A 54,355-nucleotide genomic window follows, 5' to 3' on the forward strand; every position below is an offset into this window, starting at 1 on the left:
CGTTCCGGGCGTGACGGTCGACCGCCAGTGCGGCTCGGGCCTCGACGCGGTGATGCAGGCCGCCTCCCGTGTCCGCGGCGGCGACGCGGAGCTCGTGCTCGCCGGCGGCGCGGAGTCGGCCTCGACGGCGCCGTGGCGTTACTGGCCGCCCGCGGCCGGCGACGGAGTGCCGACCCGACGCTACGAGCGAGCCCCCTTCGCCCCCATCGGCACTCCCGATCCCGAGATGGGACCCGCCGCCGACGACCTCGCCGCCCGATCGGGCGTGACGCGCGAGCGCCAGGATGCCTGGGCCGCCCGTTCGCACCGCCTCGCCGCGGCCGCGCAGGCATCCGGCGCCTTCGACGCTGAGATCGTCACCCTCGACCGGATCGCCGCAGACGACCGCCCCCGCGATCGCCTCGACGAGCGCACGCTCTCGCGGTTCCATCCGGCATTCCGCCCCGACGGCACGGTCACCGCGGGCAACTCGTGCGGCATCTCCGACGGCGCCGCCGCGATGGCCGTCACGACCGAGGCCGTGCGTGCACGTCTTGGGCTCCCGGGCCTGCGTGTGATCGCGGCCGCGACCACCGGGTCCGACCCCGCGCTGCCCGGGATCGGGGCGGCACCGGCGATCCTTCGAGCGCTCGAGCGGTGCGGGGCATCCGTCGCCGACCTCGGCTTCGTCGAGATCACCGAGGCCTTCGCCGCGCAACTGCTTGCGGTGAGCGATGCCGTCGGCCTCGACGAGGGAACGATCTCGGGCGACGGCGGCGCGATCGCGCTCGGGCATCCCTGGGGCGCGTCGGGCGCGATCCTCCTGGTGCGGCTCGCCGCACGCATGCACGCCTCAGACGACTCGCGGCTCGGCCTGGCAGCATGTTCGATCGGTGGCGGGCAGGGCGTGGCGATGATCGTGGAGCGAGTGGCATGAGCGTGATCGAATTCAGCGGGGTCGAGCACTCCTACGGCGAGCGGCCGGTGTTGCGTGGCGTCGACCTCGTGCTCGGCGAGGGCCGCATCGGCATCGTCGGCGCCAACGGCTCGGGCAAGTCGACGCTCGCCCGCATGATCAACGGGCTCGTCACTCCCGACCGCGGCACGGTCACCGTCGACGGCCTCGACGTCGCGCGGCAGGGACGCGAGGTCCGCCGACGCGTCGGCTTCGTGTTCACGAACCCCGACAACCAGATCGTCATGCCGACGGTGTCGGAAGACGTCGCGTTCACCCTGCGCAAGAGCAGGCTGTCGAAGCCGGATGTCGCGGAGCGGGTGCGCTCGACGCTCGAGCGCTTCGGGCTCGCCGCCCACGCCGAGCACCCCGCGCACCGCCTCTCGGGAGGGCAGAAGCAGCTACTGGCGCTCGCGTCGGTGCTCGTCGCCGAACCCTCCGTCGTCGTCGCCGACGAACCGACGACCCTGCTCGACGCCCGCAACGCGCGCCTCATCGGCGAGATGCTGAGCTCGCTCGAGCAGCAGGTCATCGTGGTCACGCACCAGCTCGAGCTCCTCGACGGCTTCGACCGGGTCATCGTCATCGATGACGGCCGCATCGTCGCCGACGACACTCCGGATGCCGCGCTCGGCGCCTATCGGAGCCTCATCGCATGATCGGCCTCTACGTTCCCGGCAGCACCCTCGTGCATCGTGCGCCCGCACTCGCCAAGCTCGGACTGCTCGCCGTCACGATCGCCGTGATCACCGTGCTCCAGGAGCCGTGGCAGCTCGCCGCAGCCGTGGGCGGCGTCTGCGTGCTCTTCCTCGCCGCTCGCATCCCGCCGCGCATGGTCTGGCGGCACGTCGTGCCGATCCTGTGGCTGCTCGCGATCGCCGTGCCCGTGCAGGCCCTGTTCGCCGGGTGGACGGCGGCGCTCATGATGGGCGGTCGTGTCGCGGCATCCGTCGCCCTCGCTGCACTCTTCACCCTCACGACCACCGTCTCCAGCGTGCTCGACGCGTGCCAACAGCTCCTCCGGCCGTTCCGGCGCTGGGTCGACGGCGACCGCGTGGGACTGCTCCTCGCCCTCACGATCCGCTGCGTGCCGCTGACCGCAGAGATCGTGCGCGAGGTGATCGAGGCGCGGCGAGCGCGAGGAGCGACCGGGTCGCTCACGGCGCTCGCGGTGCCCGTGATCGTGCGCTCGCTGCAATCGGCCGAGGCGCTCGGCGAGGCGCTCGTGGCCCGCGGCCTCGATGATTGAGGGCCGGTCGGCACAGTCGTGACATGATCGCGGTGTGGCCGAACGACTGATGCTCCTCGACACCGCTTCGCTCTACTTCCGCGCGTTCTATGGCGTGCCCGATACGATCAAGGCCCCCGATGGCACCCCCGTCAACGCCGTGCGCGGGCTGCTCGACATCATCGCGCGCCTCGTGGCCGAGTACGAGCCCACGCATCTCGTGGCCTGCTGGGACGACGACTGGCGCCCGCACTGGCGCGTCGAGCTGATCCCGAGCTACAAGGCGCACCGCGTCGCCGAGGTCGTGCCGCTCGGCCCCGACGTCGAGGTGACGCCCGACCCGCTCGAGGCGCAGATCCCGATGATCCGGCAGGTCCTCGACGCGCTCGACATCCCGATCGTGGGCGCTACCCACCACGAGGCCGACGACGTCATCGGCACCTTGGCGACCCAGGCGACGATGCCGGTCGACGTCGTCACGGGCGACCGCGACCTGTTCCAGCTCGTCGACGACGCGAGGGGCGTGCGCGTCATCTACACGGCGCGCGGCATGAGCAAGCTCGAGGTCGTGACCGACGTCACGGTCGTCGGCAAGTACGGGGTGCTCCCCTCCCAATACGTCGACTTCTCCGTGCTGCGCGGCGACACCTCCGACGGGCTGCCCGGCGTCGTCGGCATCGGCGAGAAGACGGCCGCGAGCCTGCTGCAGCAATTCCTCGACCTCGACGCGCTCATCGCCGCCGCAGACGACCCCGCAGCGCCGCTCTCGGCGACCATCCGGGCACGCATGACTGCGGCCGCCTCCTACCTGAAGGTCGCCCCGACCGTGGTCGAGGTCGTGCGCGATCTCGACCTCGGCGAGATCGACGGGCGCATCCGGCCACTCGATGCCGAGGCCGTCGCCGAGGTCGAACGCCTCGCGAGCGAGTGGAACCTCGGGGGCTCGGCGCAGCGGGCACTGCGCGCGCTCGGCAACGAGGTCACGACCGGCTGAGCGGGCGACTACAAAAACCCGCGCACGGTGGCGATGATCGCGACGGTGGTGAAGACGAGCCCGAATATGCACGCGAAGATGCCCACCGTTCGATACAACGAGTCGGGGTATCGCACTCGAACGAACGCGCCGGTCAGCGAGAGGCGCTTGCGAAGGAAGGTGTCGAATTCGTTCGCGCGCCCGGGGAACAGGATGAGCAGCACGCCGAAGAGCGTTAGGAGCAGCCCGGCCAATATCAGCACGATCTCACGCCCTGTTCGGGGTTCACCGAACATGTTTCCAGTCGCGGAGGAAATGAAAAAGCCCCGAACCCGGCGAGAGGTTCGAGGCAGTTCCGTGCACCCCCTGGGACTTGAACCCAGAACCCACTGATTAAGAGTCAGTTGCTCTGCCGATTGAGCTAGAGGTGCATGATTCGAGAGGTTTTGACAACCCGAACCGACGGACCACGTTATCAGGAGAAGTGGGGAGAACGCCAATCGAGGGAGCGCCACGGCGGCTTGAATCGAGGCGGCCGGCAACGACGCGGCCCGATAGCCTGAATCGGTGACCGACAGCCTCGCCGACGACCTCACCCTCGCCCTCGAACTCGCCGACCTCGCCGATGCGGTCTCGCTCGCCAGATTCCGCTCCATCGATCTCGATGTGCAGACGAAACCCGACCGCACGCCCGTCACCGAGGCCGATCTGGCGGTCGAACGGGCCATTCTCGATCGCATCGCCGCGGCCCGTCCCGAAGACGGCACCTTCGGCGAGGAGTTCGGCATCGAGGGCGAGTCGAACCGCCAGTGGATCATCGACCCGATCGACGGCACCTCGAACTTCCTGCGCGGGGTGCCCGTGTGGGGCACGCTCATCGCCCTCGCGATCGACGGTGTGCCGGTCGTCGGGGTGGCGTCGTCGCCGGCCATGAAGCGGCGCTGGTGGGCGGCCACCGGCATGGGGGCATGGACGAGCTCGTCGGCCGCCGAACTCGGCGCGAGCGAGTCGGCGACGGATGCGGCATCCGGAGCATTCCCCGATGCCCGCCGTCTGCGCGTGTCGGGCGTCGAGCAGCTCGCCGATGCCTCACTGAGCTTCCAGAGCCTCGCGCAGTGGCGTGACGCCGGCTACCTCGACCGGCTGCTCGCCCTATCGGAGCAGGTGTGGCGCGACCGCGCCTACGGCGACCTCTGGGCCTACGCCCTGCTCGCCGAGGGGCTCATCGACGTCGTCAGCGAGTTCGACGTGAAGCCCTACGACCTGGCCGCCCTCATCCCCATCGTCGAGGAGGCGGGGGGCCGCTTCACGTCGGTGACCGGCGAGCCGGGCCCCTGGCATGGCAGCTCGCTCGCCACCAACGGCCTGCTGCACGATGCCGTGCTCACCGCCCTCACGACCCACGAGAACTGACAGGAGACCCTCTTGGAGATCTGCATCTTCACCGAGCCGCAACAGGGCGCGAGCTACGACGACCAGCTCGCGCAAGCGAGCGCGACCGAGCGACACGGATTCGACGGCTGGTTCCGTTCCGACCACTACCTCGCGATGGACGAGAGCGACGGGATGCCAGGCCCCACGGATGCCTGGACCACGCTCGCCGGCCTCGCCCGCGAGACCCGCCGCATCCGGCTCGGCACCCTCGTCTCCTCGGCGACCTTCCGGCACCCGAGCATCCTCGCGATCCAGGTCGCCCAGGTCGACGCGATGTCGGGCGGTCGTGTCGAGCTCGGCCTCGGCACGGGCTGGTTCGCCGAGGAGCACGCCGCCTATGGCATCCCGTTCCCCGAGAAGCGATTCGGCTTGCTCGAGGAGCAGCTCGACGTCGTCACCGGACTCTGGTCGACGCCCGTCGGCAGCCGATTCGACTTCTCGGGCGAGCACTACACGCTCGAGGGCTCGCCGGCCCTGCCGAAGCCCGTGCAGCCGCGCGTGCCCATCATCGTGGGCGGCAACGGACCCCGCCGCACGCCCGCCATCGCCGCGCGCTACGCGAGCGAGTTCAATATCGGGTTCCGCGGCGAAGGCCGCATCGCCGAGACCTTCGACGGCGTGCGTCGTGCGTGCGAAGCGATCGACCGCGACCCCGAGACACTGCGAACGACGGTCGCGTTGCCCACGATCGTTGCGACGAACGAGGCCGACTACCACCGCCGGCTCGCGGCGATCGACGCCGACCCCGACACGTTCGCCGACGTCAACGTGGCGGGCACGCCCGAGGCTGCGATCGAGAAGCTGCTCCGCCTCAAAGGGCTCGGCGCCGATCGCGTCTACCTGCAGCTCGTCGACATGACCGACCTCGATCACCTCGAACTCATCGCGGCAGAAGTGCTCCCGCACCTCAACTGAGCCTCAGCGCTGTCCCCCACTTTGCGGTACATGCCGGTGGTGGCGCCCGCCGCAGGCCGCCCGATAAGGTGACAACGAATCCACGCTCGAGGCGGCCGTCCGGCCTGCCCCCAGGCCACGTCTGATCACGTCTGCACTGGCGAGCACCCCCCTTGAATCGAGAGGCGACCTCCGTGTCCACTGCCCAGCGCCGCACCCTCGTGCGCGTCCTCACCGCCATCACCGCGGTCGCCATCGCTGTGCCGCTCAGCGGCTGCAGCATCGTCGGCAACCTGCTCGAGGGCTCGGCGCCCCAGGCCGAGCGCGACGAGACCACCCAGGAGATCGTCGAGGAGGGGCAGGCCGACGTGTTCACCCTCCGGGTCGGCGATTGCATGAACGAAGTCTCCGAAGAGCTCGTCTCCGAGGTGCCGGTCGTGCCGTGCGACCAGCCCCACGACGAAGAGGTGTACTTCGACTTCACCCTCACGGGCGACGAATTCCCCGGCGACGACGCCATCCAGACCGAGGCCGACAACACCTGCCTCGTCGAGTTCGACCGCTTCGTCGGCCTCGCCTACGACTCGTCGACGCTCGACTTCTACGCCTACCGCCCCTCGGAGGAGAGCTGGACCCAGATGTCCGACCGCATCGTCTCATGCGTCATCTTCGACCCGGCCGGCCAGGTCACGGGCACGCTCGCGGGCGCGGCCTACTGAGTTGCATGGCGAAGGCCCGGAACTCTGCGATTTCCGCATGGTTCCGGGCCTTCGATCCTCAGTGTGCGACAACGGCCGATGGTGGAGATGGGGGGAATTGAACCCCCGTCCATCGCTGTGATTCCACGCCTTCTCCGGGCGCATCCTGTGCAGGCGTTCTACTCGGCCCCGACCTTTGCCACAGGCACCTAAGTCGACAGGCCCAGCCTGAAGAGAGTCCCACACGTCGCTCAGGCGACGACGCGCAGCAAGTTCCCTAGATGACGCCAGCAACCGGGGCGGAAACAAACCCGGGCTGACGGACTATCGGACTCGCTTAAGCAGCGAGCGCGAAGTCAGACTGCGTCTTATTGGCAGTTATATTTTTTCAGAGATCGTTAACGAGATAACCCTGAATCCTCGGCCCGCTTCTCGTGGGTTCGCAGGCGATGTCGAAACCGATCATCCCCATGTCGCGCCGTGCTGATCGAGATCAGATTCGGCGAGCCGTTGTCGCACACTGTGGAGTTTCCAACCCGCGCAAACCCTACGGCTGCACGGCCTTACAGACTACAACAGGTGCAGTGCCCCTGTCATTCCCTCGAGTGCTCGGCAACCGTTCACGTGCTCGTAACCTAAGACCGACCTCGTGCCCGTAGCGTCCCCGCATGGGAACTCCCGAGACGATGACGCCGCTCGCGACGCGATGCAGGCACGAAGCCGGCGCGCGGCGTCGTCACGGGGCCGCATGATCGGGCGGGTCGATCCCTTCATCGGCACCGAGGTCACCGACCTGCCGCCTCCGACGGGCGTCGCAGCGTCATGGTGGTGGCCCAAGCCGCAGGTCGGCAACACGCACCCGGGGGCGACGTATCCGCTGGGCATGGTGTCGGCGTGCGCGTACTCGGGCGCCTACCCGACGGGCTACGGCCGCTACGACCTCAGCACCGAGGGCGTTCCGACGACGATCCACGATTCGGCCGTGGCATCCGGATTCACGCACTTCCAGCAGTCCGGAACCGGCGCGATCCGCAAGTACTACAACTACTTCCGGGTGAGCCCGATGATCGAGCCGCTCGATGAGCTGGGGCGCAACTGGGAGATCGTCGACGAGGTCGCGGAGCCCGGGTACTACGCCGCGACGCTCGACTCCGGCATCCGCGCAGAGCTCACCGTGGGCCCGAAGAGCGCCGTGCACCGCTACACGTTCCCCCGTCATCGCAGTGCGCGCATCGTCATCGACTTCTCGCTCGGCGGCCTCGCGATCCCGCATGGAGAGACCATCCCCTTGCGGGCGAAGCTCGAATCCGTGGCACCCGGCGTCGCGCAGGGCGAGATCGTCGTCGAAGGCACCCCGCTCGCGGTCTACATCGAGTGCGACGCCCCGCAATGGCGGCAGATGCTCTGGTACGACCGGCGGCTCATGCCGGGCGGCACCCGCCTCGACTTCGACCACATCCGACCCACCACCCTGCGGCCGTTCGGACTGATGTGGGCGGGCCCGAGCGAGCCCGGCCAGAGCGTCGAAGTGCGCATCGGGTTCTCGCTCCGGGGCGTCGAGCAGGCGCGCGAGAACCTCCGGCGCGACTGCGGCGTCGGGCCGGCGCGCTTCCCGCAGCGTCGCGACCGCACGAAGAAGACCTGGCGACGGCACTTGAAGTCGATCACCATCGACACACCGTCGGCCGAGCGGGAGACGGTGTTCTCGACCGCCCTGTATCACTCGCTCATCAAGCCGTGCCTGGCACCCGAGGAGAGCCCGTTCTGGCCGACCGAGGGGCCGTTCGTGTTCGACCTGAGCACGATGTGGGACATCTACCGCACCCAGCTGCCGCTCATCACCGCTCTCCTGCCCGAGCGTGCGGTTGAGCTCGGCACGGCGCTCCTCACCATCTGCGAGGAGGAGGGCAACTTCCCGATCGGGTACCGGATGGCGCGTGGCAGCGATCGCTTCTCGCGGCAGGGCAGCGCACTCGCGCAGACCTTCCTCGCCGACCTCTGCCAGCTCGGCCTGCCCGGCATCGACTGGGACTGGGCCCTCGTGCACATGCACTCCGACCTGCGCCGCACCTACGGCGAGGACTTCCTGCTGCGCGGCGTCGCGCATCCGATCAGCCATACCCTCGACATCGCCTTCGGCTACTGGTGCACCGCCAAGGTGGCTGCCCGCGTGGGCGATCGTGCCCTCGCCGACGAGTTCACGACGCTCTCCGCAGGGTGGGTGAACGCGTTCGACGACAGCACGGGGCTCCTGCTCGACTCGACGTTCTACGAGGGCAGCCGCTACAACTACTCGTTCCGGCTCCTGCACGACATGCGGAACCGCATCGGCCTCGCGGGTGGCGACGACGCCTTCGTGAGCATGCTCGACACCTTCTTCGGGTTCGGCGCCGTGCCGGTGCAGCAGCCGGGCGTGCGACCCGGACTCGAGGAGCTCGCGAACGGCTACGCGCTCGGCCGGTTCGAGGGCCTCAACAACGAGCCCGACATGGAGGCCCCGTGGGCCTACCAGTACGCCGGCCGCCCCGACCGCACCGCCGACGTCGTGCACGCCGCGGTGCAGCAGCAGTTCGGCACGGGCCGCGGCGGGTTGCCGGGCAACGACGACTCGGGCGGGCTCAGCTCGTGGTACGTCTGGGCGTCGCTCGGACTCTTCCCGGTGGCCGGCCAGAACCTGTTCCTCCTGAACGCCCCGTCGTTCGCCGAAGCCGAGATCCGGCTCGGCGACGACACCCTCTCGATCGAGACGACGGGGTTTGTGGAACCACGGCCCGATGGGCCTGCCCAATATGTACAATCGGTGTCGCTCAACGGCGATCCGCTCGAGCGCAGCTGGCTTCGCGGTGACGAATTGCACCGCGGCGGCCGATTACGCGTGGATCTCGGGCCCGAGCCCGGCAGCTGGGGGGTACGTGACCGTCCCCCCTCGGCCTCGTCCGACTGACCTCTGAACGTATCTGACCGCGAAGGAGCCGCCATGAGCACCAAACCCCGCAACCGACTCGTCATCGTGAACCGCGCCGATCCCGTGATCTGCGGACATTCGGTCGAGGGACGCAACCTCGCCGAGGCCGCCCTCCAACGCGGCTTCGACGAGGTGCGCATCGTCACGTGGCCCATCGAACGGCTCCAGGCCACGGGCCTGCCGCTGAAGCCGCTCGACCGGATGCTGCCCTACAGCCAGGGCATCATCGTCGAGCGCCCCGAACCGGTCGGCGACTACAAGGTGCCCGACGGGCGCTATCTCGCCGGCATCACGGGCCGACTCGTCGAACTCTTCACCGATGGGGTGCCCACCGTGTGCCTCTCGCTCTACCTCAGCCCCCACACGGTCGCCGTCACCGACGCAGTACGCGCGGCCTGGAGCACCGGCCTGCCCGTGAACGTCACGACGATCGCTGAAGCAGTGGGATCGGATGTCACGAACGTCGTTCGCTCGTGCGTCGACGAGGGGCACTTCGGCGCGGCTGCGCACATCCTCTCGAGCTACCTCGCACAAGACCACTGCGTCGCGGTCTCGGAGTACACTCGCGAGCTCATCATCGCCTCGGCGGCCGAGATCGACGCCTTCCACGGCACTCGCTTCGCCGACCAGTGCCGCGATCGCATCCGGATCTCCTACCCCGCGATCGACACCTCGCAGTACCTCGACCTCGATCCGGCCCTCATCGACGGCGTGCTCGCTGCGCGAGGGCTCGAGCGCGACGGCTATGTGCTCTTCCTCTCGCGCCTCACGAAGGCGAAGGGCGTCGACGACCTCATCGCCGGCTTCGAGCGCACGCCGTCGAACGAACGCCTGCAGCTCGTGATCGCGGGGCGCGGCCCCGAGTCTGACGCGCTCCGCGAGCTCGCCGCGGCTTCCCCGCTCGCCGACCGCATCATCTTCCTCGACGACGTCGACGACGCCGAGAAGCCCTACCTCATGGCCGGATGCGCCACCTACGTGCTGCCGAGCAAGCCTCGCCCCGAGTTCGTCGAGACCTTCGGCATCGCGCTCGCCGAGAAGATGCTCGCGGGCGGTGGCCCGGTCATCACGACCGAGACCGGCGGCATCCTCGAGGCGGTCGGCGAGCACGCGATCATCGTGCCCGTCGACGACCCCGACGCCATCGCCGCCGCGATCGACGAGTCGCTCGCGCTCGACCCCGACGAGCGGCTCGCCCGTGCGGCCCGGGCCCGTGCCTTCGCGCTGCAGTTCGATCGCGGCGCGGTCTTCGAGCGACTCTTCGACGAGGCGGGGCTGCTTCCGGTCCGCACGCTGGCCTGACGCGCTGGGCGGGTCGTTCGCCGGTGTGGTTCGGCGCTCCCCCGTATGCTGAGGGCGACCGCGCTCCGGCGCGGCCGCGGGTGCATCGAGGCGCCCGGCGCACGCGTTGAGAGGGGCCATCATGCCGACCACGATCGCCGTCAGGGGCAACGCCGAAGAGCGTATCGATCCCGAGCTCGGGGCCGTCTCGCTCTCGGTCGGTGCGTCAGGTGCCGAACGCGAGCACACCCTCGCTCGTACGACCGAGGCGCATGAGCGTCTCATCGGCGACGTGCTGGAGCTCGAGGAATCCGGAGCGCTCGACACCTGGTCGGCGGGCCAGCTTCGGGTGTGGTCACACCGGCCGTGGAATGCCGAGGGCAAGCAACTGCCCGTCGTGCACGCGGCGAGCGCCGACCTCGAGGTGGTGTTCAGCGACCTCGAGCGACTCGGCGAGTGGGTGAGCGAGGTCTCGCTCCGCAGTTCGGTCACGCTCGGTGGCATCGAGTGGAAGCTCACGGATGCCACGCGCCGCAGCATCGAGCAAGAGGCGCAGCGTGCCGCGGTCGCCGATGCCGTCGCGAAGGCCTCCGTCTACGCCGCCGCGCTCGGCCTCGGCTCGCCCACGCCGGTCGAGCTCGCCGACACCGGACTGCTCACCACGCAACAACTCCCGCCTGGCGTCGGCGCCGAACGCATATTCGCGATGCGGGGTGCGGCAGATGCAGGGGGTGGCGCATCACCGGCGCAGTTCACGCCCGCGAAGCTCGTGATCGCCGCCTCGGTCGACGCTCGCTTCGCTGCCCAACCCGCCTGACGACCCGTCGCCGACGCTGCCGCGGCTCAGCGCCCGTCGTCGATGAGCAGCGACTCGAGCGCCGCGAGCTCAGAGAGATGGAGCCCCGAGGCGAGCAGGTACTCGCGCGTTGAACCGTGCTCGCGCTCGATCGTGTCGAGCACCCCTTCGATCGCCTCGCGCGGGCTGCCGCCCATGAGCGTGCGAAGTTCTGGGCTGTCGGGGACGCCGAACCGGCCGACCATGGTCACCATCTCTTCGAGCCACTCGCCGGCCAGGTTCGACTCGGTGACGACATAGTCGGCGATGACGGACTCGCGGTCGACGCCGACCGCCATCAGTGCGAGCGCGACGACGATGCCGGTGCGATCCTTGCCCGCGGTGCAGTGCACCACCACCGCCCGCTCCCCCGCGCTCGCGATCTCACGTAAGGCGCTCACGACGACCGAGGTGTGCTGGGTCACAATGCGGTGATAGAGCGCCTCGAGCGAGATCCCGCCGGCGCCCTGCGAGGCGCCCGAGCCCTCGAAGACCGGCAGCCGCAGCACCTCGACCTCGAGACCCTTGAGGTCGTCGGGCATGTACTCTGCCTCGTTCTCGTCGCGCAAGTCGATGACGATGCCCACCCCGAGCTCGCGGAGCACGGCACGGCCGGCCTCGCCGAGGCGGTGCAGCCCGTCGGAGCGGAAGAGCACGCCCTCGCGCACCGTTCCCGTGACCGCCGGCAACCCACCGACGTCGCGGAAGTTGAACGTGCCGGGAACCGGGATACGGGTGGAGATCTCCATCGCGATGAGCCTACCTCGCAGCCACGACACGGTGCCGGGCGAATGCGGGCGCCGGCGAGCGACGTGCGCTCGCGGCATCCGTCGCCGAGCCCGGCCGATCAGTCGCCGAGGTTGCGGCGGCTCGAGATGGCACGATCGGCCTCGCGCTTGTCCTGCCGCTCGCGCAGCGCCTGGCGCTTGTCGTACTCGCGCTTGCCCTTCGCGATCGCGATCTCGACCTTGGCCCTGCCGTCGCTGAAGTAGATCGAGAGCGGCACGAGCGTGTAGCCGCCCTGGGCCGTGCGGTGGCTGATCTTCACGATCTCGTGCTTGTGCAGCAGGAGCTTGCGCTTGCGCCTCGGTGCGTGGTTGTTCCACGTGCCCTCGGTGTACTGCGGGATGTGCACCGCGTCGAGCCACATCTCGCCGCCGTCGATGAACGCATACCCGTCGACGAGCGACGCACGGCCCTCGCGCAACGACTTCACCTCGGTGCCGGTGAGCACGATGCCCGCTTCGTAGGTGTCCTCGATCGTGTAATCGTGGCGCGCCTTGCGGTTGGTCGCCACGACCTGCTGACCGCGTTCCCTGGGCACGGTGTGCTCCCTCACTCGAATTGCGTGTGCTGACGGATGCCGCCGGCGATCGCCGAGGCAGCCGTTCAGTCTAACGGATGCCGCGGCATCCGCTCGCCGTGGTCAGACCTTGAGGTAGCGGGTGATCGCGATGCCCGCCGAGACCGCCGCGAGCAGCACCCCCACGAGGATGAGCAGCGGCACGACGATGAGCGCGTCGGTGATGTCGACGAACGTGAACGAGAGGTTGTCGGCCAGGTAGCCCTGCACGAAGAACTCCACGACCGCGACGACCGCTCCGCCCGCCAACAGCGAACCGATGAGCCCTGCGAATACGCCCTCGAGAATGAACGGTGTCTGGATGAAGCGGTTGGATGCCCCGACGAGCCGCATGATGCCGAGCTCGCGCCGTCGCGAGAATGCCGAGAGCCGAATCGTGGTGGCGATCAGCAGCGCGGCCGCGACGAGCATGATCGACGCGATCGCGATCGCCGTGTAGCTCGCCGCGTTCAGCACGTCGAAGATCTGGTCGAGGTAGCTGCGTTGGTCGACCACCTGCTCGACACCGGCCATGCCGGCGAGGCTCTCGACGAGCACAGCGGATTGCGAGGGCTCGACGAGGTTCACCCAGAACGTCTCGTTGAGCACCTCGGGCGTCACGTAGTCGGCCGCGGGCGTGCCGGCGAACTGCTCCTGGAAGTTCTCGTAGGCCTGCTCGTGGTCTTCGAAGTAGAACTCGTCGATGAACGGGGCGAGCGTCTCGGACTCGAGCTGCTGCTGGATCGCCGCCTGCTGCTCGTCGGTGGCCTCACCGTCGGTGCAGCCCGCCGTGGTCGACACGGCCGTGCAGAGATACACCGCCACTTGCGCGCGGTCGTACCAGTAGTTCTTCATCTGGCCGATCTGCAGTTGCAGCAACGCGGCGGTGCCCACGAAGGTGAGCGAGATGAACGTGACGAGCACGACTGAGACCACCATCGAGGCGTTGCGGCGGAGGCCGTTGGCCGCCTCCGAGAGCACGAGACCGATCCTCATTTGGTCGGCCCCACTTCCTGGTCGTCGTCGCCTTCGCGCGGGCCACCCGGGGCCCGAAGGCCGAGCCGCTCCGCGAGCGTCAGGTGTTCGTGAGCGGTGGCATCGGGCTTCGAGCCGGGCCTCGCCGGTCGCTTGCCCGACGAAGGCGCCGCGTCGTCGTCGGCTGCCGGCGTGATGGGCACCGACGCGGTGGCGGCGGCAGTGATGGCGGCCGCGGCATCCGTCACGTCATCGTGCACTTCGGGTTCGACGTAGAGCGGCTGCGCCTCGCGCATGACCTCGATGGGCACCTTGGGCGCGGCCGACGTGATCGGCTCGTCGGTGGGCACCTTGGCCTCGTCGCCCGACTCTGGCAGCGACGCGCCGTAGCCCGAGCTGCGCTCGTCGCGCACGATGTCGCCGGCGACGAGTTCGATGACGCGGCGCTGCATCTGGTCGACGATGCCCGCCTCGTGCGTGGCCATGACGACGGTCGTGCCGCCCGCGTTGATGCGCTCGAGCAGCGTCATGATGCCGGCGCTCGTGACCGGGTCGAGGTTTCCGGTGGGCTCGTCGGCGAGGAGGATCTGCGGCTTGTTGACGATGGCGCGGGCGATCGCGACACGCTGCTGCTCGCCACCCGAGAGCTCGTGCGGCATCCGCTTGCCCTTGCCGTCGAGGCCGACGAGCTTCAGCGTCTCGGGCACGGCCGACTGGATGAAGCCGCGCGACTTGCCGATGACCCGCAGGGTGAACGCGACATTCTCGAAGACCGACTTGTTCGGGAGCAGGCGGAAGTCCTGGAACACGACGCCGAGGTCGCGCCGGAAGTAGGGCACCTTGCGACTCGAGATCGAACCGAGGTCTTGGCCGAGCACGTGGATGGAGCCGCGCGTGGGCTTGTCCTCTTTGAGGATGAGCCGCAGGAACGTCGACTTGCCGGAGCCGGATGCGCCGACGAGGAACACGAACTCGCTACGGAGGATCTCCACCCCGAGGTCGTTCAGCGCGGGCCTCGCCTGGCCCGGGTAGGTCTTGGTCACAGCGTCGAAACGGATCATCGCAGTCGAGCTTAAGCAGCGCGCCCGCTGTCGGCACCACGACTCGCCCAACTCACAGCGAACCGCGGTTGCCCGGTGGGCGCTCGGGTTCGACGCCGATCACTCGGTCGCCCGCTTGCGGGCTGCGGCGACGAACGCTCCGATGAGCCAGAGACCCTCGGGATCGAGGCGCTCCTCGGGGTGCCACTGCACGCCGACGCAGAAGGAGCCGTCGGAGGATTCGATCGCCTCGATGACGCCGTCGGGAGCGGTCGCGGAGACGACGAGGCCCTCGCCGAGCTCGCCGACGCCCTGGTGGTGGTGTGAGGCGATCTCGAACGACAGCTCGTGCGTGAGGGTGCTCAGCAACGAACCCGGCTCGATCGACACTTGATGCCCGGTGTATGTGCCGATGACATCGCGGTGAATCGTGAGATCGACCCGGTCGCCGAGGTGCTGCTCGAGCGTGCCGCCCATCGCCACGTTGAGCACCTGGAGGCCGCGGCAGGCACCGAACACGGGCATGCCCCGAGCGTGTGCCAGGCGCGTGAGGGCGATTTCGAGCTCATCGCGCACCCGCAGCGGCGGATCGTTCGACGGATGCGCCTCGTGGCCGTAGATGTCGGCATCGAGGTCGCGACCGCCGGGCAGGAACAGGCCGTCGATGCGGTCGAGAACGCGCTCGGGTTCGGCGAGGTGCACGTCGATGCTCGGGATGAGCAGCGGTGCGCCGCCCGCCTGCTCGAGAGCTGCGACGTACCGGTGCGGCAGGCCGTCATTCGGGATGTCGACCCACGCGCCCGTTGTCACGGGCTTTCGGTCGGCGACGAGGCCGATGATGGGAACGGTCATGCGCACCCCCGGAGGTTGCGTGCTCTCAGTCCTGCTTCTGCTTGCGCCACTTGATGCCGGCGGCGATGAACCCGTCGAGGTCGCCGTCGAAGACGGCGGACGGGTTGTTCACCTCGTGTTCGGTGCGAAGGTCTTTCACCATCTGGTAGGGCGCGAGCACGTACGAACGCATCTGGTCGCCCCAGCTCGCGGTGATGGTGCCCGCGAACTCCTTCTTCTGCGCAGCCTCCTGCTCCTTCTGGAGCAGCAGCAGCCGCGACTGCAGCACGCGCATGGCGGCGGCGCGGTTCTGGATCTGCGACTTCTCGTTCTGCATCGAGACGACCGTGCCGGTGGGGAGGTGGGTGAGGCGCACCGCGGAGTCGGTCGTGTTCACCGACTGGCCGCCGGGACCGCTCGAGCGGAACACATCGACGCGGATGTCGTTCTCAGGGATCTCGATCGCCTCGGTCTCCTCCATGAGCGGGATGACTTCGACCGCGGCGAAGCTCGTCTGGCGCTTGCCGGCCTGACCGAACGGGCTCATGCGCACGAGGCGGTGCGTGCCCGCCTCGACGGAAAGAGTGCCGAACGCGTAGGGGGCATCGATCTCGAAGGTGGCCGACTTGATGCCCGCCTCTTCGGCGTAGCTCGTGTCCATGACCTTGGCGGAGTAGTTGTGCTTCTCGGCCCAGCGCAAGTACATGCGCATGAGCATCTCGGCGAAGTCGGCGGCGTCGACACCGCCGGCTCCGGCGCGGATCGTGATCACCGCGGGGCGATCGTCCCACTCGCCGTCGAGCAGGGTCTGCACCTCGAGCTGGCCGATCGTCTTCTGCAGCGACTCGAGCTCGGCGCGCGACTCGAGGGCACTCTCTTCGTCTTCGGCCTCGTTCGCGAGCTCGATGAGCACTTCGAGGTCGTCGAGGCGCGACTCGATGCTCTTCACGCGCGCGAGCTCGGACTGGCGGTGGCTGAGCGCGCTCGTCACCTTCTGGGCGTTCTCGGTGTCGTCCCAGAGATCGGGCGCACCGGCGAGCGCCGAGAGCCGTTCGATCTCCGACTGAAGCGCGTCGACGTCGACGACGGAGCGGATGTCGCGGAAGGTGGAGCGCAGCGCGGCGATCTCCTGCGTGAGGTCAAGATCCAACATGTCAATCCCAGCCTAGCCGTGACCGCGTAGCCCTGCGTCCGGGACATCCACCCCAAGCAATAGCATCGAAGGGATGACCGACACCACGCCTCCGTACTCCTGGCGTGCGATCATCCTCCCGGCCTACCTGCCGACCCTGCTGTTCTCGCTCGGCGAGGGGGCGATGATCCCCGTAATCCCCGTGGTCGCCACCGACCGCGGAGCCTCGCTCGCACTCGCAGGCCTCATCGCCGCGATGCTCATGGTCGGCGAGCTCGTCGGCGATCTACCGGCGGGGTGGCTCGTGGCGCGCATCGGCGAGCGAAACGCGATGATGGGCGGCGCACTGCTCGCGGTCATCGCCGTGCTCATCGCGCTCGCCGCACCCACGACGTTCGCGCTCGGCATCGGCGTCTTCCTGCTCGGCCTCGCGACGGCGGTGTTCGGCCTCGCCCGGCACGCCTTCCTCACGAGCTACGTGCCGGCGCACACCCGGGCGCGGGCGCTCTCGACGCTCGCCGGAGTGTTCCGCGGCGGCCACGCGGCGGGCCCGTTCGTCGCCGCTGCCCTCATCGCATGGACCGGCTCCGCAGAGATCGTGTTCTGGGTGCTCGTCGCGAGCTCGTTCGCGGTCGTCGTTGTGCTGCTCGTGCTCCCCGACCCCGAGCGGGTCTTCGGCGCGGCTCGACTCGCGCGCGCGGCATCCGTCTCTGGTGAACCGCTCACCGAAGGCGAGGCCGAAGCGGATGCCGCGTCGCACGGCGTCTTCCGTGCGATCGTCACGCACCGCGGGGTGCTCGCCCGCATCGGCAGCGGTGTCGGGCTGCTCGCCGCGATCCGAGCGAGCCGCACCGTCATCGTTCCGCTCTGGGCGGTGTCGATCGGGATGCCGCCAGAGACAGCCGCACTCGTGATCGGCGTCTCGGCGGCGATCGACTTCGCACTGTTCTATGTGAGCGGCCAGATCATGGACCGTTTCGGGCGGCTCTGGAGTGCGGTGCCCGGGCTCATCGGCCTCGGCACCGGCCACCTCGTGCTCGCGTTCACCCATGACCTTCCCGGCAATGAGGTGTGGTTCGCCGCGGTCGCGGTGGTGCTCGGCGTGGCGAACGGGCTCTCGAGCGGGGTCATCCTCACGCTCGGTGCCGACCTCGCGCCGAAGATGAATCCGGCGCCGTTCCTCGGTGCCTTCCGCACGATCGGCGACGCCGGCGGGGCGGCGGCACCGCTCATCGTCGCGGGCGTGACGTCGCTCGTGTCGATCATGGCGGCGAGCGCCACGATGGGCGTGCTGGGGCTCGTCGGTGCGGCGGTCATGTGGCGGTACATCCCGCGGTACGTGCCGCGGCGACCGCACCGGCCCGACGAACCGCACCGGTAGCGACCCCGAGAGGTGAGGCATATGCTCGGCTCAGGTGAGGATGATTCACCAGCAGCCGGGAGGCGCGCCGGATGACGGATGTCGATGAACTCGTGAGAGCGGCAGAGGCGCGTTGGCTGGCTGCCTTCGAATCAGGCCCGACCGAACCGCCGAGTCGTGTGCTCGTCCGTGGCGATACGGCTCCCGACGCCGAACTCGCTGACACGAGCGGCGCGCTGCGACGGCTTTCGGAGTTCTGGGCTGCGGGCCCCGCGCTCGTGATGTTCTGGCGTCACTTCGGCTGCAGCTGCGGCATGGATCGGGCTCATCGGCTCGTCGAGGAGCTCGACGAGTACCATGCCGCCGGCCTGCAGGTCGTGATCGTCGGTCAAGGCGAGCCCGAGCGCGCGTCCGTTTACGGATCGAAGCACGGCATCACGGTGCCGCTGCTCGTCGACCCGACCGCCGACGTGTATCGGGCGTACGGCGTCGGCCACTACCAACCCGAGCAGGCGCTGTTCGACGCGCCCGCGGAGTACCTCGCACACTCACGCGAAACCGGCCAGAGCTTCCTCACGGCTCGGCGCGCGCAGGGCCGGCCACCCGTCGACGACCCCTGGCGGGCGGCGGCGGAATTCGTGATCGACCAGGCCGGCATCGTGCGGTTGGGTTACTCGTACCAGTACTGCGAGGACTACCCCGACCCGCGAGTGCTCACCGCCGCGGCCCACCTCGCGCACAACCCGGGCGGGTAGCGCCGCGTCGCAGTTCAGCCGCGCTTCGCCGTGGCGTCGTCGAGCTCCTCGTGCGCCTGCTCCGCAGCCTTTTCGGCTCGGCCTCGATCGCGCTCGGTGGTTCGCGCGCGACGTTCGGCCTCGGTGATCTCGCGACGCACCTCGTCGAGGCGTGCGCTGAGCTCCTCGCGCTCGTCTCGAAGTTCCTCGAGTCGACCCTCGGCCGCGTCCGCCTGTTCCGTGGCGGCTCGCAGTTCCTTGTCGGCCTCCTCGGCGCGAGCTCGGGCCTCACGCACCTTGAACTCCGCCCGCGCCTTGGCATGCTCACGGGCTTCGCGCTCGGATTCCTCCGTCGCGGCACGCTCGTCGGCCTTCGTGGCCGCCTCGGCACCACGACGCTCGCGCTTCGGCCGGGCTGACGCCGCCATCGGCTCACCCGCCACCGCACCGTCGAGGTCGACGGGGTCGAACCCGACCGCTTGCAGCCCGCGCATGAGTCGGCCGCTGCGCAGCGCATCGCCCGCCGGCTCGTCGACCGTGCCCGCGGCGAGAGTCTGCTCCACCTCGTCGAGCACGGCGCGCGAGGCGTCGCGGTCGAACTCCTCGGCGATCGCGGATGCCGTGTCGAGGAGCTCGCCGATGAGCCCACGCCGCTCACGCGCGAGCCGGTTCAGCTGCCGCCCGTCGCCCTTGCCCTGGGCCTCGCGAAGCTCGACGCCGAGGTCGAGCAGGTCGTCGATCTCGTCGCTCTTGCGCCGCACGAGCTGATTGACGAGGAACGCCGCGGGCGACGGCTTGCGCAGCTCCTGGATGCGCGCGGCGAGCTCTCGATCATCGGGCTTCACCTCGCGCACGCGGGCGTTGCGCGCGGCGGTGAACTCCTCGGGCGCGAGCCCGTAGAGGTGGTCGGCGTCTTCGTTGAGCGCGTCGGTCGCCATGCCACCCATCTTCCCGCTTCACACGGATGCCGCGAGGAGGAGTTTCTGTGGTATCCGTGATCCGCGTTCAGCCCGCAGGAGCAGGCAGGGTGAGGAGGATGACGTCGAAGACGAGCACGAACGCGGCCACGATCACCGCCGCGAGCGCGAGCGCTCCCCCGGTCAGCGACGGCTCGCGTTTGAGCTCGCGACGTGCGATGAGCCCGAGCACGAGGCCTGCGGCGGCGAGCACGAGCGCCACGATCGCCGGCATCAACAGCGCACCGACGGCGAGCACGAGCGCGGTGACGGCCTTCCACGAGTAGCGGGGAACGCCTGAGCCGTTGCCCCGCTTCGGCGCGCCTTCGGTCATGAGCTCAGCGACCGTTGACCTTCTCGACACTCATCACGAGGATGACACGGTCGTCCTTGTCGGCGGGCGCCTCCTGCTCGGGGTTGCCGTAGCGCTTTCCGAGGTGCACGTAGAACGACCCCTCGGGGTCGGCGATCACCTCGGTGAGACGCCCGCGCACCTCGACATACTTGAAGGGATTCGCCGGATCGATCGCCTCGAGCGTCATGAGCGGGTTCGCTTGCAGGTGGCGGAACTTCGCGCGCTTCGTCGTGTGGGTGAAGCGGATGACGCCAGCATCGCCGTCGAACTCGAACCACATGGGGTTCACCTGCACGCTGCCGTCGGGCCGCACTGTGGCGAGGTGACCGAAGACCGGTGCAGAGAGGATGCGAGTGAAGTGGTCGGAGATCTCGATGGTGGTCTGAATCGTCATCGCTCCAGTCAACCGCATTCCAGGGCGCTCAGTGGAACACCGAGCGGGCGGTCGCCGTCACCTCGATCGGCACCGCCACCGGCACGAGCTCAGTGTGGACCGGCGCGTACCAGACCGCTCGCAGCGTGACGGTCGCGCTCTGGCCATCGTCGGACGCCGCCCGAACGACGGAAACATCCTCGAGGCTGTGCGTGGCGTCGCCCAGGTATTCGACGACCGCGTCGCTGACCCCGGCAGAGTCGAGTTCGAGCGACAGGCGGTCGTCGTCGATGCGCACGGTGTCGAGGCTCCAGGCCTCGGCTCCCGCGAGCGCCGCGCCGTCGGCGAGCGTGAAGAGCCGCTTGCGTTCGAGGTACAGCGACGTCGCCGAGACCACGACGAGCACGAGCGAGATCCCGAGGAAGCAGTAGAAGATCGTGAGGAGCAGCGTGGATCCCCGCTCGTCGTCACGATCGAGTGCCGCGAGGAGGCGCCGGATCATGAGCCGCTCCGAGCGAATCGCGAGACAGTCTGGGTTGCGCTCGCCTCGAGCGGCACACTGCCCACGGCCTCGAGCGCGAGGAAGTCGGGTACGAGCGGCAGGCTGACGCGGGCTACGACCGAGACTCGAATGCGGCTTCCGGGTTCGAGGCAGTCGGCTGCGCTGCATTCGATGGTGACGGATGCCGCATCTGCGTCGACCCCGTAGTCGGCGAGCGTCACCCGCACGGCGCGATCCACCGCGGCATCCGCTGCCCCTTCAGCACTCGCCTGCACCGCGATGCGCGCGGCCTGGCGGGCGGCACCCTCGACGGCGAGCGCGCCGCCCTGGATCGCCGCCACGGCGAGCACGAGATATACGAGCGGAACGAGCAGGATGATGCCGACGGTGAGGAACTCGAGCGACGCCGAGCCGCGCTCGGAAGCTGCGACGGCGAGCCGAGCGGCCAAGAATCGCGACCACCGCGGCCAGCGCCGCTCAGTCGAGCGACTCGACCGCCGCATGCCCCGTCACCTCCAGCCCGCGTTCGAGGCCGAGTAATCCGATGACCGGCAGGGTCGCGCGAACGGTCACGGCGACCACCGGCACGCCGCCGATCGAGGAATGCGCCGCCGCGACATCCTGCGCATACTCCGCCGAGATCGCGGTGCTGATGAGGTCTTGCGTACGGGCGACGCCGTCGCCGGCGGATGAACCGGCGAGCGAAGCGTACCTCGCCCCCTCGGCCGCCGCATCGAGGAGCGTGTTGCGCACGTGCAGTGCGAGCGCGAGCTGCACCACGGCGAGCGCGAGCACGGTGAGGAGCACACCGACGAGCGTGAATTCGGCGACGGCGGAACCACGCTCGTCGCGCGCGAGCGCGGTGAGCATCGAGCCACGCGAACGGCCGCTCGGAACCTCAGCGCTCAGAACCCCAGCACGCGACCGATCGCCTGGTCGAAGACGCCCGACAAGGCGGGCCCGGCGAGCCCCCAGATGACGATGACGAGGCCGGCCGTCATCAGGGTGATGAGCACCCACCCCGGCACATCGCCGCGTTCGTCGCGCAAGCGCTCGGTGATCCAGTTCCCCATGTGCGTTCCCTTCGGTGAGTCCGTTGCGAGTTGTATAGCTCGAATGCCGTGCCATCAGAACCCCGTCTGCAGCACGAGATATCCCGGGAACAGCGCAAACGCGACCGTGACCGGAAGGATGAGAAAGATCAAAGGCACAAGCATCGCTATTTCCTTGCGGCCGGCGAGCTCGATGATCGTGCGCTTCGCCTCCTCACGCGCGTCGCCCGCTTGCGAGCGCAGCACGCCGGCGAGCGGCGCACCGCGATCGAGCGCTCCGAGCACCTGGTCGAGCGCACGAGAGAGAGCCGGGTGGTCGATTCCGTCGCGGAGGTCGGCGAGCGCCTGGCCGAGCGGAACGCCGGTGCCGACGGATGCCACGACGCCGGCGAACTCGCGCGGAAGCTCCCCCGACCCGGCCTTCGCGATGCGTCGGATCGCGTCGAGCATTCCCTCGCCGGCGGTGAGGCTGAGGGTGAGGAACTCGAGCACCGTCGGCAGCTCGTCGGAGATGCGCGACAACCGACGTCGAGCGCGTCGTTGCAGTATCCAATCGCGCAAGACGGCGCCGAGTGCCGCCGCGAGGAACGGCATCGCGATGCGGACGACCGAGGGCAGCGAGCCGAACGCGGGCGACAGCAAGGCAAGTGCCAGCGCGAACGCGAATGCCGCCGCGCCCCAGGCGAGCTGTTCGCCGCGGAACCGCTCGACGCTCGAGGTCGACCCCGCCTGCCGCAACCGGCGCGCGATCGTCTCATTCCCGCCGAGCCACTCGGACAGCATCCGACGAAGCCACCTGATGGCCGGCGTGACCATGACACCGAGCACCGGCGTGGGATCGCTGGGCCGGCGTTCGAGGATGGCGCGTGCCTCACTCGAGATATCGGCGACGTACGGTGCGACGCGCTCGACGAGCCGAGGCCTGCCGATGCGCGGCACGGCGGAGACGATGAGCCACATGCCGAGCCCGAGCACAGCACCGAGGAGCACCCCGATCGCACCGATCGCGTTCAGTGGAACCATCGACGCTCCTCGGGAAGCCGGCCGAGGGCGATCATGGCCTGATAGGCCACGATCGTGACGACGACACCGGCGATGATGAGCACGGTGCCGGCAGGTGAGTCGTACGCGACGAGTGTCTCGCGCCGCGATCCGAGCACGATCAGGAGGAGCCACGGCGCGGCGACGCCGAGGCGTGCGGCGTTGCGGATCCACGATTGGCGGGAGACGACCTCGGCCCGCAGTGCTGCGTCTTCACGGAGGTAGCCCGCGAGGCCGCGGAGCACAGCGGTCACATCGCTGCCGCCGACCTCACGAGCCATCCGGAGCGTCTCGAGGATCCGGTCGGCGACCGGATCGGCGAGCAATGCCTTCAGGCGATCGAGGCAGAGGGAGAAGTTTCCGGTGCGGCGGTAGTCGTCGTCGAACGAAGCGAACGCGCTGCGTGTGGCGGCCGGACCCAGCTCGGCGAGGGCGCCGACGCTCTCGGGAAGGGACATCCCGGCACGAACCGACGCGACGAGGTGGTCGACGACGTCGGGCCAGACCGCGCGATTCGCCGCACGCCTGCGCGTTGCTCGCGCACGGACGAGGAGTGGCAGCAGCGCTCCGCCGAGCACGCCCGCAACCACGGTGAGTACTGGAATCGCGAGCACTGCCTGGGCGAGCGCCCCTCCGACCACGGTGAGGAGTGCCGCCACCGCGACGACGACCGGAACCGGAACGCCGCCGAGGCCCGCCAACGCGAGCTCGTCGCGGATGCGTGCCCCCACACCCGGACCCGAACGCGCCCCGGCGCGCGCCGGCCAGAGCAGCGGGGAGAACGCGAGCAGCACGCCGAGCCCGAGGAGCGCGCCGAGCATGAGGCTCATCGGGCACCTCGAGCGAGCACGATGTCGGGATCGAGTCCAGCTGCGTCGAACTTCTCGAGACGGGCTGGGCGGGCGCCGGTGGCGACGAGCTGCCCCGCCCTCGTCACGAAGATCGGGTCGGCGTCGACGACCGCACCGGTGCATCCGCCGGTCGGAGCGGTGATCTCGGCGACGCGGCGTCTGCCGTCGCGATCGATGGCGAGGTGCACGACGAGATCAATACAGCTCGCGACGGTCGGCACGACGAACGACGAGTCGATGTTGCGGCCGGCGAGAAGCGGAAGGGTGCAGAGCTTCACGAGGGCGTCGCGCGCGGAGTTCGCGTGGATCGTGCACATCCCGGGCAACCCCGAGTTGAGGGCGATGAGCAGGTCGAGGCTTTCGGCCTCGCGCACCTCGCCGACGATCAGGCGATCGGGTCGCATGCGCAGCGCCTCTTTGATGAGCCGACGCAGGGTGATCTCACCGGTGCCCTCGAGACTCGGCTGGCGACACTGCAGCGACACGAGATCGCGCACGTCGAGGTCGAGCTCGAACGTCTCCTCGACGGTGACCACGCGATCGCCCGTGCGAGCGCCCGACATGAGCGCGTTCAGCATCGTGGTCTTGCCCGTGTGCGTGGCTCCCGACACGAGGATGTTCGCGCCGGCCAGCACGGCCATGCGCAGGAACTCCGACGCCTGCGGCGTGATCGAGCCGAGCTCGACGAGCTGCGCGAGCGAGCGGATGCGGCGCTGGAACTTGCGGATGTTGACGGCCCAGTGCGCGCGGGCGACGTCGGGGATCGCGACGTGCAGGCGCGAGCCGTCGGGCAGGGACGCATCGACGAAGGGCGACGAGAGGTCGACGCGCCGACCCGAGTGCTGCAGCATCCGCTCGACGAGCTCTCGCACCTCGCGGTCGGAGAGCACAACGGTCGTGAGCTCGGCAACGCCATCACGCGCGATGAACACGCGGGTCGGCGAGTTGATCCAGATCTCCTCCACGCCGGGATCGTCGAAGTACGGCTGCAGCGGGCCGTAGCCGGTGATGGATGCCACGACCTCACGCGCAGTGCCGTGCTCGTCGCCCAGCTGGGCGTGCGCTCCGGCGAGGGCGCGCTCGCTGTAACGGCGCACCTCTTCGCGTGCGTAGCGTGCTGCGACCGCCTCGTCGCCGGCGAGATCGACCCCGTCGCGGAGCACCCGTGTTCGCACCCGATCGGCGATGGTGCGCACGGGGTCGGTCATGGCACCATCTTCTGATGCGCCGGATGCCGCGCTCCGAAGTTATCCACAACCGGCGCGGGTACCAGCGGCGGCGAGGCCGCGTCACGCCACGGCGGTCCCCTCGAGTTCAACCAGCTGGCCGGGGATCGCCAGCCGTGTCACGCCGAGCATCGTGGTGGCCGGAGCCACCCGGGCTGCGCCCAGTCGCGACGCCAGCACCCCGTAGTGCTGAAAGAGCAGGTCGACGTCGGTCGTGTAGACGTTGAGCCGGACGAGGTTCGAGAGGGACATGCCGGCCGCGCCGAGCACGGCCTCCAGGTTGGCTACGCTGAGCGCCAGCTGTGCCGCCATGTCACCGTCATGCTGGGGCGTTCCGTCGCCGCTCATCGCGGTTTGACCAGAGCAATACAGGGTTCGGGTATGCCCCGAGACGATCTCTCCCTGGTTGAATCCCATCTCCACTGACCACGTCACCGGGTTGACTGCCGTTCGTTCCATTGCCACAAGAGCTCCATTCGATTCGTGAGGAGTACGCACGCCGCCATCGGTGACGTCGCCTTAACGAGCCTCGCAACGAATCACGACACCTCCTGTCGTGTATCCCGATAGATTTTCGAGATGCGCGCCGATCGGCTGGTCTCGCTGGTGCTGCTGCTGCGCCAGCGCGGTCGGCTGTCGGCCGACACGCTGGCCCGGGAGCTCGAGGTATCGACTCGCACCGTGCTGCGCGACATCGAGGCGCTGTCCGCGGCCGGCGTCCCGGTCTACGCCGAACGCGGCCGGCACGGCGGTTTCGAGTTGTTGCCCGGTTTCCGCACCGAGCTCACCGGGCTGAACCACGACGAGGCCCTTGCCCTGCTGACGGCCGGCCTGGGGCGCGGCGAGCAGGTGTTCGGCCTCGGCTCGGCGCTCGCTTCGGCCATGCGGAAGGTGGTCGACGCGTTGCCCGACAGCCACCGGGCCACCGCGAGCGACGCAGTCCAGCGATTTCTCGTCGACCCGGAGACCGACCTGCTCTCACGAAGGCTGGCCATTGACGAGGTACCCGCCACCACGATGATCGAGGTCCGACGCGCCGTGCTCGCCGGACACAAGCTGCGCATCCACTACGCGGCAGCGGACCGCACGCCGAAGTGGCGCACGGTGGACCCGATCGGCCTCGTCACGGTTCGCGACAAAGGCTACTTGCTGGCCACGATGTCAGGCGCGGACCGCACCTACCGGTTGTCCCGGATCCTGGCCGCCCAGGAACTCGACGAACCCGCACAGCGACCAGACCGAGTCGATCTGGACCAGATCTGGCAGGAACGCAGCACGCAGTTTCGAACCGGCGGCGACGACCAGGTCACCGTGCTGGTTCGGGTGGACCCGGTGCGACGGGAGGAACTGGTGGGCACCGCGCTGGCCGTCCTGGCCGAAGAAACCGACGAAGACGGCTGGTTGCGGCTCGAGGTGACCTTCCAAGACTCACGGCACGCCGAGTGGGCTATGTGGCAGCTCAGCACCGACGCGGAGGCCCTGTCCCCGCAGTCGCTGCGCACCTCCCTGCGCGACCGCGCCGCCGCGATTGCCACCCGCTACGACGACGCATCCTGACCGTCGGCCGTCTTCTGCGGCCACCACGGACGCACGCGGGAGCGGAGGCATCCGCGGCATCCGTAGCATGGGGCGATGACCGAAGCGGCCCCATCTGCCCCCATCGAGCCCGGCGTCTACGAGCACTTCAAGGGCGCGCGATACGAGGTGCTCCTCGTTGCCAGGCACAGCGAGACCGAAGAGGAGTTCGTGGTCTACCGCCAGCTCTACGGCGACCACTCGAACTGGGTGAGGCCCGCCGCGATGTTCAGCGAGCACGTCGAGCGCGATGGGCGTATCGTGCCCCGCTTCGCGCGCATCCAGCCGGCAGGCTGAGTCGTTCCCCTGCGTGGGCTATCCCCAGTGTTGTACCCCGACCGATTAGAGTGCACCTCATGCCCATCACTGCATACGTATGTCGCCGACGCTGGAGCAAGGTCATCTCAGCAGCGATCATCGCGCTGCTCCTCGCCGTCACCTCCCTCGTGACCGCGAGCACCGCGACGGCGGCCGAGACCTCCCAGACCCTGAGCGGAACCGTGACCGCGTCAGACACCGGCGATCCCCTCGCCGGCGTCGAGGTGAGGGTGTACCGCTGGGTCGCGGAGGCGTGGCAAGAGCTCGCCGGATCCGCTGTCACCGGGCCAGACGGCGCATACCTCATCGAAGACCTCGCACTCGGTGGATTCAACGACGTCGAGTTCGTACCCCCGACTCAGGACTACGTGAGGACGAGAGTCGACTTCCCCTTCGCGGCAGAAGAGAACATCCTCGACCAGGTCCTCGAGCGGAGCGCCACGATCTCGGGGACGGTGTTGGCCGAGACCGCCGATGGCGCCCCGAGCGCCATCCCAGGTACGCGTGTGTCGGTTGAGCGCGAGGGCGGCACCTACTTCCGCGCGGGCGCGGAAGTCGACGAGAACGGGGACTACACCATCTCGGGGATCCCCTCCGGCACCTACCTCGTGAAGTTCAATGACCCTCGAACGATCACGACGCACCTCGCCTCGTACTGGGGCGGGTCCTTCGACGCCGACACGGCCCAGCTCCTCACCCTGAGCACCGGCGAGACGCGCTCCGACATCGACGGCACGTTGATCCTCGACAGCACCATCCCGGCCCCCGTGGCAACGCCCGCCGATCCCGCCGGGCCCCCTGCAGGAAACGTCACCGCGACCGGAGGCACCGCGACGCTCGCTGCGACCGGAGGCACGGCGTCACTCGTCGTTCCGGCGGCCGCACTCATGATGCTCGGACTTCTGCTGGTCGCAGCACGCCGGAGGACCGCGCGCGCCGAAGCGTAGGCCCTGCGTCGAGCCGGGCCGGTCACGGCGTCAGCGCCTAGACTGATCGGGCACTCGCGGGAGTGGTGAAATCGGCAGACACGCAGGATTTAGGTTCCTGTGCCTTCGGGCGTGTGGGTTCAAATCCCACCTTCCGCACGTGAGGGCGTAAACGAACAGCGGATGTCGCGTGGCGCGACATCCGCTGTTGGGCTCTCGTCAGGCAACTACGACGCAGTCGGCGGCACGAGCTCCTCGCGTGCTGCTTCGGGCAGTGCCTGCGCCTCGCGCTCGAGCTCCAGGACGACAGGCGAGTCGGCCCCCATCGAACGTTCGAGTTCGTGCGCGAGCGAGTCGAGCTCGGCGCCGCCGGCCATCAGGCTCGTGAGTTCGCCGAGGGTGATGTCCGCCTTGGCGTAGTCGCCGAGGCTCGTGCCGCGGTTGAGCAGCAGGAAGCGGTCGCCGACGGGATAGGCGTGGTGCGGATTGTGCGTGATGAACACGACGCCCAGCCCGCGGTCACGTGCCCGCGCGATGTAGCGCAGCACGACGCCCGACTGCTTGACGCCGAGCGCTGCCGTCGGCTCGTCGAGGATCAGCACGCGAGCACCGAAGTACACCGCGCGCGCGATCGCAACGCACTGGCGTTCACCGCCCGACAGCGTTCCGATCGGCTGGTCGACGTCACGGAGGTCGATGCCCATGTTGTCGAGCTCGGTGTAGGTGATGGACTTCATCCGCTTCACGTCGAGGCGACGGAACGGCCCCGCCCCCTTCGTCAGCTCGGAGCCGAGGAAGAAGTTGCGCCACACGGGCATGAGGGGCACGACCGCGAGGTCCTGGTAGACGGTCGCGATGCCGACGTCGAGCGCCGCACGCGGCGACGAGAAGGTCACGGGCACGCCGTCGAGGAGCATCTCGCCCTCGGTTGGCGTGTGCGCGCCGGCGAGCATCTTGATGAACGTCGACTTGCCGGCGCCGTTGTCGCCGAGCACGCAGGTGACCTCTCCCGCGCGCACCTCGGTCGTCACACCCGAGAGCGCATTGATGGCTCCGTATCGCTTGCCGATGTTCTTGACCGCAATAATCGGATCGTGGGTCTTCGTGATCTGGCTCATCGTGCACCTCCTGCTCGTGTACGCACCCAGTGGTTGAGCAGCACCGCCAGCAGCAGCATCGCCCCGAGGAAGGTGCGCAGCCAGTTCGTGTCCCACTGTGCGAAGGTGATGCCCTGGAAGACCATGCCGTAGATCAGGGCGCCGAGCGCCGCGCCGATGGCCGATCCGAAACCGCCCGTGAGGAGGCATCCGCCCACGACCGCGCAGATGATGTAGATGAACTCCTGCCCGACGCCGGTGTTCGCCTGCACCGTCGAGGTTCGGAAGAGCGAGATCATGCCGACGAGCCAGGCTGCGCCCGCCGTGGTCATGAACAGGCCGACCTTCGTCCTCATGATCGGAACGCCGACCTGTCGCGACGAGTTCAGGGCGCCGCCCACCGCGAAGATCCAGTTGCCGGCTCGTGCGCGCAGGAGCACCCACGTCGCGATGGCCGTCACGAGGAACCACCACAGCACCGAGACGTAGAAGACGCCGCCGCCGATACGGATCGACGCCCCGAACAGCGGCTGGATGGTGTCGTAGAACGGCACCTTGGCCATGCCCTGGATGGACACTTGGCCGGTGATGAGCTTCGTGACGGCCAGGTCGATGCCGGCGAGCACGAAGAACGTGCCGAGCGTGACGATGAAGCTCGGGAGTCCCGTGCGCATGACGATGATGCCGTTGAGCGCGCCGACCCCGAGGGCGACGGCCAGGGAGACGACCACCGCGACCCAGATGTTCAGCCCGTAGTTCGTGGTGAGCACGCCGACGATGAGCGCCGTGAATCCGGTCATGACGCCGGCCGAGAGGTCGAACTCGCCGCCGATCATGAGCAGCGCCACGGCGACGGCCATGATGCCGAACGTCGACGCCGATTCGAGCCACACGCCGGCGCCCGCGAGCGTCATGAAGTTGCTCGTGTACACCGAGAAGAAGATCATCACGGCGAGCGCAGCGACGAGCGCGCCCATCTCGGGTCGGGCGAGCAGCCGCCGGATGGGCTGCCGCTCCATTCGCGGCCGTGTCGCGATGGTCACGATATCTGTCGTCGTCAACGTTGACTCCTTTCATCGGGCCGGGTGGGGCGGAGCAGCACCGCTGCGCCCCACCCGGCCGCTTCGAGACGGTTAGCGCGTCCCGTTCGCCGCGTACTTCGCGACGTCGGCCGCGTTGGCCTTCGTGACGAACGCGGGGCCTGAGAAGACCGGCTGGCCGCCACCGACGTCATTGCCGTTGGTCGCGCGGAGGTGCACGGCGGTGACCCCGAGGAATCCCTGAACGTACGGTTGCTGGTCGACGGCGAAGAGGATCGCTCCGTCGGAGATGGCCGAGACGACGTCGTCGGAGAGATCGAAGGTGGCCACGGTCGCCGCGCTGCCCGACTCGTCGACTGCGCCGACCGCGTCCATCGCGTACTGGCCGCCGAGGGTCAGGACCCCGTCGATCGTCGCGTCGGCCTGCAGCTTCGACTTGATCGTCGCCTTCACCTCGGCGTCGTTGGTGCCGTCGACCTGGAGGTTCGCCATCGTGCCGCTGAAGGTGGATGCCGCAGCCTTGCAGCGCTCTTCGAGGCCGACGTTGCCCGCCTCCTGGATGACGCACAGCGCGTTCGTCACTCCTGCCTCGGAGAGCTCTAAGCCGACCGCCTCGCCGGCGACCGTCTCGCTCTGCCCGATGTGGGTGATGGCGCCGAACTCGGCAGAGCGCTCGATGCCCGAGTTGATCGTCACGACCGGGATGCCGGCGTCGACCGCACGCTGAACGCTCGACTGCACCCCATCGGGGTTCGCCATGGAGACCACGATGCCGTCGACTTCCTGGGCGACCGCGTTGTCGATGAGCTGCGACTGCTTTGCGGGGTCGGGGTCGGAGTTGTAGGTGATCTCGACTCCGTAGTCGCCACCCGCCTGCTCGGCGCCCGACTTCACGCGATCCCAGAACGCGTCACCGGGCCCGGCGTGGGTGATGACCGCGTAGGTGAGGTCGGATGTCGCGGTGTCGGTGCTGCCCTCGGTCTCCTGACCAGTGCCCGAGCAAGCGCTGAGCAGCAGGCCGGCGACGGCCACGGTGCCGACGCCAGTGATGATTCTCTTCATGATGCGGGTTCCCTCTCTTGGTGGTGTGTGATGGCGCCGCCGGTGGCGAGCGTCATCGAGTCGGCCGGCCTACCGGCGAACCGGTGGCTGCAAGCCGCATGAGTGATGTGGGAAGGGTCAACGGGGTCTGGTGCATCGAGGGCGAAGTCTCCATTGAGTTCTCTTCCTCCGAGTGGCAGACCTCGGCGTCGAGAATGAGTCTGGAACAGGAATGACCATGTGTCAATAGTTTGTCTATACATTCTGTCATCCCGGTATCCTGAACTCGATATCCGCTTCACTTCGGCCTCGAAAGGGACACAAACGCCATGTCCGTACCCGCCCAGCTCGGTGTTGGTCTCATCTCCGTCGGCTGGATGGGCCGCCTGCATTCGCGCGCCTACCTCGCGGCAGCGCATCACTACCCCGAGCTGGCGGCGCGGGCCACGCTCGTCATGGCGGCCGATCCCGACGAGGGAGGTCGGCAGCATGCCGCCGACGCGCTCGGCTATCGCCAGACCACAGCCGACTACCGCGACGTGCTCGCGAATCCCGACGTCGACATCGTCTCGATCTGCTCACCCAACTTCCTTCACCACGAGATCGCGCTCGCCACGATCGCGGCGGGAAAGCCGTTCTGGATCGAGAAGCCGATGGGCCGCGGCGTGCGGGAATCGAGTGAGATCGCTCGCGGGGCGGCGACGCGTGGGCTCGTGACATCCGTCGGCTTCAACTACCGGCATGCCCCGGCGATCGCGCACGCGCGCCGGCTCGTGCGCGAGGGCGCGATCGGCACGGTCACGAACGTGCGCGTGGCGTTCATGGCCGACTACTCCGCCGATCCGAGTGGCGCACTGACGTGGCGCTTCCAGCGCGACCGGGCGGGATCGGGAGTGCTCGGCGACCTGCTGTCGCATGGGGCGGATCTCGCACAATTCGTCGTCGGACGCATCACGTCGGTCACGGCGATGACGGAGACGTTCATCGCCGAACGTCCGCTTCCGCGCGCAAACGCGGCGAGCCACTTCAGCAAGGGTGATGACTCCGACCCGAAGGGCCTCGTGGAGAACGAGGACTACGCGGCGCTCCTCGCGAGGTTCGACGGAGGAGCGGTCGGCGTGCTCGAGTCCAGCCGCGTCGCCGTCGGCCCACGCGCCGAGTACGCGCTCGAGGTGTACGGCACCAAAGGGTCGCTGCGATGGGACTTCCAGCGCATGAACGAGCTCCAGCTCGCCGACGGCGGGTCGGGCTACCGCACGATGATGATGGCGCCCGACAACGGCGAATTCGCCCGCTTCCAGCCGGGTGCGGGCACCGGCATGGGCTTCGACGACCTGAAGACCATCGAGGCATACCTCTTCCTGCGGTCGGTGCTCGAGAACCGGCAGCTCGCTCCGTCGGCGGCCGACGCCTGGTCGGCCGCCGAGGTCGTGGATGCCGCGGTGCGAAGCGCGGCGTCAGGCAAGTGGGTCGACGTGCCCGACGTCGACGGACCGACGACGTACGACGCTGCGCTCGAGGGTTCGTCGCGGCGCTGAGTGCGGGGCGTCACTCCGTGAACGTCGCACGGAAGGAATCGAGGGCGGCATCCGAGTCCGCGCTCGCCCACCCCTCGAGACCGACGACGCCGTCGTAGCCGAGCGTGCGAAGCTCGTCGGCGATCGCCCGGTAGCGGATCTCGCCGGTACCCGGTTCGCATCGGCCGGGCACGTCGGCCACCTGGATCTCGCCGATCCACGGCAGCGCGCGCCGGACGAGTTCGATGAGGTTCCCCTCCCCGATCTGGGCGTGATACAGATCGAGATTCAGCCGCAAGCCCGGGCTGTCGACGGCTTCGACGAGCGCGATGGTGTCTGCTGCTGTTGCGAACGGCGTGCCGGGGTGATCTACGGAGGTGTTCAGGTTCTCGAGCGTGAACACCCGCCCCGCGGCCTCGCCGAGCTCGGCGACTCTGCGCAGCGTGTCGGCCGCCCTCAGCCAATCCTTCCCCGTGACGTGCTCGCGCGGGGTGACCGGGAGTCCGTGCGGGTCGAGTCCGGTGCCGTGCAGGTTCAGTCGCGGGGCATCGATGACGTCGGCGGCCTCGAGGGAGTCCTTCGCGGTCGCGAGCAGCTCGTCGATGCCGTCGGCGGTGGTCAGATCACCGCGCACGTAGCCCGTCATCGACGAGATCACGGCTCCTGTCGCGGCGATCGCGGCCAGATCCTTCGTCGTCCAGTCCCAGATCTCGACCTCGAATCCTCGGTCGTGGATCCGCGCGACGCGTTCCACGAACGGCAGGTCGAGGAACAGCATCTCAGCGGATGCCGCGAGGCGAAAGGTCATCGTGATCGGCTCTCTCGTGCGATCTCGTCAGGCCAGGTCGACCGGCACGACGATGCGCTCGACGGCCGACCGCTGGGCGGCATCCGCGAGGATCAGTGCCGCGCGACCGTCTTCGAACGTCGGGCTCGTCGAGGCCTCCCCCCGCGCGAGCTTGATGAACTCGCTGAGTTCTGCCGAGTACGCTCCCGCGTAGCGCTCGAGGAAGAACTCCTGGTACGGCGGGCGCGCCTCGACGGCCGTGGCCGTCGAAAGGCTGACGAGGCTCGTTCCGGCGTTCGCGACCTGAAGCATGCCCTTCGCACCGAACGCCTCGATGCGCTGGTCGTACCCGGTCGCACTGTGGCGGGAGTTCGTGATCGAGACCACGGTGCCGGATGCCGCACGCAGCACCACGACGGCGGTGTCGAAGTCTCCGTGCTCGCGAGCCCCCGGGTCGAACGTTGTCGTGCCGACCGCAGTGACCTCGACGATGTCGGGGACGAAGAATCGGGCCATGTCGAGGTCGTGGATCGTCATGTCCCGGAAGATGCCACCGGATACCGCGAGATACGCCGCTGGTGGTGCCGCCGGGTCTCGGCTGATGATCGAGAGCTGCTCGAGCTCGCCGATCTCACCCGCGGCGACGCGGGCGCGCGCCTCGGCGAACCCCGCGTCGAACCGGCGGTTGAACCCGAGCGCGACCGGGACGCCGGCCGCGGCGACCTTCGGGCGAAGGGCCTCGACGCGAGCGATGTCGAGGTCGATGGGCTTCTCGCACAAGACGGCGATGCCCGCGTCGACGGCCGCTGAGATGAGGTCGACGTGGGTGGAGGTGGGCGATGCGATGAGCACCGCATCGACTTCGCCCGAGCTGAAGACCTCAGCCGAGGATTCCGTCGCGGTGCCTCCGTAGCGCGCGGCGACGGATCGGGCCCCCTCGACGAAGGGATCGCAGACCCAGGTGAGCACGGCATCGGGATCCGCCGCGATGCTCGCGGCATGGACCTGTCCGATCCTCCCCGTGCCGATCAATCCGAACCGGAGCGGCTTCTCGTTCATTCCTCCTGCTTTCCCGCTCAGCACCATTGTCTGAGCACTTCGCGATTCAGTCGCTGATCCGCCTCGCGCTCAGAGCGGAAGTCGGCCAGCGAGATGTCCCTGCCCGGGAGCACGTCTTGTTCGACCACGACCCAGCCGGTGAAGCCGAGCGCGTCGACCGCGTTCATGACAGCGGTCACGTCGATGTCGCCGGTGCCGAACGCGACGAACGCGCCCGATGACCACACGTCGGCCATGCCGCCACCCGCGGCGAGCACTCGCTCGAGGACCCGCAGGTCGACGTCCTTCACGTGCAAGTGGTTCACACGGGCGCCCCACCGCTGCAGCACCTCGAGGGGATCTCCTCCGCCGATGACGAGGTGTCCGGTGTCGAGCGTGAGTCCGACGTCGACGCGATCGAGGAACCGGTCGATCTCGTCGGGCGACTCCACGAAGGTCCCGGCGTGGTGATGGAAGGTCGGCTCGAATCCGGCCGCGCGGACTCGGTCGACCGCCCGCTGCGTGTTCGAGATGAGTCGTTCCCACGCGGCGTCGTCGAGACGGTGCTCGGCGGCACCGCGCCCGGGTCGGGCTTTGCGGGCGGGTGATCCGTGGTCGGCGAGCGTCGGCTTCGGCAGGAGCCGGGGGCCTGCCTCGGCGGCGTCGGCGAAGACGCGCAGTGCGTCGTCGAGGCTCGGAAGCGCCGCCTCGAAACCGGCGTCGTCGGACAGCGGGAGTTCAACCCATCCGCCGGCGAGCTCCAGTTGCCACCGATCGAGGCGCTTCCGCAGCTCCTCGCCCCGGCCGAAGTAACCGACGGGTCCGAGATCGACGCCGCCGTAGCCGGCCTCATGCAGGATCGAGAGCATGTCGTCGGGCTCGAGCACCTCGGCGTCGTCGGGGGTCATCTCGAAGACCCCGAAGCTCACCGGCGCGCCGGCAACCGTCGCGTTCACCGGCCTGTCTCCTCTCCGAGCAGGGGTCGCTGTGCCGTGCGCAGCCGCTCGTACTCGCCGCGGGCGCGCTGGGTGGACTCGAGCGAGGAGACCTCGGGAATCGGGACATCCCACCATCCCTCGCCATCGGGCCCGTAGATGAGCGGGTCGCTGTTGATGTGGATGAACGTCGAGTGATCGGATGCCTTGGCCCTTGCGATCGCGGCCTTCAGCCCGTCGATCGCGCCGGTGCCCTGCTCGATCTCGATGACGTCCATTCCGTAGCTGCGGGCGTTCATCGCGAGGTCGACCGGCAGCACGTCGCCGGTCTGGAAGTTGCGGGCTTCGTCGTCGTATCGCCGGTACATCGTGCCGAAGCGCTCGGACCCGACCGTCTCGGAGAGGTGCCCGATCGAGGCGAAGCCGTGGTTCTGGATGAGGATGAAGATGACCTTGAGCCCTTCGGCGACCGCAGTCACGAGCTCGCTGTTGAGCATGAGGTAGGAGCCGTCGCCGACCATGACGATGACATCGCGGTCGTCACCGTCTGCCAGCAGCCCGCGCTTGACCCCGAGTCCGCCGGCGATCTCGTAGCCCATGCACGAGTAGGCGTACTCGACGTGGTACCCGAGCGGATCGCGCACGCGCCACAGCTTGTGGAGATCACCCGGCAGTGAGCCCGCGGCCTGCACGATGACATCCGCCGGGTCGCTCGACGACTGCACGGCGCCGATGATCTCGGGCTGGCCGGGGAGCGCACGGCCCGACGGCGCGAACGCCTGGTCGACCTGGCGATCCCACTCCGCCTTCTCACGGTCGATGCGCCGCGCATAGTCGTCGGCGACCACGAATCTCTCGAGCGCGGTCGACAGTTCGACGAGGGCCTCACGCGCGTCGGCGATGACCGGCAACTGGGAGCCGTGCTTGTACGCGTCGAACGATGCGACGTTGATGTTGACGAACCGCACCGCCGGATCGCGGAACGCGGTGCGCGACGCCGTGGTGAAGTCGCTGTAGCGCGTGCCGATGCCGATGACGAGGTCGGCCTCGGCGGCGAGCCGGTTGGCCGCGGTCGTGCCGGTCGCGCCCACGGCGCCGACGTACTGCGGGTGATCCCACGGCAACGAGCCGCCCCCCGCTTGCGTCGTGCCGACCGGGATGCCCGTCGCCTCCACAAGCATGCGCAGCTGCTCCTCGGCGCTGGAGTACAGCACGCCGCCGCCGGCCACGATGAACGGCCGCTCGGCAGCGCGGATCGCTGCGACGGCTCGCTCGAGGGCGCCGCGCTCGGGGAGCGGACGCCGAATGTGCCACTCGCGATCGTGGAGGAACTCGACCGGGACGTCGAGGGCCTCGGCCTGCACGTCTTCAGGGAGCGCGATCGTGACCGCACCGGTCTCCGCCGGGTCGGTCAGCACTCGCATCGCGGCCAGGGCGATCGAGTAGAGCTGCTCGGGGCGCTGCACCCGGTCGAAGAACTTCGACAACGGCCGGAACGCGTCGTTCACCGTGAGGCCGGCGTCCCAGGGCTGTTCGAGCTGCTGCAGCACCGGGTCGGCGACCCTGGTGGCGAACGTGTCGCTCGGCAGCAGCAGCGCGGGAAGCCGGTTCGTGGTGGCCAGCGCCGCCCCGGTCAGCATGTTCGTCGCGCCCGGACCGACGGATGCCGCCGACGCGAACGTCGCGCGGCGCCGATGCATCCGCGCAAACCCGACCGATTGGTGCACCATGGCCTGCTCGTTGCGGGCCTGGTAGTAGGGCATGAGCGCGGGCTGCTCGACATTGACCTGCTTCAGCGCTTGCCCGATGCCCGCCACGTTTCCATGGCCGAAGATGCCGAACACGCCGGGGATCGTGCGCTCGCGGAGGTCGCCGTCGACCGTCCATTGATGTGCCAGAAACTCGATGAGCGCCTGGCTGACCGTCATTCGCTTCGTCGAAGCCATCAGTGGAGGCCCTCCTTCTCGTTGCCGAACGGCAGGCGTGCATCGACATCCTGTCCGTTCCAAGTGTCGCGGACCCAGGCGTGCGCAGGATCGTCGCTGATGAGCCAGACCCGCTCGGGGTCGGGTCCGGCCATGACGTTCAGGTAGTAGAGGTCGTACCCGGGGGCTGCCACGGCGGGGCCGTGGTAGCCATAGGGCACGAGGGCGATGTCACCCGTGCGCACCATGGCGTTGATGTCGATGTCGCCCGCGGGCGATGAGTACGCGGCGAACATGCCGAACGCGGCATCCGTCACTGCACCGGTGCCGGAGTCCTTCGCCGGCGCGGCCTCGAAGTAGTAGATCTCCTCGAGGCGCGATTCGTGACCGGGCACGTGCTCGTCGTGCTTGTGGGGCGGGTACGACGACCAGTTCTCAGCCGGCGTGATCACCTCGCACACGATCAGGCGCGCGGCATCCAGTGCCTGTGGCGTTCCGAAGTTGTGGACCTGGCGGCTGGAGGCGCCGGCGCCGCGAAGCTCGACGGGCGTCTCGGCGGCGGGGATGTGACGCGTCGGCCGAACCTCGCTCGTCGGAGAGGTCGCGACGGCGACCCTCCCCTCCCCCGTGATCACCGCGGTCGCGGCCGAGGAGAGGTAGAGCACGTCGGTCGGACCGTCGAACACCGACGCGCGGCCGCCGAGTCGCGTCGTCTCCGTGGCGGAGCCTTCGGTGTGTTGCACGGTGAACGACCCGGCGAGCGGGACGACGATTCGCTCCACCCCCGTGTCGGAGAGGTCGACCACGTCGCCGGACTCGAGTTGCGCCACACGGATGCCGGTGTGCTGCCAGCCGGGGATGGAGTCGTCGACGACACTCTCCCAGCCGTCGCGGGCGAGGGCGCCACGGCGGTGGAACCAGCGCTGGTCGATGGCGCTCATGTCGCGGTGACGGCTGCGCGTGCGGGGTGGACGAGCGCTGCGGCGGTGTCGACCGCTGCGGCGACATCTCCATCGGGCGGATACAGGAGGGTGCGGCCGACGGTCAGCCCGCGCACGCCGGGAAGCGCCAGCGCGTCCTCCCATGCCGCGAAGGTCTCGTCGGGGTCGACTCCCGCGTCGCCTCCCAGGAGCAAGGTCGGGAGCGTGGTCGCCTCCATGACGCGCTCCATGTCGGCGACGACGGGAAGCTTCATCCAGGTGTACGCGCTGCTCGCGCCGAGGCCGGCGGCGATGGCGACCGAGAGGATCACGGCATCCGTCGTCAGGTCGTTGACGACGCGGCCGTCGACCCACCGACTCATGAACGGTTCGAGCATGATCGGCAATTCGGCCGCTGCCGCCTCGGTCACCGCGTGCGCCGTCGCCTCGAGAATGGATACCGTCGCCGGGTCCTCGAGATTGATGCGGATCAACGTCTTCGCGAAGTCGATGCCCTCACGCGCCATGGTCTCGACGTCGTAGGCGGTGTAGCGATCGTCCATTTCGAAGCATGCCCCGCGCAGGCCTCCGCGGTTCATCGAGCCGACGATGACCTTGTCATCGAGCAGGCCGAGTGCCGCGAGGTCGTCGATGATGTCGGGTGTGCCGAGCACGCCGTCGACGCCCGGACGGCTCAGGGCGACCGCGAGTCGCTCGAGCAGGTCGTAGCGGTTCGCCATGGCGGTGGGATGCTTGCCCACGGCGAGCGCGCCGCGGGCGGGATGGTCGGCCGCGACGATGAACAGGCGCCCGTCGCCGTGCAAGACCTCGCGGCGACGGCGGCCGGCGAGGGCATCGCTGATCGCCGATGGCCGGGTGGCTCGCAGGTCGCGAAGTCGCGCGAAGTCTTCGGCGCTCAGGATCGCGTTCATGGACGCACCCCGCTCTCGATGAGTGCCCCGACTTCGGCGGCGGTGGGCATGGCCGTCGAGCACTCCCGACGAGAGGCGACGATCGCACCCGCGACGTTCGCGAAGCGAAGAATCTGCTCGAGGTTCCAGCCTGCGAGCAGCCCGTGGCAGAGCGCGCCACCGAAGGCATCGCCCGCACCGAGGCCGTTCACGACGTCGACGAGGTACGGCGGAGCCTCGACCGTCTCGCTTCGAGTCTTGGCGAGCACGCCCTTCGGCCCCTGCTTGACGATGGCGAGCTCGACACCCCGATCGAGCAGTGCCGAGGCGGCCCGCTCCGGCTCCGTCTCACCAACGGCGATCTCGCACTCCTCGCGGTTGCCGACCGCCACGGTCGCGTACTCGAGGGCGCGACTCACTTGCGCCGTGGCGTCGCCGGGCTGCGACCAGAACACCGGGCGATAGTCGAGATCGAAGATCGTGTGCGGCGCTCGTGCCCGGGCGTCGAGCGCCGTGAAGTGCGCCGCGCGACTCGGCTCCTGGCTGAGCCCCGTTGCAGTGAACCAGAACACCTTGGCGGACCGCACTGCGTCGAGGTCGAGCTCGCTCGGCTCGACGTTGAGGTCGGGTGCCTTCGGCTCCCGATAGAAGTAGATCGGGAAGTCGTCGGGCGGGAAGATCTCGCAGAAGGTGAGGGGCGTCTTCAGCGACGGGTCGACGGCCACCTGGCGATTCTCGACGCCGAGGCGCTCCAGCTCTTGGAGCAGGTATCGCCCGAAGGGATCGTCGCCCACTCGCGAGATGAGACCGACGTTGCGGCCGTAGCGAGCCGCAGCCACGGCGACGTTCGCCGCACTGCCGCCGAGGTACTTGCCGAAGGTCTCCACCTGCTCGAGGCCGACGCCGTCTTGCAGCGGATAGAGATCGACGCCGAGACGCCCGAAAGCCAATACGTCCAAGGAGGTGAGCCTGTCAGTCATACTTCGCTGTACAACCCTCTTGAGTGAGTTTTCGTTGACGTCGACGGGTGCCGGATCATGTCCTAACAATAACACAAGGGTCTTTCCCTGCAACGTGACGAGCACATAAGATTGACAGAACATCTTGCTTACGTGCGGGGGAAACACTATGGCCGGCGAGGAAACCTACTGGCCCGACGAGCTCTTCGCCGACCTCGACCGCACGGGCCCGGTGCCCCTGTACTTCCAAGTGTCGACACGGCTCCAATCGGCCATCAGCTCGGGCGCGGTTCCGGCCGGCGCGCGGCTCGAGAACGAGATCGCGATCGCCCAGCGGCTCGGCCTCTCCCGTCCGACGGTTCGGCGCGCGATCCAGGAGCTCGTCGACAAAGGATTGCTCGTGCGCCGCCGCGGCATCGGAACCCAGGTCGTCCAGGGCCAGGTCACCCGACAGGTCGAGCTGACGAGCCTCTACGAGGATCTGAAGAACTCGAACCACGAGCCCGGCACCCAGGTGCTCGCCCACGAGATCGTCCCGGCGACGGAGATCGTCGCGGAGAGCCTGGGCGTCGCTCCCGGCGACGAGGTCGTCTACCTGCGCCGCCGGCGCAGTACTGATGGCGTGCCCGTCGCCGTGCTCGAGAACTACCTGCCGGCCGAGTTCGCCGACATCACGACCGAGCAGCTCGAGCAACGCGGGCTCTACCAGATCCTCCGCGCCCGGGGCGTCACGATCCGGATCGCGCGGCAGAAGATCGGCGCACGGCGCGCGCAGGGCGATGAAAGCGACGTGCTCGACATCGACCGTGGCGGCCCCGTGCTCACGATGGAGCGCGTCGCGTTCGACAGCTCAGGTCGCGCCATCGAGTACGGCCACCACTGCTACCGTCCCGACCTGTACAGCTTCGAGACGACCCTCGTCGCGAAGTGACCGGTCAGTTCGCGTAGTCGGACACGTGCACCGTCGCGGCATCCGCTTCGATGCTGAACGCCTCGGCGGCACTGCAGATGGCGCGAGCGCGCGCGATGCGGGGCAGGTCGCTGCCATCGCGGATGCCGTGGCGCTCGAGCGTCTCGAGCACGTCGAGCGCCCAGGCGAGCTCGTCGCCCGAGGGGCTGAGTGCGGTGTTCACCGCGGCGACCTGCTCCTCGCGCAGGCAGAGGCGCCCGGTCATGCCGAGCGATGCTGCATGCTGTGAGGCGCCCTCGAGCACCGAGACATCGCGCGGCACGGTGGGTCCGTCGATCGGGCCGGGCAGGCCGGCCGCGCGACTCGTGCTGACGAGGCGCGAGCGCGCGTAGAGCAGGGCGAGCGGGTCGTCGGCCGCGCCGGTGTCGCGGCGGAAGTCGCCGCTGCCGAATGCGAGCCGGCTCACGCCCGGAGCCTCGGCGATGTCGAGCGCCGCTTCGACGCCGCGCGCGCTCTCGACCAAGGCCACGATCGCCAGCTCGCCATCGAGGGCGTCCACCGTGCGACGCACGTGGTCGGGCGCCTCGACCTTCGCGAGCATGATGCCCGCGACGAGCTCGCTGCCGCGACCGCGGATCAGCGCGACATCCGTTCGCCACTCATCGGACGCCGCGTCGCCGATGCGCACCCATGGGCGCAGCCCGGATTCGGCAGCCGCGACGAGGGCACGACGTGCGCGACCCTTGTCGGCACCCGCGACGCCGTCTTCGAGATCGACGATCACGACATCGGCAGCGGATGCCGCGATTCGGTCTGCCAGGTCGGGCGCAGAGCCCGGCACGAGCAGCCACGAACGGGCGAGCCCGACGGGCACCGCGGATGCGGTGCCCGTCGGGGCCGTGACGGCTGACTCAGCGGCCACTGGCCTGCCCAGCCTTCTCGCGCTCGAGGTCACCCACGATCGCCTCGATGGCGGCGGTCGACGGGCGCTCTTCGCGCTCGAGCTCGGCCTGCTCGTCGGGCGAGAGGTGGTCGTCGACGCTCATGGTCGACTCGTCGAACGGCCGGTCGCCGGCGAGCACGCTCGTCAGCTGCTCGCGATCGAGCTGCTTCGTCCAGGTGCCCACGAGCAGCGTCGCGACGGCGTTGCCGGTGAAGTTCGTGAGCGCGCGTGCCTCGGACATGAAGCGATCGATGCCCACGATCACGCCGACACCGTCGACGAGGTCGGGGCGGTGCGCCTGCAGTCCACCGGCGAGCGTGGCAAGGCCCGCGCCGGTGACGCCGGCGGCACCCTTCGAGGCGACGATCATGAACAGCAGCAGACCGATCTGCTCACCGATCGAGAGCGGCGTGCCCATGGCGCTCGCGATGAACAGCGAGGCCATCGTGAGGTAGATCGCGGTGCCGTCGAGGTTGAACGAGTAGCCGGTCGGCACGGTGATGCCCGCGACCGACTTCGAGACGCCCACGTGCTCCATCTTCGCGATGAGGCGCGGCAGGGCGACCTCGCTCGACGACGTCGACACGATGAGGAGGTACTCGCGACCGAGGTACTTCATCATCCGGAAGATGTTGACTCGCGCGACCGCCCACAGGAGCGATCCCAGCACGCCGACGATGAAGATCGCGCACGTGATGTAGAAGGCGATCATGAGCGTGCCGAGGCTGATGACGGCCGCGATGCCCGTGTTGCCGACGACGGCGGCGATCGCACCGAACGCGCCGATCGGCGCAACCCACATGATCATCGCGAGGATGCGGAACACGAGGGCCTGGATCTGGCGGATCGCTCCGAGGATCGGCGTGCCCTTCGAACCCATCCGCTGCAGGGCGAAGCCGACGAGCAGCGCCACGAACAGCACCTGCAGGATGTTTCCATCGGTGAGCGACGACAGCATCGAAACCGGGATGATCCCAAGGAGGAACTCGGTCGTGGTCTTCGGCTCGAGCGTGCTCGTGTCGTACGAGGCGCCGGTGATGTTGAGGCCCTCACCCGGGTGGATGAGGTTGCCGACGACGAGGCCGATGCCGAGTGCGAACGTCGACATGACCATGAAGTACAGCAGCGCCAGGCCGCCGACCTTGCCGACGGTCGCCGCCTTCGCGATCGATCCGACACCGAGCACGATCGTGCAGAAGATGATCGGGGCGATCATCATCTTGATGAGCAGCACGAACGCGTCGCCGATCGGCTTCAGGCCGACCGCGAACTCGGGAACGACGAGTCCCACCGTAATACCGGCGAGCACGGCCACGATGACCGCGATGTAGAGGTAGTGGGAGGAGTCGATCCTCCGCCGGGGCTTCGTGCCCTCGGTGCGAGACTGGAGCGCCATTGCCGTCCCTTGCCTTCCTTGGTCGTCATCGCCGATCGGCGACGAACTGCGGGGTATCGACCAAGGATGCGATGCTGGATGCCGCGACATCCGCTTGTGTTCATACTGTTCGCGGTGCACGCCCGCCTCCGCCTGTCTAGAGTGATGACGGGCAGCGTTGCGAGGAGAGCATGAAGCAGTGGATCCGTGGCTGGAGCATCGCCGCGAAGCTCTTCGCCCTCCAGCTCGTGATGATCGTCGCGCTCGCGACGCTCGCCGTCGTGTGGATCTGGGCCGACGCCCGCACCGACGTCGAACGGGATGCCGCCGCGAAGAGCCTCGCGGTGGCCGAGACGCTCGCCTCCGACCCGTTCGTCGAGACGTCGCTCGGCACGGGCGATCCGACGGCTCGCCTGCAGCCGTATGCGGTCGAGGTGATGGCCGAGGCCGGCGTCGATTTCATCACGATCATGGCGCCCGACCGCACCCGGTACACGCATCCCGACCCTGAGCAGATCGGGCAGGAGTTCCTCGGCAACATCGACCGCGCCCTCGACGGCGACGCGTTCACCGAGACCTACACCGGCACCCTCGGCCCCTCCGTGCGAGCGGTCGTGCCCATCGAGACCGCCGCGGGTGAGCTCATCGCACTCGTCGCCGTCGGCGTCACCGTCTCGAACACCGAGGTCGCGCTCGGCGGCCGCATCGCGACCGTCATCGGCGCGGCCCTCGCGATGACCGGCATCGGGGCGGTCATCGCGTGGCTCCTCAGCCGGTACCTGCGGCGTGTCACCTGGGGACGCGGCGCAGAGGAGATGAGCCGCATGTTCTCGTACTACGAGGGCGTGCTGCACTCCATCGGCGAGGGGCTCGTGCTGCAGGACCGGTCGAATGCGATCGTGCTCTACAACGACCGCGCCGCCGAACTGCTGGGGTTGCCGCGGCGCGAGCGCCGGGATCCGGGCCACGCGGTCCCGCTCGCCGATCTCGACCTGCCGCCCGCCGTCGCCGAGGTGTTCGGGCGCACCGACGCGGTCGTCGACGAGATCGCGATCACCCCGACGCACGTGCTCGTGATCGATCGCGACGTCATCGTCTCGCAGGAACGCGGTCGCGGCGGCGGCCTCATCGGATCCGTGACGACCCTCCGCGACCACACCGAGCTGCAGGAGCTCACCGGCGAGCTCGAGACGATGACGACGCTCTCCGATGCGCTCCGCTCGCAAGCGCACGAGTTCGCGAATCGGCTGCACACGATCATCGCGCTCATCGAACTCGATCGGGCAGCGGATGCCGCGGCCCTCGCGAGCTCTGAGCTCGCCCTCAGCCAGGCGCTCGCCGACCGCCTCTTGTCGGCCGTGGAGGAACCCGTGCTCCTCGCGCTGCTGCTCGGCAAGGCCGCGCAAGCGAGCGAACGCGGCATCGTGTTCGACATCGACCTGCCCGCCCGGCTCGAGGCGACCTCGGTGCCCGCTCGCGACCTCATCACGATCGTCGGCAACCTCATCGACAATGCGCTCGACGCGGCGGCGGCGACCCCGACTCCTCGCGTCGACGTCGCCGTCGAGCTGATGGCCGGCGAATTGCGCATCGCGGTGAGCGACAGCGGTGGCGGGCCCGCCGACGCCGATCGCGTCTTCGAGCTCGGCGTCACGACGAAACGAGCCGCGGGGCACGGCATCGGGCTCGCGCTCGTGCGCCAGACCGTCGTGCGTCTCGGCGGCCGCATCGGCGTGCACGGGTCGACGTTCGAGGTGGCGCTTCCGGTCGCCACGCCATCATCGGCGCCGGCTGCCGCGGCACAGGAGGTCCCGGATGCCTGAGCCGCACGTGTCCGAACCGATCCGGGTGCTCGTCGTCGAAGACGAGCCCGTCACCGCAGAGGCGCACGCCGCCTACCTCGCGCGGGTCGACGGATTCACCGTCGCCGGCATCGCCCACACGGGCCACGAGGCGATCCGGCTGCTCCGCGACTCCAGGGAGGGCCGCACTCCCCCGATCGATCTCATCCTCCTCGACGTGAACCTGCCCGACACGACGGGCATCGACCTCTGCCGCTCGCTGCGTGCGTCGGGCATCGAGATCGACGTGATCGCCGTCACCGCGGTGCGCGACGCCGCCGTCGTGCGCTCGGCCGTCTCGCTCGGCATCGTGCAGTACCTCATCAAGCCGTTCAACTTCGCGGCCTTCGCCGAGAAGCTGCAGGCCTACCGCGACTACCACGGCCGCGTCGGTTCCGCCGTCGTCACCGACCAGCAGGAGGTGGATGCCTCGTTCGCGGCGCTTCGCACCTCATCGAGCGCCGACCTCCCCAAGGGCCTCACTCGTGAGACTCTCGATCGGGTGCGCGTCGCCGTGCGCGACTCCCCCGCCGGTGCGATGTCGGCGGCCGAGCTCGCCGCCGAGCTCGACCTCTCTCGCGTGACCGCTCGACGTTACCTGGAGCACCTCGCCGACACCGGCATCGTCGAACGGGCGGGCCGCTACGGCACCCCCGGCCGCCCCGAGGTCGAGTACCGTCGTCGCTGAGCAGGGCTCGTTCCGCGCAACCCAGGCACGAAGGCATTAATCTCCCGCAGCGCAAGCCTCTGCCGATCGGCGGGCCATCGCGGTACGTTCGTGCCACCAGTGGGTAGGTACGTGTCAGGAGAGGAACGTGATCATGGCTGATTTCGTTGACCCGATCGAGGAACCGCAGACGCACCTCGACCGCGACGCCGACGCACCGCTCGATCCGGATCTGGACAACGAGGATCTGCTCACCTCCGCCGAAGCCGACCGGCGCGCAGCGGTGGCAGGCGACGGCCCGGAGGACGGCACCGAGGTGACGAGCGCGAGCGAGGGCGACCCGATGGACGAAACCACGCCCGTCGACAACCTCGAATAGTCGCCACGAGGCCGACGCCGCCGCTCGTCACACGCGCGGCGGCCCGGCGCGCACGCGGTCGCGTGCGTAGCGGGCGACCCGCTTGGCGGGCACGCTCCAGTCGGATTCGAGCCACCACGTGGCGCCCGCGTCGGCCCACGGGCGCACGATCGCGGCATCCGCTTCGGCATCGGTGCCGCTCGTCGTGCCCTCTTGCACGACGTCGAACGGGGCGTCGGCGAGGCCAGCCTGCTCGCGTTCGGCGCGGATCCACGCGATCGCCTCGGCGGCGATCTCGGGCGTGTAGGTGCGCTGCTGCAGGACGGGATCGATGCCGTCGGCTTCGGGCGGTGTGTAGTTCGGAATCCAGCCGTCGTAGCGGGCGACGCGGCGCATCGAGCGCTTGCGCGGCCACACGCCGACGACCCACGTGGTGATGCGCGGCTCCTGCACGATGGCGGGCGGCAGCATCGTGTCGGTGCGGTGCGCGTGGTAGTGCTCACCCTCGTACTCGAACGGCTCCCCACGCCAGAGGGGCTGCAGGAGCTCGAGTCCCTCGTCGAGGAGCTCGGCGCGCACCTTGCGGCCGGGGTCTTCTTCGAAGATCCAGAAGCGCTGCTCGACGTCGGCTGGCACACCGAGCCCCGCAGACAGGATGACGCGGCCGTTCGAGAGCCGGTCGACCGTCATCGTCTGCCCGGCGAGCTCCCACGGGCGCCGGCGCGGCACGGGCGTGAGCATGGTGCCGAGCCGGATGCGTTCGGTCACCATCGCCGCGGCCGCGAGCGTCGCCCACGGATCGGTCGCCCAGATTCCCTCCCACACGAAGAAGGCGTCCCAACCGGATGCCTCGGCGAGCGGCGCGAGCTCGACCGCCAGGTTCGGATCTGTGCCGGTGAAGATGAACCCGTACTTCATGCGATCGACGCTATCCCCGACCCCCGACAGCGGGCTCACTCCACGTGATCTCGTGGTTGTAGAGCCAGTCGTTGCGGGTGTCGTCGCGCGCCTTCTTCAGGAACATCGGCAGCAGGGCGTCGCGGATGGCGATACCGAGGCGAGACTTCGTCACGCGCTTCTGCCTGTTGATGGCGCGGGCATAGCCCACGACCGCTTCAGCGCGCGACTGGCGCACGCGCTGGTATTCGGCGAACGCATCGGTGTGATCGGGTTCGTCGCGCAGGCAGCGCGCGAGGGCGACGGCATCTTCGAGAGCGAGGGATGCCCCCTGGCCGGCGCTCGGCGAGATGGCGTGCACGGCGTCGCCCACCGCCACGACCCGGCCGCGGCTCCAGTGCGGCACGCGCGCGAGGTCGTCGATCGGGTAGCCGCCCACGTCGCCGCTCGCGTGCTCGAGGATCTGCGGCACGGGATACGGATCGTCGGCGTGCAGCTCGCGCAGCTCGGCGAGCCACTCCCCCGCGGTCACCTTCCGCAGTGCGGCGCGGTCGGTCGCCGGGTGCGTGATGTTCGCGAACCAGTACACCTCGCCGCCGTCGCGCACGAGGTAGCCGAAGAAGGAGCGGCGGCCGAAGACCATGTGCTGCGTCTCGGGCGTCGGCGAGAGCCCTGGCACGTGAGCGAACCCGCCGAGTCCGACAAGTCCGCTGTACTCCGGCGCCGGGGCGTTCGGGTCGATGTGCCGGCGGGTGGGCGAACCGACACCGTCGGCGCCGATGAGCAGGTCGCCGGTCGCGGTGCGGCCGTCGGCGAACGTCGCGTGCACCGCGGCATCCGTCTCATGGATGGATTCGAGGCGCGCCCCGAAGGTGATCGGGATGCCGGCCTCCTGCACGGCCTCGCGCAGCACTCGATGCAGGATGCCGCGGCGCACGACGACGCCGCCGCGCTCGGGGTCGCGAGCTGGGCCGTTCGGCACCGTGCCGAGCTGCTTCCCGGTGCTCGACCACATGACCATATGCGGAGAGCGGTGCCCCTCGCGGACGAGCCGCTCGCGCAGCCCGAGGTGCTCGAGCACGGCGAGCCCGTTGGTTGCGACGTTGAGGAACAGTCCCACGTACTCGTCGGGTTGTTCGCCGGCCTCGAAGATCTCGACCTGCCAGCCGGCGCGCTGGAGGAAGAGGGCGATGGCGGGGCCGGCTACGCCGCCTCCGATGATGAGTGCCCGTGACATGGGATGCTCCTTGAGTAGACTGTGAAAAGACTCTCGAATGTAGAGTCTCTCGATAGTAGAGAGAATACGAGCGGATGGCCGAGAAGTCAACGCGCGATCGCGAGATCGAGCGCGCCGGCGAGGTGATGCGCGAGTTCATGGCTCGCGCCGTGCTCTTCCAGGAGGCGGTCGCGAAGTGGGGCGGCCTGAACAGCACCGACCTGCAGTGCGCGAGCCTGCTCATGAGCCAGGGCCCCGCGACGCCGGGTGAGCTGGCCGACCGAGCCGGGCTCACCGCGGGCGGAGGCATCACCACCGCGATCGATCGACTCGAGCGAGCCGGCTTCGTCTCCCGCGAACGAGACCCGAACGATCGCCGGCGGGTCATCGTCACGGCGAACGCCGGCGCGATCCTCGAGCGCTTCGGCGAGGTCTACGGCCGGGTCGGTGCGCGCTGGAACGACTACCTCGAAACCCTGAGCGACGAGCAGATCGCCTTCGCCAACGAACTCTTCTCGCGTGCCGCCGAGCTGAACCGCGACGAGATCGAACGGCTCCGCGGGCAGTGAAGCGCCTGCGAGAGTGCCAAGAATGGCGACCTGCGCACTATCGCAGCAGCTTCACGCGCCCTAAGGTGAGGTAACCCTTACCTCACTCGAAGGCAGCTCATGACGATCGCTTCATCCGCTCTCCGCCCCCACTCCGACGGCGAGCCGATCGACGTCGCAGCCCTCGTGCGCGCGGCATCCGCCGACGATCACCGCGCCGCCGAGACTCGCGGGTTCATCACGGCGCTCATGGGCGGCGAGCTCTCACTAGCCGAATACACGCGCTACCTCGCCCAGCTCGCGTGGGTGTACGAGGCCCTCGAGGAACGCGGCAGCCGTGAGGGCGACCCCGCCGTCTTCGATCCGGCGCTCGCGCGCATGGCCGCGATCGACGCCGACCTGGCCGCGCTCGGGGCATCCGATTGGCGAACGGCCCACCCGCCGCTGCCCGCGACGGCCGCGTACGCAGCCCACCTGCGCGAGATCCAGCGCGACGACGTGCGCTACCTCGCGCACCATTACACGCGCTACCTCGGCGACCTCTCGGGCGGCCAGGCGATCGCCACGCTCGTCGCGCGTCACTACAGCGCCACGCCAGAGCAACTCGCCTTCTACCGGTTCGACGTCGCCGAGCGCAGCGTCGAGCGCTACAAGCGCCGCTACCGCGAGGCGATGAACGACCTTGCGCTCTCGCCCGAGCAGGTCGAGGTGCTCATCGACGAGGTGCGGGCATCCTTCCGCCTGAACGGTGCCGTCTTCGAGGAGCTCGCGGGCTGAGTGACGGATGCCGCGGGCGGGCGTCATCCTCGCGGATGATTCGTCGCCCGCGCTCGGCCGGCCGAGGCATCCGCTGGGTAGACTTCAACGACACCACGCCGCCTGATGACCCGGCTATCGCCGCGTCCGACGACAGGAGCCTCCTCCCGTGATCCATACCGCCCTCATCCCGTGGCTCGACCCCGAGACGATCATCGCGTCGGCCGGACCCTGGGCGCTTCTGGTGGTCTGCTTCATCGTCTTCGCCGAGACCGGCCTGCTCGTCGGCTTCCTCCTGCCCGGCGACACACTGCTCGTCATCTCGGGCCTGCTCTCGAACCCCGAACTGGTGCCGCCGAACGGCGTGTTCGGCGTGAACGTCTGGCTCGTGTCGATCCTCATCGGGCTCGCGGCGTTCGCGGGCGGCGAGGTCGGCTACGAGATCGGGCACCGTGGAGGGCCGAAGGTGTTCGAGCGCAAGGAGAGTGGGGTCTTCAGCGTCAAGAACGTCGAACGCACGAACGCGTTCTTCGAGCGGTTCGGCGGGCTCACGATCATCCTCGCGCGCTTCGTGCCGATCGTGCGCACGTTCGCCCCCGTCGCCGCGGGCGTCGGCCACATGAAGCGCCGCCGCTACTCGCTCTACAACTTCATCGGCGCTGTGATCTGGGGCTTCGGCCTCACGATGCTCGGTTTCGTCGTGAGCTTCATTCCGCCGGTCGCCTTCATCGTGCGCGAGTACATCGACATCATCCTGCTCGTCGCGGTGGGCGGCACGGCGCTCATCACGCTCTGGCACTACTTCAGCGAGCGCCACAAGGCGAAGAAGGCCGCCGCGGCAGGCGAAGACGTCGTCACCGACGAGAACGAAGCCCAGCACCTCGCGCTCGACCCGAAGATCTTCGAGCGCGGCGCCGACGAGCGCTGAACGCATCGCCGGTCACGGCGTCACCGATGCTGCGACTGTTCGTGCTCGGCCCGCCCCGCGGGTTCCAGCTGGAACGTCGAGTGCGCGACGTCGAAGTGCTCGTCGAGGCATCCGCCGAGCTCATCGAGCAGCTCTCCGGTGCGGCCTGAGGCGAACACCTCGGGCTCCACCTCGACGTGGGCGCTGAATACGTGCGAGCCCGACGTGATCGCCCACACGTGCACGTCATGCACGGCCACCACCCCGTTCGTCTCGAGGATGTGCTCGCGGATCTCGGCGACATCCGTGTCGGCCGGCGCCGACTCGAAGAGCACGCGCACCACGTCGCGCAGCAGCACCACGGCGCGCGGCACGATGAGCGCCGCGATCAGGAGCGACGCGATCGGGTCGGCCGCGTCGAAGCCCGTGAGCACGATCACGACGGCGGCGACGATGACGAGGAGCGATCCCACCATGTCGCCGAACACCTCGAGATAGGCGCCGCGCAGGTTGATCGAGTCCTTCGCCCCACCGCGGAGCACGAGCATCGCGGCGAAGTTCGCGCCCAGGCCGATGGCCGCCACGACGAGCATCGGCACACCCTGCACCTCGTGCGCCTCGCCCCCGGCGCCCGTCGCCAGCCGCCCGATCGCACTGGCAGTGACGGAAACGGCGACGACGACGAGGATGACCCCGTTCACGAGCGCGCCGAACACCTCGGCGCGACGGTAGCCGTAGGTCTGGCGATCGGTTGCGGGGCGTGCCGCCACGACGGCGGCGACGAGCGCGACGACGAGGCCGATGAGATCGCTCGCCATGTGGCCGGCGTCGGCGAGCAGGGCGAGCGACCCGCTCACGGCGGCGCCGATGAGCTGCACGACGAGGAACGCGCCGGTGATCGCGATCGCGACCCAGAGCCGGGTGCGGTTCGTGGTCTGCGCGTGCGCGTGGTCGTGTGAGTGTGCCATCCCTCTCAGCGTAGGTCGGGATGAGCCGATCGAGGCCAGTTAGGAATGAGTCGCGTTCTCAGCCGGTCGCGAGCGCGTGTCCTAGCCCTCGAGCTGGCCCGCGATGCGCTCGAGCTCGGGCAGCAGCGCCTCGAACGCGCGGGCCCGGTGGCTCTGCGCGTTCTTCTCGGCCGGGAGGAGCTCGGCCGACGTCACCTCGAGCCCCTCGGGCTCGAAGATCGGGTCGTAGCCGAAGCCATGCGACCCCCGCGGCTCATAGGCGAGCGCACCGCGCCAGCGACCCTCGGCCGTGAACTCGTGCCCGCCGGCGAGCACCGAGCCGGGCACCACGAGTGCGATCGTGCACCGGAACTCGGCGCCACGATGGGGCCGGCGGATGTCGCTCAGCTGGTCGAGCAGCAGTCGCACGTTCGCCTCGTCGCCCGCCGCCGACCCGGCCCAGCGTGCGGAGAATACGCCGGGAGCGCCGCCGAGCACGTCGACGCAGATGCCGGAGTCGTCGGCCAGGGCGATGCGTCCCGTGTGCTGCGCGGCCGCTCGCGCCTTGATGAACGCGTTCTCGGCGAACGTGACGCCGGTCTCAGCCGGCTCGGGCCCGTCGTACGCATGCACGACGGCGCCCGGCATCCGCTCGCCGATGATGCGCTGGAACTCGGTGACCTTGTGCTGATTGTGGCTCGCGAGCACGAACTCGAGCGGCATCGGGATCACGCCTCGATGCGAGCGAGCACGGACTGCTGGATGCGGGTGAGCTCGGCGGTGCCGTCGAGCGCGAGGTCGAGCAGCGAATCGAGCTCGCGACGGTCGAACGGCGCGCCCTCGGCAGTGCCCTGCACCTCGACGAAGAGCCCGCGCCCGGTGGCCACGACGTTCATGTCGGTCTCGGCGCGCACGTCTTCGACGTAGGCGAGGTCGAGCATCGGCACGCCGTCGATGATGCCCACGGAGACCGCCGAGACGGTGTCGATGAGCGGCTTCGCGCGCTGGCCGATGAACTTCTTCTCGCGCGCCCACTCGATCGCGTCGGCGAGCGCGACGTAGGCGCCCGTGATCGCCGCCGTGCGGGTGCCGCCATCGGCCTGCAGCACGTCGCAGTCGATCTGGATGGTGTTCTCGCCGAGGCCCTTGGTGTCGACGACGGCGCGCAGGCTCCGGCCGATGAGGCGGCTGATCTCGTGCGTGCGGCCCCCGATGCGTCCCTTCACCGACTCGCGGTCGTTGCGCGTGTTCGTCGCTCGGGGCAGCATCGCGTACTCGGCGGTGACCCAGCCGCGGCCCTTGCCCGACATCCAGCGCGGCACGCCGTTCGTGAACGACGCCGTGCACAGCACCTTGGTGCGGCCGAACGAGACGAGCGCGCTGCCCTCGGCGTGCTCGCTCCAGCCCCGCTCGATCGTCACCACTCGCAGCTCGTCGGCGGTGCGGCCATCGGCGCGAACGGCGGTGGTGGGCGTGATTGTCTCGGATGCCTCGGTCATCGGATCTCCTGTCGAAGCTGTGCGTGGTCGGGAAGGGTCACGGCGCCGGTCTCCACGAGCTCGACGCTCGGGATCTCGGGGCCGATGAGGCGGTGGGCGAGGTCGAGGAAGTCACTCGTGGAGTGCCCCGTCGCCTCGTAGCGATAGGTGGGTGGCAGCGCAGCGCGGCGCTCCATGCCGGTGCTCACGAGCACACGGTACACGTCGTTCGCGGTCTCGACGTCGCTCGAGACGAGCGTGACGTCCTCGCCCATGACGTAGGAGATCGCGCCCTTCAGGAACGGATAGTGCGTGCACCCGAGCACGAGGGTGTCGATGTCAGCCCTGCGGAGCGGCGCGAGGTACTCCTCGGCCACGGCGAGCAATTCGTCTCCGGTCGTGATGCCGGCCTCGACGAATTCGACGAATCGTGGACACGCCGCTGAGAACAGCTCGAGGTGCGGGGCCGCGGCGAACGCGTCGTCGTAGGCGCGCGAGCCGATCGTGCCCTCGGTGCCGATCACGCCCACTCGCCCGCGCCTTGTGGCAGACACGGCGCGGCGCACGGCCGGCTGGATGACCTCGACGACGGGCACGTCGTAGCGTTCACGGGCGTCGCGGAGCATCGCCGCCGACGCGGTGTTGCACGCGATGACGAGCATCTTCACGCCTTGCGCCACGAGGTCGTCGAGCACGGCGAGCGCGTAGCCGCGCACGTCGGCGATCTTCTTCGGGCCGTAGGGCGAGTGCTCGAGGTCGCCGATGTAGAGGATCGACTCGTTCGGCAGCTGGTCTTTCACCGCCCGAGCGACGGTGAGACCGCCGACGCCGGAGTCGAAGATTCCGATCGGTGCGTCCGTCACGACATCCAAGCTTAGGTGAGGGCGGCGCCGTCGTAGGCGGCGCGGATGGCACGAGCGACCTTCGTGGCCTCCGGATGCCGGTACTGACGGTGCCACGCGAGGTGCACCTCGATCGGCGGTGCGTCGTGAATGCGCACGAAAACCACACCCGGGCGAGGGGACTGGTGGGCCGTCGCCTCGGCGGTGACGCCGATCGCGTCGCCTGCCGCGATGAGGTCGAGCCACTCCTCGACGTCGCCCGTCTGGGTCATCGGCGGCGCCTCGAGCCCTGCTTCCGACCAGAGGGCGGCGCTCGTCGTCCCCGTGTGCCGGTCGACGGCGACGATGAACGGGACCAGCTCGGCGAGGCCGACCTCCTCGCGATCGGCGAGGGGATGGTCGACGGGCAGCACGACCACGCGCGGTTCGACGCCGACGAGCTCGGAGTCGAGATCAGACCGTTCCACCGGATGCCGCACCACGGCGAGGTCGACGAGGCCGTCGACGAGGCCGGCATCGCGCCGATTGATGCGCACGAGCCGAAGGGGCGTCGCCGGATGCGCTCGATTCCACGCGCGGAGCACGGGTGTGGTGTGCGCGCCGAGCGCGGCCCATGCGTACCCGATGCGCACGACGGAGCGCTCCCCGCGGGCCTCGGTCACCGCGCGG

At 69.1% G+C, this 54,355-nt stretch carries 60 protein-coding genes, 2 tRNA genes and 1 other RNA gene (1 of these 63 cut by a window edge); 24 read left to right on the plus strand and 39 right to left on the minus strand.

Annotated features, from left to right (window positions below; all coding sequences use genetic code 11):
* The 4 genes from ESP51_RS12510 to ESP51_RS12525 all read left to right on the plus strand — a co-directional run.
* Positions 1 to 916: thiolase family protein (locus ESP51_RS12510; protein WP_164990505.1), on the plus strand; the 916-nt coding region annotated here is incomplete at its 5' end.
* On the plus strand, positions 913 to 1,593 hold the full coding sequence (locus ESP51_RS12515) for an energy-coupling factor ABC transporter ATP-binding protein (RefSeq protein ID WP_129521233.1): 681 nt from the start codon (positions 913 to 915) through the stop codon (positions 1,591 to 1,593). The genes ESP51_RS12510 and ESP51_RS12515, both read left to right, overlap by 4 nt.
* Positions 1,590 to 2,183 carry an energy-coupling factor transporter transmembrane component T family protein gene (locus ESP51_RS12520; protein ID WP_129521234.1) on the plus strand — a complete coding sequence of 198 codons (594 nt, stop codon included), beginning with the start codon at positions 1,590 to 1,592 and terminating at the stop codon, positions 2,181 to 2,183. Before ESP51_RS12515 ends, ESP51_RS12520 begins: the two co-directional genes overlap by 4 nt.
* A 34-nt stretch (positions 2,184 to 2,217) precedes the next feature.
* On the plus strand, positions 2,218 to 3,156 hold the full coding sequence (locus ESP51_RS12525; protein WP_241843147.1) for a 5'-3' exonuclease: 939 nt from the start codon (positions 2,218 to 2,220) through the stop codon (positions 3,154 to 3,156).
* A gap of 8 nt (positions 3,157 to 3,164) precedes the next feature.
* On the opposite strand, the gene ESP51_RS12530 is transcribed toward ESP51_RS12525, so the two are convergent.
* Entirely contained in the window at positions 3,165 to 3,431 is a 267-nt protein-coding gene (locus ESP51_RS12530; protein ID WP_129521235.1) for a hypothetical protein, read from the minus strand.
* Between the two features lie 62 nt (positions 3,432 to 3,493).
* Positions 3,494 to 3,566: transfer RNA gene (locus tag ESP51_RS12535), tRNA-Lys, on the minus strand.
* Between the two features lie 136 nt (positions 3,567 to 3,702).
* On the opposite strand from ESP51_RS12535, the gene ESP51_RS12540 reads away from it, so the two are divergent.
* The 3 genes from ESP51_RS12540 (at position 3,703) to ESP51_RS12550 (ending at position 6,182) form a co-directional block, all read left to right on the plus strand.
* Positions 3,703 to 4,548, plus strand: a complete 846-nt coding sequence (locus ESP51_RS12540) for an inositol monophosphatase family protein (protein ID WP_129521236.1) — start codon at positions 3,703 to 3,705, stop codon at positions 4,546 to 4,548.
* A gap of 12 nt (positions 4,549 to 4,560) precedes the next feature.
* On the plus strand, positions 4,561 to 5,484 hold the full coding sequence (locus ESP51_RS12545; RefSeq protein WP_129521237.1) for an LLM class F420-dependent oxidoreductase: 924 nt from the start codon (positions 4,561 to 4,563) through the stop codon (positions 5,482 to 5,484).
* A gap of 173 nt (positions 5,485 to 5,657) precedes the next feature.
* Positions 5,658 to 6,182: a septum formation family protein gene (locus tag ESP51_RS12550; protein ID WP_129521238.1), complete on the plus strand. Its 525-nt coding sequence runs from the start codon at positions 5,658 to 5,660 to the stop codon at positions 6,180 to 6,182.
* Between the two features lie 79 nt (positions 6,183 to 6,261).
* On the opposite strand, the gene ssrA is transcribed toward ESP51_RS12550, so the two are convergent.
* Positions 6,262 to 6,631, minus strand: a transfer-messenger RNA (tmRNA) gene (ssrA, locus tag ESP51_RS12555).
* Between the two features lie 278 nt (positions 6,632 to 6,909).
* On the opposite strand from ssrA, the gene ESP51_RS12560 reads away from it, so the two are divergent.
* From ESP51_RS12560 to ESP51_RS12570, 3 genes are all read left to right on the plus strand, one after another.
* The gene (locus ESP51_RS12560) at positions 6,910 to 9,105 is read left to right on the plus strand and encodes a glycoside hydrolase domain-containing protein (RefSeq protein ID WP_129521239.1); all 2,196 of its coding nucleotides are present in this window, start codon (positions 6,910 to 6,912) and stop codon (positions 9,103 to 9,105) included.
* 33 nt (positions 9,106 to 9,138) lie between these two features.
* Entirely contained in the window at positions 9,139 to 10,428 is a 1,290-nt protein-coding gene (locus ESP51_RS12565) for a glycosyltransferase (RefSeq protein ID WP_129521240.1), read from the plus strand.
* Positions 10,429 to 10,549: 121 nt separating this feature from the next.
* Positions 10,550 to 11,224, plus strand: a complete 675-nt coding sequence (locus tag ESP51_RS12570) for an SIMPL domain-containing protein (RefSeq protein WP_129521241.1) — start codon at positions 10,550 to 10,552, stop codon at positions 11,222 to 11,224.
* Between the two features lie 26 nt (positions 11,225 to 11,250).
* Here the strand turns inward: ESP51_RS12570 and ESP51_RS12575 are convergent, their stop codons facing one another.
* The 6 genes from ESP51_RS12575 to prfB form a co-directional block, all read right to left on the minus strand.
* Entirely contained in the window at positions 11,251 to 11,991 is a 741-nt protein-coding gene (locus ESP51_RS12575) for a tyrosine-protein phosphatase (protein ID WP_129521242.1), read from the minus strand.
* A gap of 98 nt (positions 11,992 to 12,089) precedes the next feature.
* Positions 12,090 to 12,566 (minus strand): SsrA-binding protein SmpB, encoded by a 477-nt coding sequence (gene smpB, locus ESP51_RS12580; RefSeq protein ID WP_129521243.1) that lies wholly within the window; start codon positions 12,564 to 12,566, stop codon positions 12,090 to 12,092.
* Between the two features lie 102 nt (positions 12,567 to 12,668).
* A complete protein-coding gene (ftsX, locus tag ESP51_RS12585) occupies positions 12,669 to 13,580 on the minus strand; it encodes a permease-like cell division protein FtsX (protein WP_129521244.1) in 912 nt (303 codons plus the stop codon).
* On the minus strand, positions 13,577 to 14,620 hold the full coding sequence (gene ftsE / locus ESP51_RS12590; protein ID WP_129521245.1) for a cell division ATP-binding protein FtsE: 1,044 nt from the start codon (positions 14,618 to 14,620) through the stop codon (positions 13,577 to 13,579). Before ftsE ends, ftsX begins: the two co-directional genes overlap by 4 nt.
* Positions 14,621 to 14,719: 99 nt before the next feature.
* Positions 14,720 to 15,451, minus strand: coding sequence for a gamma-glutamyl-gamma-aminobutyrate hydrolase family protein (locus ESP51_RS12595; RefSeq protein WP_129521246.1), 732 nt, complete (start codon positions 15,449 to 15,451; stop codon positions 14,720 to 14,722).
* Positions 15,452 to 15,476: 25 nt separating this feature from the next.
* Positions 15,477 to 16,583: a peptide chain release factor 2 gene (gene prfB / locus ESP51_RS12600; RefSeq protein WP_129521247.1), complete on the minus strand. Its 1,107-nt coding sequence runs from the start codon at positions 16,581 to 16,583 to the stop codon at positions 15,477 to 15,479.
* A gap of 73 nt (positions 16,584 to 16,656) precedes the next feature.
* Between prfB and ESP51_RS12605 the strand changes: the two genes are divergently transcribed.
* Complete coding sequence (locus ESP51_RS12605; RefSeq protein WP_129521248.1) at positions 16,657 to 17,943, plus strand: MFS transporter; 1,287 nt, start codon at positions 16,657 to 16,659, stop codon at positions 17,941 to 17,943.
* A gap of 71 nt (positions 17,944 to 18,014) precedes the next feature.
* Positions 18,015 to 18,677, plus strand: coding sequence for a peroxiredoxin-like family protein (locus ESP51_RS12610; protein ID WP_129521249.1), 663 nt, complete (start codon positions 18,015 to 18,017; stop codon positions 18,675 to 18,677).
* A gap of 14 nt (positions 18,678 to 18,691) precedes the next feature.
* Here the strand turns inward: ESP51_RS12610 and ESP51_RS12615 are convergent, their stop codons facing one another.
* The 11 genes from ESP51_RS12615 to ESP51_RS12660 form a co-directional block, all read right to left on the minus strand.
* The gene (locus ESP51_RS12615; RefSeq protein WP_129521250.1) at positions 18,692 to 19,594 is read right to left on the minus strand and encodes a hypothetical protein; all 903 of its coding nucleotides are present in this window, start codon (positions 19,592 to 19,594) and stop codon (positions 18,692 to 18,694) included.
* 67 nt (positions 19,595 to 19,661) lie between these two features.
* A complete protein-coding gene (locus tag ESP51_RS12620; RefSeq protein WP_129521251.1) occupies positions 19,662 to 19,946 on the minus strand; it encodes a hypothetical protein in 285 nt (94 codons plus the stop codon).
* 4 nt (positions 19,947 to 19,950) lie between these two features.
* The gene (locus ESP51_RS12625; RefSeq protein WP_129521252.1) at positions 19,951 to 20,361 is read right to left on the minus strand and encodes a PPOX class F420-dependent oxidoreductase; all 411 of its coding nucleotides are present in this window, start codon (positions 20,359 to 20,361) and stop codon (positions 19,951 to 19,953) included.
* Positions 20,362 to 20,389: 28 nt separating this feature from the next.
* Positions 20,390 to 20,842 carry a pilus assembly protein TadG-related protein gene (locus ESP51_RS12630; protein WP_129521253.1) on the minus strand — a complete coding sequence of 151 codons (453 nt, stop codon included), beginning with the start codon at positions 20,840 to 20,842 and terminating at the stop codon, positions 20,390 to 20,392.
* Entirely contained in the window at positions 20,839 to 21,291 is a 453-nt protein-coding gene (locus ESP51_RS12635; protein ID WP_129521254.1) for a hypothetical protein, read from the minus strand. Before ESP51_RS12635 ends, ESP51_RS12630 begins: the two co-directional genes overlap by 4 nt.
* 28 nt (positions 21,292 to 21,319) lie before the next feature.
* Positions 21,320 to 21,712: a TadE/TadG family type IV pilus assembly protein gene (locus ESP51_RS12640; RefSeq protein ID WP_129521255.1), complete on the minus strand. Its 393-nt coding sequence runs from the start codon at positions 21,710 to 21,712 to the stop codon at positions 21,320 to 21,322.
* 35 nt (positions 21,713 to 21,747) lie between these two features.
* Complete coding sequence (locus ESP51_RS20620; protein ID WP_164990506.1) at positions 21,748 to 21,915, minus strand: hypothetical protein; 168 nt, start codon at positions 21,913 to 21,915, stop codon at positions 21,748 to 21,750.
* Between the two features lie 54 nt (positions 21,916 to 21,969).
* Positions 21,970 to 22,917 (minus strand): type II secretion system F family protein, encoded by a 948-nt coding sequence (locus tag ESP51_RS12645; protein WP_129521256.1) that lies wholly within the window; start codon positions 22,915 to 22,917, stop codon positions 21,970 to 21,972.
* Positions 22,905 to 23,765: a type II secretion system F family protein gene (locus ESP51_RS12650; RefSeq protein WP_129521257.1), complete on the minus strand. Its 861-nt coding sequence runs from the start codon at positions 23,763 to 23,765 to the stop codon at positions 22,905 to 22,907. The genes ESP51_RS12645 and ESP51_RS12650 overlap by 13 nt, the downstream gene beginning before the upstream one ends.
* Positions 23,762 to 24,994 carry a TadA family conjugal transfer-associated ATPase gene (locus tag ESP51_RS12655; RefSeq protein WP_129521258.1) on the minus strand — a complete coding sequence of 411 codons (1,233 nt, stop codon included), beginning with the start codon at positions 24,992 to 24,994 and terminating at the stop codon, positions 23,762 to 23,764. Before ESP51_RS12655 ends, ESP51_RS12650 begins: the two co-directional genes overlap by 4 nt.
* 81 nt (positions 24,995 to 25,075) lie before the next feature.
* A complete protein-coding gene (locus ESP51_RS12660) occupies positions 25,076 to 25,471 on the minus strand; it encodes a RidA family protein (protein WP_129521259.1) in 396 nt (131 codons plus the stop codon).
* 120 nt (positions 25,472 to 25,591) lie between these two features.
* Here ESP51_RS12660 and ESP51_RS12665 point away from each other — a divergent pair, with 120 nt between their 5' ends.
* The 4 genes from ESP51_RS12665 (at position 25,592) to ESP51_RS12680 (ending at position 27,990) form a co-directional block, all read left to right on the plus strand.
* Positions 25,592 to 26,569 carry a helix-turn-helix transcriptional regulator gene (locus ESP51_RS12665; RefSeq protein ID WP_129521260.1) on the plus strand — a complete coding sequence of 326 codons (978 nt, stop codon included), beginning with the start codon at positions 25,592 to 25,594 and terminating at the stop codon, positions 26,567 to 26,569.
* A gap of 75 nt (positions 26,570 to 26,644) precedes the next feature.
* Positions 26,645 to 26,884 carry a DUF1653 domain-containing protein gene (locus tag ESP51_RS12670; RefSeq protein ID WP_129521261.1) on the plus strand — a complete coding sequence of 80 codons (240 nt, stop codon included), beginning with the start codon at positions 26,645 to 26,647 and terminating at the stop codon, positions 26,882 to 26,884.
* A 59-nt stretch (positions 26,885 to 26,943) separates the two neighbouring features.
* Positions 26,944 to 27,852: a carboxypeptidase-like regulatory domain-containing protein gene (locus tag ESP51_RS12675; protein ID WP_129521262.1), complete on the plus strand. Its 909-nt coding sequence runs from the start codon at positions 26,944 to 26,946 to the stop codon at positions 27,850 to 27,852.
* A 56-nt stretch (positions 27,853 to 27,908) separates the two neighbouring features.
* A tRNA-Leu gene (locus ESP51_RS12680) sits at positions 27,909 to 27,990 on the plus strand.
* Between the two features lie 68 nt (positions 27,991 to 28,058).
* On the opposite strand, the gene ESP51_RS12685 is transcribed toward ESP51_RS12680, so the two are convergent.
* From ESP51_RS12685 to ESP51_RS12695, 3 genes are all read right to left on the minus strand, one after another.
* A complete protein-coding gene (locus ESP51_RS12685) occupies positions 28,059 to 28,949 on the minus strand; it encodes an ATP-binding cassette domain-containing protein (protein WP_129521263.1) in 891 nt (296 codons plus the stop codon).
* A complete protein-coding gene (locus ESP51_RS12690; protein WP_129521264.1) occupies positions 28,946 to 29,989 on the minus strand; it encodes an ABC transporter permease in 1,044 nt (347 codons plus the stop codon). The genes ESP51_RS12685 and ESP51_RS12690 overlap by 4 nt, the downstream gene beginning before the upstream one ends.
* 72 nt (positions 29,990 to 30,061) lie before the next feature.
* Positions 30,062 to 31,030, minus strand: coding sequence for a sugar ABC transporter substrate-binding protein (locus tag ESP51_RS12695; RefSeq protein WP_129521265.1), 969 nt, complete (start codon positions 31,028 to 31,030; stop codon positions 30,062 to 30,064).
* A gap of 308 nt (positions 31,031 to 31,338) precedes the next feature.
* Here ESP51_RS12695 and ESP51_RS12700 point away from each other — a divergent pair, with 308 nt between their 5' ends.
* Entirely contained in the window at positions 31,339 to 32,547 is a 1,209-nt protein-coding gene (locus tag ESP51_RS12700; RefSeq protein WP_129521266.1) for a Gfo/Idh/MocA family protein, read from the plus strand.
* A 10-nt stretch (positions 32,548 to 32,557) separates the two neighbouring features.
* Here the strand turns inward: ESP51_RS12700 and ESP51_RS12705 are convergent, their stop codons facing one another.
* The 7 genes from ESP51_RS12705 to iolC are packed head-to-tail and all read right to left on the minus strand — an operon-like array spanning position 32,558 to position 40,022.
* Positions 32,558 to 33,334 carry a TIM barrel protein gene (locus tag ESP51_RS12705; protein WP_129521267.1) on the minus strand — a complete coding sequence of 259 codons (777 nt, stop codon included), beginning with the start codon at positions 33,332 to 33,334 and terminating at the stop codon, positions 32,558 to 32,560.
* 27 nt (positions 33,335 to 33,361) lie between these two features.
* Entirely contained in the window at positions 33,362 to 34,372 is a 1,011-nt protein-coding gene (iolG, locus tag ESP51_RS12710) for an inositol 2-dehydrogenase (RefSeq protein ID WP_129521268.1), read from the minus strand.
* A 17-nt stretch (positions 34,373 to 34,389) separates the two neighbouring features.
* Positions 34,390 to 35,307, minus strand: coding sequence for a sugar phosphate isomerase/epimerase family protein (locus tag ESP51_RS12715; RefSeq protein ID WP_129521269.1), 918 nt, complete (start codon positions 35,305 to 35,307; stop codon positions 34,390 to 34,392).
* On the minus strand, positions 35,304 to 37,232 hold the full coding sequence (gene iolD, locus ESP51_RS12720; protein ID WP_129521270.1) for a 3D-(3,5/4)-trihydroxycyclohexane-1,2-dione acylhydrolase (decyclizing): 1,929 nt from the start codon (positions 37,230 to 37,232) through the stop codon (positions 35,304 to 35,306). Before iolD ends, ESP51_RS12715 begins: the two co-directional genes overlap by 4 nt.
* Complete coding sequence (gene iolB, locus ESP51_RS12725) at positions 37,232 to 38,152, minus strand: 5-deoxy-glucuronate isomerase (protein WP_129521271.1); 921 nt, start codon at positions 38,150 to 38,152, stop codon at positions 37,232 to 37,234. The genes iolD and iolB overlap by 1 nt, the downstream gene beginning before the upstream one ends.
* Complete coding sequence (locus ESP51_RS12730) at positions 38,149 to 39,063, minus strand: class I fructose-bisphosphate aldolase (RefSeq protein ID WP_164990507.1); 915 nt, start codon at positions 39,061 to 39,063, stop codon at positions 38,149 to 38,151. Before ESP51_RS12730 ends, iolB begins: the two co-directional genes overlap by 4 nt.
* On the minus strand, positions 39,060 to 40,022 hold the full coding sequence (gene iolC / locus ESP51_RS12735; protein WP_129521272.1) for a 5-dehydro-2-deoxygluconokinase: 963 nt from the start codon (positions 40,020 to 40,022) through the stop codon (positions 39,060 to 39,062). The genes ESP51_RS12730 and iolC overlap by 4 nt, the downstream gene beginning before the upstream one ends.
* 148 nt (positions 40,023 to 40,170) lie before the next feature.
* Here iolC and ESP51_RS12740 point away from each other — a divergent pair, with 148 nt between their 5' ends.
* Positions 40,171 to 40,932, plus strand: a complete 762-nt coding sequence (locus tag ESP51_RS12740) for a GntR family transcriptional regulator (protein ID WP_129521273.1) — start codon at positions 40,171 to 40,173, stop codon at positions 40,930 to 40,932.
* Positions 40,933 to 40,936: 4 nt separating this feature from the next.
* Here ESP51_RS12740 and ESP51_RS12745 read toward each other — a convergent pair whose 3' ends face one another.
* Both ESP51_RS12745 and ESP51_RS12750 read right to left on the minus strand, forming a co-directional pair.
* On the minus strand, positions 40,937 to 41,833 hold the full coding sequence (locus ESP51_RS12745) for an HpcH/HpaI aldolase/citrate lyase family protein (RefSeq protein WP_241843148.1): 897 nt from the start codon (positions 41,831 to 41,833) through the stop codon (positions 40,937 to 40,939).
* On the minus strand, positions 41,823 to 43,250 hold the full coding sequence (locus ESP51_RS12750; RefSeq protein ID WP_129521274.1) for a cation:dicarboxylate symporter family transporter: 1,428 nt from the start codon (positions 43,248 to 43,250) through the stop codon (positions 41,823 to 41,825). Before ESP51_RS12750 ends, ESP51_RS12745 begins: the two co-directional genes overlap by 11 nt.
* 170 nt (positions 43,251 to 43,420) lie before the next feature.
* Here ESP51_RS12750 and ESP51_RS12755 point away from each other — a divergent pair, with 170 nt between their 5' ends.
* The 3 genes from ESP51_RS12755 to ESP51_RS12765 all read left to right on the plus strand — a co-directional run bounded on the left by ESP51_RS12755 (position 43,421) and on the right by ESP51_RS12765 (position 46,116).
* A complete protein-coding gene (locus tag ESP51_RS12755) occupies positions 43,421 to 45,052 on the plus strand; it encodes an ATP-binding protein (RefSeq protein WP_129521275.1) in 1,632 nt (543 codons plus the stop codon).
* Positions 45,045 to 45,758, plus strand: a complete 714-nt coding sequence (locus ESP51_RS12760; protein ID WP_129521276.1) for a response regulator — start codon at positions 45,045 to 45,047, stop codon at positions 45,756 to 45,758. Before ESP51_RS12755 ends, ESP51_RS12760 begins: the two co-directional genes overlap by 8 nt.
* A gap of 133 nt (positions 45,759 to 45,891) precedes the next feature.
* Complete coding sequence (locus ESP51_RS12765) at positions 45,892 to 46,116, plus strand: hypothetical protein (RefSeq protein WP_129521277.1); 225 nt, start codon at positions 45,892 to 45,894, stop codon at positions 46,114 to 46,116.
* A gap of 27 nt (positions 46,117 to 46,143) precedes the next feature.
* Here the strand turns inward: ESP51_RS12765 and ESP51_RS12770 are convergent, their stop codons facing one another.
* Complete coding sequence (locus ESP51_RS12770) at positions 46,144 to 47,013, minus strand: LLM class flavin-dependent oxidoreductase (protein WP_129521278.1); 870 nt, start codon at positions 47,011 to 47,013, stop codon at positions 46,144 to 46,146.
* A 10-nt stretch (positions 47,014 to 47,023) separates the two neighbouring features.
* A complete protein-coding gene (locus ESP51_RS12775; RefSeq protein WP_129521279.1) occupies positions 47,024 to 48,229 on the minus strand; it encodes an FAD-dependent oxidoreductase in 1,206 nt (401 codons plus the stop codon).
* Between the two features lie 74 nt (positions 48,230 to 48,303).
* Here ESP51_RS12775 and ESP51_RS12780 point away from each other — a divergent pair, with 74 nt between their 5' ends.
* From ESP51_RS12780 to ESP51_RS12790, 3 genes are all read left to right on the plus strand, one after another.
* Positions 48,304 to 48,777 (plus strand): MarR family winged helix-turn-helix transcriptional regulator, encoded by a 474-nt coding sequence (locus ESP51_RS12780; protein WP_129521280.1) that lies wholly within the window; start codon positions 48,304 to 48,306, stop codon positions 48,775 to 48,777.
* A 99-nt stretch (positions 48,778 to 48,876) separates the two neighbouring features.
* Complete coding sequence (locus ESP51_RS12785) at positions 48,877 to 49,533, plus strand: biliverdin-producing heme oxygenase (protein WP_129521281.1); 657 nt, start codon at positions 48,877 to 48,879, stop codon at positions 49,531 to 49,533.
* A 148-nt stretch (positions 49,534 to 49,681) separates the two neighbouring features.
* Positions 49,682 to 50,440, plus strand: a complete 759-nt coding sequence (locus ESP51_RS12790; protein ID WP_164990508.1) for a DedA family protein — start codon at positions 49,682 to 49,684, stop codon at positions 50,438 to 50,440.
* Between the two features lie 20 nt (positions 50,441 to 50,460).
* On the opposite strand, the gene ESP51_RS12795 is transcribed toward ESP51_RS12790, so the two are convergent.
* The 5 genes from ESP51_RS12795 to ESP51_RS12815 form a co-directional block, all read right to left on the minus strand.
* Positions 50,461 to 51,387 carry a cation diffusion facilitator family transporter gene (locus ESP51_RS12795; protein WP_129521282.1) on the minus strand — a complete coding sequence of 309 codons (927 nt, stop codon included), beginning with the start codon at positions 51,385 to 51,387 and terminating at the stop codon, positions 50,461 to 50,463.
* A gap of 81 nt (positions 51,388 to 51,468) precedes the next feature.
* A complete protein-coding gene (gene rdgB / locus ESP51_RS12800) occupies positions 51,469 to 52,089 on the minus strand; it encodes an RdgB/HAM1 family non-canonical purine NTP pyrophosphatase (RefSeq protein ID WP_129521293.1) in 621 nt (206 codons plus the stop codon).
* A 5-nt stretch (positions 52,090 to 52,094) separates the two neighbouring features.
* Positions 52,095 to 52,865, minus strand: a complete 771-nt coding sequence (gene rph / locus ESP51_RS12805; RefSeq protein WP_206737305.1) for a ribonuclease PH — start codon at positions 52,863 to 52,865, stop codon at positions 52,095 to 52,097.
* Entirely contained in the window at positions 52,862 to 53,707 is an 846-nt protein-coding gene (gene murI, locus ESP51_RS12810; protein WP_129521283.1) for a glutamate racemase, read from the minus strand. The genes rph and murI overlap by 4 nt, the downstream gene beginning before the upstream one ends.
* A gap of 11 nt (positions 53,708 to 53,718) precedes the next feature.
* On the minus strand, positions 53,719 to 54,355 hold the 3' portion of the coding sequence (locus ESP51_RS12815) for a LysR family transcriptional regulator (protein ID WP_129521284.1). The gene runs 233 nt beyond the window's last position; the window shows 637 of its 870 coding nt (coding positions 234–870); its start codon lies off the right edge, out of view — the gene reads right to left on this strand; it ends in the stop codon at positions 53,719 to 53,721.

This window comes from Agromyces albus (assembly GCF_004134825.1).
Taxonomy (GTDB): Bacteria; Actinomycetota; Actinomycetes; order Actinomycetales; family Microbacteriaceae; genus Agromyces; species Agromyces albus.

Excerpts from the sequence above, each read along its gene's own strand:
- ESP51_RS20620 (WP_164990506.1), bottom strand. The coding sequence starts at position 21,915 with ATGGGGAACTGGATCACCGAGCGCTTGCGCGACGAACGCGGCGATGTG.
- ftsE (WP_129521245.1), bottom strand. The coding sequence starts at position 14,620 with ATGATCCGTTTCGACGCTGTGACCAAGACCTACCCGGGCCAGGCGAGG.
- ESP51_RS12780 (WP_129521280.1), top strand. The coding sequence starts at position 48,304 with ATGGCCGAGAAGTCAACGCGCGATCGCGAGATCGAGCGCGCCGGCGAG.
- ESP51_RS12560 (WP_129521239.1), top strand. The coding sequence starts at position 6,910 with ATGATCGGGCGGGTCGATCCCTTCATCGGCACCGAGGTCACCGACCTG.
- ESP51_RS12530 (WP_129521235.1), bottom strand. The coding sequence starts at position 3,431 with ATGTTCGGTGAACCCCGAACAGGGCGTGAGATCGTGCTGATATTGGCC.
- ESP51_RS12565 (WP_129521240.1), top strand. The coding sequence starts at position 9,139 with ATGAGCACCAAACCCCGCAACCGACTCGTCATCGTGAACCGCGCCGAT.
- ESP51_RS12570 (WP_129521241.1), top strand. The coding sequence starts at position 10,550 with ATGCCGACCACGATCGCCGTCAGGGGCAACGCCGAAGAGCGTATCGAT.
- ESP51_RS12795 (WP_129521282.1), bottom strand. The coding sequence starts at position 51,387 with ATGGCACACTCACACGACCACGCGCACGCGCAGACCACGAACCGCACC.
- ESP51_RS12740 (WP_129521273.1), top strand. The coding sequence starts at position 40,171 with ATGGCCGGCGAGGAAACCTACTGGCCCGACGAGCTCTTCGCCGACCTC.
- ESP51_RS12605 (WP_129521248.1), top strand. The coding sequence starts at position 16,657 with ATGACCGACACCACGCCTCCGTACTCCTGGCGTGCGATCATCCTCCCG.
- ESP51_RS12620 (WP_129521251.1), bottom strand. The coding sequence starts at position 19,946 with ATGACCGAAGGCGCGCCGAAGCGGGGCAACGGCTCAGGCGTTCCCCGC.
- ESP51_RS12515 (WP_129521233.1), top strand. The coding sequence starts at position 913 with ATGAGCGTGATCGAATTCAGCGGGGTCGAGCACTCCTACGGCGAGCGG.
- ESP51_RS12645 (WP_129521256.1), bottom strand. The coding sequence starts at position 22,917 with ATGGTTCCACTGAACGCGATCGGTGCGATCGGGGTGCTCCTCGGTGCT.
- iolD (WP_129521270.1), bottom strand. The coding sequence starts at position 37,232 with ATGGCTTCGACGAAGCGAATGACGGTCAGCCAGGCGCTCATCGAGTTT.
- ESP51_RS12655 (WP_129521258.1), bottom strand. The coding sequence starts at position 24,994 with ATGACCGACCCCGTGCGCACCATCGCCGATCGGGTGCGAACACGGGTG.
- ESP51_RS12670 (WP_129521261.1), top strand. The coding sequence starts at position 26,645 with ATGACCGAAGCGGCCCCATCTGCCCCCATCGAGCCCGGCGTCTACGAG.
- ESP51_RS12520 (WP_129521234.1), top strand. The coding sequence starts at position 1,590 with ATGATCGGCCTCTACGTTCCCGGCAGCACCCTCGTGCATCGTGCGCCC.
- ESP51_RS12750 (WP_129521274.1), bottom strand. The coding sequence starts at position 43,250 with ATGGCGCTCCAGTCTCGCACCGAGGGCACGAAGCCCCGGCGGAGGATC.
- ESP51_RS12705 (WP_129521267.1), bottom strand. The coding sequence starts at position 33,334 with ATGACCTTTCGCCTCGCGGCATCCGCTGAGATGCTGTTCCTCGACCTG.
- ESP51_RS12595 (WP_129521246.1), bottom strand. The coding sequence starts at position 15,451 with ATGACCGTTCCCATCATCGGCCTCGTCGCCGACCGAAAGCCCGTGACA.
- ESP51_RS12575 (WP_129521242.1), bottom strand. The coding sequence starts at position 11,991 with ATGGAGATCTCCACCCGTATCCCGGTTCCCGGCACGTTCAACTTCCGC.
- ESP51_RS12650 (WP_129521257.1), bottom strand. The coding sequence starts at position 23,765 with ATGAGCCTCATGCTCGGCGCGCTCCTCGGGCTCGGCGTGCTGCTCGCG.
- ESP51_RS12625 (WP_129521252.1), bottom strand. The coding sequence starts at position 20,361 with ATGACGATTCAGACCACCATCGAGATCTCCGACCACTTCACTCGCATC.
- ESP51_RS12610 (WP_129521249.1), top strand. The coding sequence starts at position 18,015 with ATGACGGATGTCGATGAACTCGTGAGAGCGGCAGAGGCGCGTTGGCTG.
- ESP51_RS12675 (WP_129521262.1), top strand. The coding sequence starts at position 26,944 with ATGCCCATCACTGCATACGTATGTCGCCGACGCTGGAGCAAGGTCATC.
- ESP51_RS12640 (WP_129521255.1), bottom strand. The coding sequence starts at position 21,712 with ATGCTCACCGCGCTCGCGCGCGACGAGCGTGGTTCCGCCGTCGCCGAA.
- ESP51_RS12760 (WP_129521276.1), top strand. The coding sequence starts at position 45,045 with ATGCCTGAGCCGCACGTGTCCGAACCGATCCGGGTGCTCGTCGTCGAA.
- ESP51_RS12755 (WP_129521275.1), top strand. The coding sequence starts at position 43,421 with ATGAAGCAGTGGATCCGTGGCTGGAGCATCGCCGCGAAGCTCTTCGCC.
- ESP51_RS12630 (WP_129521253.1), bottom strand. The coding sequence starts at position 20,842 with ATGATCCGGCGCCTCCTCGCGGCACTCGATCGTGACGACGAGCGGGGA.
- ESP51_RS12770 (WP_129521278.1), bottom strand. The coding sequence starts at position 47,013 with ATGAAGTACGGGTTCATCTTCACCGGCACAGATCCGAACCTGGCGGTC.
- ESP51_RS12685 (WP_129521263.1), bottom strand. The coding sequence starts at position 28,949 with ATGAGCCAGATCACGAAGACCCACGATCCGATTATTGCGGTCAAGAAC.
- ESP51_RS12660 (WP_129521259.1), bottom strand. The coding sequence starts at position 25,471 with ATGGAACGAACGGCAGTCAACCCGGTGACGTGGTCAGTGGAGATGGGA.
- iolG (WP_129521268.1), bottom strand. The coding sequence starts at position 34,372 with ATGAACGAGAAGCCGCTCCGGTTCGGATTGATCGGCACGGGGAGGATC.
- ESP51_RS12665 (WP_129521260.1), top strand. The coding sequence starts at position 25,592 with ATGCGCGCCGATCGGCTGGTCTCGCTGGTGCTGCTGCTGCGCCAGCGC.
- ftsX (WP_129521244.1), bottom strand. The coding sequence starts at position 13,580 with ATGAGGATCGGTCTCGTGCTCTCGGAGGCGGCCAACGGCCTCCGCCGC.
- ESP51_RS12700 (WP_129521266.1), top strand. The coding sequence starts at position 31,339 with ATGTCCGTACCCGCCCAGCTCGGTGTTGGTCTCATCTCCGTCGGCTGG.
- ESP51_RS12695 (WP_129521265.1), bottom strand. The coding sequence starts at position 31,030 with ATGAAGAGAATCATCACTGGCGTCGGCACCGTGGCCGTCGCCGGCCTG.
- ESP51_RS12615 (WP_129521250.1), bottom strand. The coding sequence starts at position 19,594 with ATGGCGACCGACGCGCTCAACGAAGACGCCGACCACCTCTACGGGCTC.
- iolC (WP_129521272.1), bottom strand. The coding sequence starts at position 40,022 with ATGACTGACAGGCTCACCTCCTTGGACGTATTGGCTTTCGGGCGTCTC.
- ESP51_RS12730 (WP_164990507.1), bottom strand. The coding sequence starts at position 39,063 with ATGAACGCGATCCTGAGCGCCGAAGACTTCGCGCGACTTCGCGACCTG.
- prfB (WP_129521247.1), bottom strand. The coding sequence starts at position 16,583 with ATGTTGGATCTTGACCTCACGCAGGAGATCGCCGCGCTGCGCTCCACC.
- rdgB (WP_129521293.1), bottom strand. The coding sequence starts at position 52,089 with ATGCCGCTCGAGTTCGTGCTCGCGAGCCACAATCAGCACAAGGTCACC.
- iolB (WP_129521271.1), bottom strand. The coding sequence starts at position 38,152 with ATGAGCGCCATCGACCAGCGCTGGTTCCACCGCCGTGGCGCCCTCGCC.
- rph (WP_206737305.1), bottom strand. The coding sequence starts at position 52,865 with ATGACCGAGGCATCCGAGACAATCACGCCCACCACCGCCGTTCGCGCC.
- ESP51_RS12765 (WP_129521277.1), top strand. The coding sequence starts at position 45,892 with ATGGCTGATTTCGTTGACCCGATCGAGGAACCGCAGACGCACCTCGAC.
- ESP51_RS12785 (WP_129521281.1), top strand. The coding sequence starts at position 48,877 with ATGACGATCGCTTCATCCGCTCTCCGCCCCCACTCCGACGGCGAGCCG.
- ESP51_RS12775 (WP_129521279.1), bottom strand. The coding sequence starts at position 48,229 with ATGTCACGGGCACTCATCATCGGAGGCGGCGTAGCCGGCCCCGCCATC.